We start from the raw sequence: 48,144 nt of genomic DNA, 5'->3' as shown, positions 1-48,144 counted from the left end.
ACCAGCGACTGATAGATGGTCACCTGCATGATGAGGACCGCGGAGAAGGGCGCGAAGGCGGGGCTCTGCGCGGCCAGCACGTTGTGGGCCACGTACCAGGCCGCGGTGGCCGCCAGGGCGCTCTTGCCGATGAGTTCCAGGGTCTGCCGCTCGTAGCCGGCCGACCCCTTCGCCCGGTCCAGCCACTGCCTCGCCCGCGCCCACCTGCCGGACGCCGCCACCTCGCGGCCGCCCTCCGGGGACCCGTCCTGCTCCTCGGCCATCGGTTGGTCCTCCTTCACCGCTTCATCGTGCGTCCCCCGGCGGGCCGCGGCCCGTCCGCTGCCGCGCGTGTCGGGGTGCCCCGTATTCCGGCCGACGGCGTGTGGCGGTGGTCACGAGGGCGGACTCCGACGGTATCCGACGGTATCCAACGGCGAGGAACGCAGCCCGGCAGTCGTCGACCCGCCGTCCCCGGAAATCTTTGCTGGTGGTAGGGGGTGTCCTTGCGGGAACCGTTCCCAGATGTTGCCAACTTGTTCATACAGGTGGCCTTCCCTGGTGCCGCTGTTGTTGACAGACTCTGCCGGTCCGACGATTCCGATTCGCCCTGTGAGGTCAGCAGACCCATGCCAGAACTCAACCGGCGCCGGTTCCTCCAGATAGCCGGCGCGACCGCGGGCTTCTCCGCCCTCTCCGGCAGCATCGCGCGGGCCGCAGCCATCCCCGCGGCCCGCCGTTCCGGCACGATCGACGACGTCGAGCACATCGTCGTGCTGATGCAGGAGAACCGGTCCTTCGACCACTACTTCGGCACCCTGAGCGGAGTGCGCGGCTTCGGCGACCCCCGCCCCGCGGCACCGACCGGCAACCGGACGGTCTGGCAGCAGTCCGACGGACACAAGGACGTACTGCCCTACCACCCCGACGCCGAGAACCTCGGCATGCAGTTCATCGCCGGCCTCAACCACGACTGGGCGGGCGGCCACCAGGCGTGGAACGAGGGCCGGTACGACCAGTGGATCCCCGCCAAGGGCACCGGCACCATGGCGTATCTGACCCGGAAGGACATCCCCTTCCACTACGCGCTCGCCGACGCCTTCACCGTCTGCGACGCCTACCACTGCTCGATGATCGGCGCCACCGACCCCAACCGCTACTACATGTGGAGCGGGCACGCCGGGAACGACGGCAAAGGGGGCGGCCCCGTCCTGGGCAACGAGGAGGCCGGCTACGGCTGGACCACCTACCCCGAACGCCTGGAGGAGGCCGGCATCTCCTGGAAGATCTACCAGGACGTCGGCGACGGCCTCGACGCGGACGGCCACTGGGGCTGGATCGAGGACGCCTACCGCGGCAACTACGGCGACAACTCGCTGCTCTACTTCGACGCGTACCGCAACGCCCGGCCCGGCGACCCGCTCCACGACAAGGCCCGCACCGGCACCGACGCCGAGCAGGGCGACGGCTTCTTCGACCAGCTCAAGGCCGACGTCAAGGCGGGCAGGCTCCCCGAGATCTCCTGGATCGCCGCCCCCGAGGCGTTCACCGAGCACCCCAACTTCCCCGCCAACTACGGAGCCTGGTACATCTCCCAGGTGCTGGACGCGCTGACCGCCGACCCGGAGGTCTGGGCGAAGACGGCGCTGTTCATCACCTACGACGAGAACGACGGCTACTTCGACCACGTCGTACCGCCCTATCCGCCGGCCTCCGCGGCCCAGGGCCGCGCCACCGCGGACACCTCCCTCGACCAGTACACCGGCGGCCTCTCCGGATACGCCCCCGGACCCTACGGCTTCGGCCAGCGGGTGCCGATGCTCGTCGTCTCGCCCTGGAGCACCGGCGGCTACGTGTGCTCCGAACTGTTCGACCACACCTCCATCCTCCGCTTCATGGAGCGCCGCTTCGGGGTGCACGAGCCGCACATCTCGCCATGGCGCCGGTCCCTGTGCGGCGACCTGACCTCGGCGTTCGACTTCACCCTCAAGGACACCGAACCCGCGCGGCTGCCGAGCACCGACGCCTACGAGCCCCCGGACCGGGACCGGCACGACAGCTATGTGCCCAAGCCGCCGGCCAAGCCGGTGCTGCCCCGCCAGGAGGCCGGCTCGCGGCACACGCGCCCGCTGCCCTACGCACCGCTGGTGGACGGCGCGGCCCGCACCTCCGACGGCAGATTCACCCTCACCTTCAGCGGCGGGAAGTCGGCGGGCGCCTTCTTCCTCGTCACCTCCGCGAACCGCGGCGACGGCCCCTGGACCTACACCACCGAGGCGGGCAAGGAGCTGTCCGACACCTGGAACAGCGCCTACTCCGGCGGCAGCTACGACCTGACGGCGCACGGTCCGAACGGCTTCCTGCGCACCTTCAAGGGCCCCAACAAGCAGGCGGGCTGCGAGGTGACCGCACGCCACCTCGCCAAGAGCGGCGACATCGAGCTGACCCTCACCAACGCCGCCGACACCGACCGCACGCTGACGGTGAGCAACGCCTACGGCGGCGCCGAGCGGACGCACACGGTGCGCCCGGGCGCCGAAGTGGTGACCACGGTGCGGCTGCGGAAGAGCGAGCGCTGGTACGACCTCGAGGTCACCTGCGAGGCCGACCCCGGCTGGAAGCGCCGCCTCGCCGGCCATGTCGAGACCGGCGAGCCGGGCGTCAGCGACCCGGCCACGCTGACCGGCTGACAGCGGCCTTCCGCCGTCCGCGCACCCGGCCCGGTGCTCCACCCGGGCCGGAGCGCGGACCGGGGCGAGGCCGGACCGGGGCGCGGACCGGAGCGAGGCCGGACCGGGAGGGGACCGGCGCGGTGCGACCGGCCCGCAGCCGGGAGCCGGTGTGCGGCGCTCAGGTGATTCGGCGGACTTCCGTGCTGCGCATCCGGTCGGCAGGGCACAGCCCCGTGCATGCCAGCGAACACATTCCCGCGGTCCGTACGAAAAACACACACCCCCGCCCTCGCGCTGCTGTTGCTGCTCGGCCTCGCCGAAGCCGCGCCCGCGCAGGCGCTCGTCCCGCCCCTGGCCGGCACCGCCGCCGGCCATCCGCGCTCAGCGACGGCCCGCCCCGCCGGGCAGGAGCCCGAACCACAGGAGACCGCCCCGCAGGAGCCCGAACCGCAGCGCGAGTGCACCACCGGAACCGGTCCGCGGCAGCGCGAGGTCGAGGGATACCTGGGACTCCCGGTGGACGGTACCCAGTCGCCGCAGGACTGCGCCGCCATCCGGGACTTCCAGGAGCGGGAGGGCGTGCTCCCCGCGGACGGCCTCGCCTCACCCACCACCTACCGCGCCCTGTACGCGCGCTGGGCGGCCGGGCACCCCGAGCAGCTGCTGGCGGACGGGCACTGCCCGCCCGAACGCGGGCGGGTCGCCTGCCTCGATCTGACCCACCAGGTGATGTGGCTGCTCAAGGGCCGCAAGGTCGTCGTCCAGGCGGTGCCCCTGCGCAGCGGCGCGCCGGGGTACGAGACGCGCACCGGACGGTTCTCCATCCAGCGGCGTGTGCGCGACGACTATTCGAGCCTGTACCACCAGCCGATGCCCTTCAGCCAGTACTTCAGCGGGGGCCAGGCCCTGCACGGCACCCGCAAGAACATCTACAGCCCGCCCGGTTCGCACGGCTGCGTCAATCTCCGCCACGACGACGCGGAGCGCCTCTGGAACTGGATGCGGGTCGGCGACACCGTCCGCATCTGGGGAAGCAAACCCCCGGCATGAGCCCCTCAGCCGGCCCCCGTGAGCGGGGCGAACCGGGCCCGGGCGTGTTCGTGTGCTTCGGGCGCGGACACCAGCGAGTGGAGGGTGTGCGCCGCGCTGTGGACCACCGCCGGGGCCTCGCTGGCGACGGCCCGCTCCAGCGCCCGCCCGGCCTGGGCGTCGGCGCCGGGCAGCTCGGCCGCTGGTACCGGTGAGCTGAAGCCGAGGGTCCAGCCGAGGGCGGCGGCCTGCGCGGGAGGGCCCGGCCGGGCGTCCGGCGCGCTCGGGACCAGGGCCCGCAGCCGCGTCCGGTCGAGGTGCACATAGGGAGTGCCGAGCGCGGTGCCCAGCGCGGAGATTCGGGCCGGGTCGGTGTGCGACCGGTCGGCGGGACCCGGCCGGGGCCGCAGCAGCCGGCCATGGACGACGATCCAGTGGTCGGCTGCGCCTGGCCCGTCGTCGGGGAGCAGCGCGTGCGTGACCTCGGCCGGTCGGTCATGGTTCGGGGCTGGTGATTCGTGACAGAGACCAGCTGGACATGAAGGTTGTGGACGAGGTGACGGCCGGTGCGTACATCAGGATTTGGAATTCAACATGTCGACATGACCCAAATATGTATGATGACCGCTGTGCAGCTCAGGTACGGGTTCCGTCTGTACCCGAACGGTCCGCAGCGCTCGGCGCTGGCCAGGGCGTTCGGGTGCGCTCGGGTCGTCTTCAACGACGCGTTGCGCGTCCGGGAGGACGCCCGCGCCGCCGGGCTGCCGTTCGTCACCTCCGGTGAGCTGTCCAAGCGGCTCACCGCGTCAAAGGGGACGCCGGGGCGCGCATGGCTCGGTGAGGTGTCGTCGGTGGTCCTCCAGCAGTCTCTTCGGGACCTGGACACGGCGTACCGGAACTTCTTCGACGGCCTCAAGGGCAGACGCCCCCGCATGGGCCTCCCAGATTCAAGAGCCGCAAGGACAATCGGCAGTCCGTACGGTTCACCGCGAACGCCGGATGGAAGATCACCCCTGGCGGGAAGCTGCGGCTTCCCAAGGTCGGCGATGTGGCCGTGAAATGGTCGCGCTCCCTGCCGTCCGTGCCGTTCACGGTGACTGTGATCAAGGATGCGGCCGGTAGATATTTCGCGTCCTTCGTGGTCGAGACCGAGCCCTCCGAAGTCCTCCCGGAGGTAGCGCCCGAGGTCGGCATGGACCTGGGCCTGTCGAACTTCGCGATTCTCTCCGACGGCACGAAGATCGACAATCCGCGCTTCCTGCGCCGGGCCGAGAAGAGGCTCAAGAAGGCACAGCAGTTGCTGAACCGGAAGGCGAAAGGATCCAGCAACCGGAGAAAGGCCCGGCTCAAGGTCGCTCGCGCACACGCGAAGGCGGCCGACGCCCGGCGGGAGTTCCACCATCAGCTCTCCACCAAGCTGATCCGCGAAAACCAAGCCATCGCGGTGGAAGACCTGGCGGTCAAAGGACTCGCCCGCACACGCCTGGCCAAGTCCGTGCACGACGCCGGATGGTCGCAGTTCGTGACCATGCTCGAATACAAGGCCGCTCGATACGGGCGCACCCTCGTGAAAATCGGCCGGTTCGAGCCGACTTCCCAGGTGTGCTCGCAGTGCGGCACCAAGGACGGCCCCAAACCTCTACACGTCCGCACCTGGACGTGCTCGGCGTGCAGGGCCGTCCTCGACCGCGATGTGAACGCGGCGGTCAATGTCGCCAAGGCCGCCGGACTGGCGGCATCAGCCTGCGGAGCGCAGATAAGACCGAGGCCCGTCCCGGCATCGCGCGATGAACCAGGAACCCACCCGAAGCCGCGCCGGTCAACGGCTCGGCAGGCGGGGATCGCCCCCCTTTAGGTGAGCGAGGATGTCAAAGCTTCGGCATGCTCATCGGCCAGGACATCTGGCAGCGGGTCTTCACCGCGCGCAGCGACCGGGTCGCCGCCTGGGGCGGCACCGCCGCGGGCGCCTACTGCCTGGTCTACGCCGTGGCCGGGGCCGTCATCGGCATGGCCACCAAGACGCTCCACCCGCGGCTCGCCGACGCCGACCAGGCGTTCGCCGCGATCGTCCAGCACGCCCTGCCCGCCGGGGTGAGCGTCGCCTCCGACCGGGTCGCCGTCGCCGTCCTCGGCGTGCTGTCCATGGCCCTCGCCTGCCTGCTCGGCGATGTCATCGCGGCCCTCACCGTGGCCTACGACCTGCTCGTCGGCGGTCTGCTGATACCGGTGCTCGGCGGCCTGGTCTGGCGGCGCGGCAACCTCCAGGGCGCCCTTGCCTCGATGGTCGCGGGCGGCAGCACGGTGCTCACCTTTATGGTGGCCGACGGGCTCCTCGCCAACGAGCCGATCTACTACGGCCTGCTCGCCGGCCTGGTCGCCTACGTGGTCGTCAGCCTGGCCACCAGGCCGACCGAGGAAGCTGTCGTCGAGGCGTGGCGCCGGCGCCTGGCGGGCGAGACCCGGACGGTCCGGTGACCGCGGACAGCCCGGCGGCCGGCCGTCCGGCGACCGCCGGGGTCTGAGGCCGCGCCACCGGCCCGAGCCGGCGGCCGGCCCCGACCGCCTCCCCGGCCGACCGCCGACCGGCCACCGACGACCGACCGCCGACCGACCCCGGTCCCCGACCGGGCGCCGGCCGCACACGACCGACACACCGACCAGGAGCACGACATGACCGGCCCGCCGCTCGCCGTCTTCACCGATCCCGACGACCTGGACCCGGCCCCCGGGGTGGCGAAGCTGACCGAGGCGGGGTTCGAGGTGCGGATCGCCGACAGCCCGGCCCCGGACGCCGTCGTCCGGGCGGCGGCGGACGCGGTCGCCCTGCTCGTCGGGTACGCCCGCATCGACGCCGACCTCCTCGACCGGCTCCCGGCGCTGCGCATCGTGGCCACCTGCTCGGTCGGCTACGACATGGTCGACACCGAGGCTGCCCGTGCCCGCGGCGTGTGGGTGTGCAACCTCCCGGGCGCGGCAACCGAGGAGGTCGCGGTCCACGCGCTCGCCGCCGCCCTGTCGCTGATCCGGGAGCTTCCGCAGGCCGACGCGGCGGTGCGGCGCGGCGGCTGGACCGGCGACCTGCCGCGGCTGCCCCGGCGACCGGGCGAGCTGACCCTCGGCCTGGTGGGCACCGGCCGGATCGCCACCCGATTCGCCGAGCTGGCCGCGCCGCTCTTCGGCCGCGTCCTCGCCCACGATCCGCTGGACCGCCCGGCGCGTGGGCCCGCCGCCTTCCGGCGGACCGGCCTGGACACCCTGCTGGCCTCCAGCGATGTGCTGTCCCTGCACGCCCCGCTCACCGATGCCACCCGCGGCCTCATCGGCAGCACCGAGCTCGACCGGCTGCCGGAGGGCAGCGTCCTGGTCAACGTCGCACGCGGCGGCCTGCTCGACCACACCGCGCTGCTGGCAGCCCTCGACGGCGGACGGCTCGCCGGGGCCGCTCTCGACGTCCTCCCCACCGAGCCCCCCGCCCCGCACGACCCGCTGCGCACCCATCCCCGGCTGCTGCTCTCCCCGCACATGGCCTTCCTCTCCGACGCCGCGTGCCGCACCTATGTGGAGCGCCCGGCCGAGAACGTCGTCGCCTGGCACCGCACGGGGCAGCCCCTCACCCCCGTCGTCACCCCCGCAACCTCCGGCACCCCCGGCACCCGCGTCATCGATTCCGCCCCTGAAGGAGGCACCCTGTGACCGCCCCGACCACCCGCGCCGACCGGGCCGCCCGGACCGTCTCCGACGAGGAACTGCGGCTGCGCCGCGAACTCGCCGCGGTTTACCGCCTGGTGGCGCACTTCCGGATGACCGACCTGATCTTCACCCACATATCGGCGCGCCTCCCCGGGCCCGAGCAGCACTTCCTGATCAACCCCTACGGCCTGCTCTTCGAGGAGATCACCGCCTCGAACCTCGTCAAGATCGACCTGTCCGGCCGTGCCGTCGAGGAGAGTCCCCACCCGGTCAACCCGGCCGGTTTCGTCATCCACAGCGCCGTGCACGCCGCCCGCCCGGACGCCCACTGCGTGCTGCACACCCACACCAGGGCCGGATGCGCCGTCGCCGCCCAGGAGCAGGGCCTGCTCCCGGTGAACCAGATCTCCATGGAGTTCCACGGCCGGATCGGCTACCACGACTACGAGGGCGTCGCCCTCAACCTCGCCGAGCAGCAGCGCCTGGTGGCCGACCTCGGCGGGCACCCGGCCATGATCCTGCGCAACCACGGCCTGCTCACCGTCGGCGAAACCCCCGCCCAGGCGTTCCTGCGCATGTATTACCTGGACAAGGCGTGCGAGATCCAGCTCTCGGCCCAGTCCGGCGGAGCCCGGCTCACCCTGCCGCCCTCCGGGGTCTGCGAACGCACCGCACGCCAACTCTCCGGCGAGGACGACGAGTCCGACCTCCAGGACGAGCAGGGCTACGACCTCGCCTGGTCCGCGCTGCTCCGGCTGGTCGAACGCATCGCCCCCGACTACCGGGACTGACACCCGCGCCCCGGCCCCCGGCCCCGGCCCCGGCGCCCGGCACCCCGCACCCACCACCCCCGGACGGCACACCGGGCCGGGGCCGGGCCGGGGGGGGCCGCGCCCGCGGGGTGCGCGGACCGATGCCGGACGAGGCCCCGTGCGGCCGGGAACAGTTGAGCTGATCGAGTGTCCGGCGGCCCGCTTCGTCCGTCATCATCGGGCGGCCTGCGGCGCTTTGGGCGCTGCGACATCACGAGAACGATCCCGACTGGCTCGACACCTTCATGCGTGCGCTGGAGCGGCTGTCGGCCAGCATGTTCATCCGGCGGGTCTACACCACCCCCCGGGTGACGCGCTATGCCGAGCTCCTTCGTCAACTCGACGAAGGCCATGGGCTCGACTCGCCGGCGCTCGAACTCCGTGAGGAGGAGCGGACAGACACGCGGGCCAAGCTCGACGGCGAGCTCTACCTGGTCGGCAAGATCCGCAAGTACGTCCTCCTCCGACTCGACGAGCTGCTGGCTCGTGGACAAGGAGTCACCTACGACCACCCGCTCATCACGGTGGAGCACGTACTGCCGCAGAACCCGAGCCCCGACTCGCAGTGGGCCGAGCTGTTCGACGAGGAACAACGTCATCAGTGGACGCACCGATTGGGCAATCTGGTGCTGCTGAACCGTGCCAAGAACTCGGCTGCACAGAATTACGTGTTCGCTGCCAAGAAGGCCAAGTATTTCACGGGCCGTGGCGGAGTGGTCCCTTTCGCCCTGACCGGCCAGGTGCTCCAGCACAGCGAATGGACTCCCGAACTGCTCAAGGCCAGGCAGGAGAATCTGCTGGGTATCCTCTTCGAGGAGTGGCGCCTGTGAGTGCCCGCTCCGGAGAATCCGGGAGGGGCCGCTGGGCCCGAGTGCTCTGCGGGGCGCACTTGCGGCGCACCGGTGGACGCATCGTTCCGCAGGCGCACGCTCACCGGAAGGTTCCGTCCCGGTCGCGGATCCCGCTGGTGCTGTGACCGCACAGGTTCGCCGGGTTGGATGCCTTACAGGTTGTTGACGTAGAAGTTGGTCAGCCTTTCGACGGCGGCGTCGACGTATGCGGGCTCGTCGTACATCTCGTAGTGGCCGGCGCCGTCGATCACCATGAGGTCGACTGGGTTGGGGGCCAGCTTCCACAGCTGCATGCCCATGTCGTAGGAGCCGGTGTTGCCGGTGCGTCCGGCGAGGACGACCTGGAGGGGCTGGGTCATGAGCTGATCGGCCAGGTGGAAGGCGTCGTAGCCCAGCAGGAGGGGGTCGCTGCGCAGGAGGCGGAGGTTCGTGGAGTGTTCGTTGCCGCCGCGCTCGGTGCGGTAGTAGGTGACGGCCTGAGTGGTGTCGATGTCGGTCAGGCCCGCTGCCGTGGCGTCCTCGAGGGTGTCGGGCAGCCAGTTCACGCGGGTCATCTCGCCGGAGCGGCCCTCTTCGGTCCGCGCGTCCCCGAGGGCGTCGAGTGCTGCGGCCGGACCATCAGGAGAGAAGCTGCGGAAGGCGTTGCCGATGTTGACGGGGACGACCGTGCCGACCGCTTTGATGCGGTGGTCCGTGCGGGCGGTGTGCACGGCGTAGCCGCCGCCGGCGCAGATGCCGAGGACGCCGATGCGCTGCGGGTCGATACCGGGGGCCGTGGTGAGCACGTCGAGGGCGTAGGAGATGTCCTCGCCTCGGCGGTAGGGGTCTTCGAGGTCGCGGGGCTCGCCTTCGCTCTGACCCTGATGGGCGGGGTCGAGGACGAGCGCCGCGATGCCCCGGGCGGCGAGACGGGAGGCGTAGTTGGCGCCGATCTGCTCCTTCACGCTGCTGCCCGGGGTGGAGAGCACCACGGCGCACAGCGGTGCGCTGCTGTCGGCGCTGTCGGGCAGATGGAGGTCCGCGGCGAGGTTGACGGGCCCGCGCGGGATTCTGAGGTGCTGAACCATGCCTGGCTTCTTTCGTGAGATTGTTGTTCTATAAGAGTCCAGTACGCGACTGTTTTTATATGATCTGAGACTAATACGAAACTGTACCACATGGAGGAGGGCTCGCATGCCGGTCGATGGGGCGCAGCTGTGGACGCTGAACCAGCGGCTGCTGGCAGTCGTGATGGATGCCTGCACGGAGGAGCTGGCCGAGCTCGGGTTGGAGACGAAGGAGTTCTTCGTCCTGGCCGAGGTGGAGGCATCGCCGTACCCCGCCGAGATCGCGACGGCGCTGCTGCTGCCCAAGGCGAGCGTGACGGTCTACGTCCGCAACCTCGTCGCCAAGGGCTTCATCCGCCGCGAGATCGACGAGGCGGACCTGCGGCGTCATCGGCTCGTACTGACCGCTGAGGGCACAGAGGCGCGGGATCGTGCACTTGCAGCCCTCGCGGCGGAGTACGACCGCAGGTTGGCGAGGGTCACCCCCCAGGACCGCGCCGAGCTGCAGCGCATCCTTCAGGAGATGCTCTCGCCTGCGTGAGTCCATGGTCACGAGCGGTTCGCCTGCCCGGTGAGCCCCTGCTCGCCCGTGCTGTGGCCGCGTAGATTCGTCGGGCGGTCAGCTTGGCGTTGCGCTCGGGGAGCAGGTGGGGATGGCCTCCCGCCCACCGGGGGGTCAAGGAGGCCGGGCGCACGCGGACAAGCTCAGCCACGGCACCCCAGCAGTCGGAGCGGTCGTCTCCGTGCATCCAACCGCCCGGACGACCGCCCCGGCGAACCTTCCCGGTCGGAGCACCAGCGCCGGAGAGCCGCGTCCGGTGGCCCGGAGGCGGAGCCGTCGGTGGCACGGCGGCGGCTCCGGCGCTTCGTGTGTCCCCCGTCATGTCCCGGTCAGGGGCGTGGAGGTTCCGTCAGGCTGATGGTGCGGCTCTCGCCGGGGGCGACGAGGACGGTGTGCCCGCCGAGGGCGACCCGCAGCGCCGACCGTTCCGCCGACGGGAGGCTCACCTCCAGGAAGTCCCTGCGCAGCCGGATGCGGACGCCCCAGTGCTCGCCGAAGCGGATGGTGAAGCCGTAGCTGCACAGTTCGGGGACGGAGGCGGGCGCCAGGTGGAGGGTGCCGTCCCGTGCCTCCAGCCCGGTCAGGCCGCGCTGGACGAGGTCGAGGGTGCCGGCCATGGCGCCGAGGTGGATGCCCTCCGGAGTGGTGCCGCCCTGCAGGTCGCACACGTCGCCCCGCAGTGCCTCCTGCATGTAGCGCCACGCCTCGGGCCGCTGCTCCCTGGACAGCAGCCAGCCGTGGACCAGTCCGCTGAGGGTGGAGCCGTGGCTGGTGCGGGAGAGGTAGTGGTCGACGCTGCGGTCCCAGGTCTCCTCGTCGACGCGGTACCCCAGGTGCTGGAAGAGGGCGGCCAGTTCCCGCGGCGGGAACAGGTAGCCGAGCATCAGGACGTCGGCCTGCTTGGACGCCTGGTAGCGGTTGACGGAGTCCCCCTCGGCCTCCAGGATGCGGTCGAGCCTGCGGATGTCGCCGTACCGGTCGCGGTAGCGCTGCCAGTCGAGCTCCGCCAGCGCGTGGTAGCCGTCGAACTGGTCGATGACCCCGCCGTGGAACGGGATGCACAGCCGCCGCGAGACCTCCTCCCAGCGGTCCAGCTCCGCCGCGGTGAGCCCCAGTTCGGCCAGCAGATGGTCCCGCCGCGGGTGGGGGAGGCCGCGGACGAGGTCCAGCGCCCGGGCGAGCACCCAGGAGGCGGCCGCGTTGGTGTAGGCGTTGTCGTCGATGCCCGGCCGTCCGCTGCCGGGGTACGCGTCGTGGTACTCGTCCGGCCCCAGCACGCCCCGGATGTGGTAGCGCCCGTCGGCCGCCTCGTACGCGGCGGCGCTGGACCAGAAGCGAGCGATCCGCAGCAGGATCTCGGCGCCCTGCGTGTGCAGGAACTCCCGGTCGCCGGTGGCCTCCGCGTAGCGCCACACGTTGTAGGCGACGGCCGCTCCCACGTGGCGCTGCAGCCGCGAGTGGTCCGGCAGCCACCGCCGGGACTCCGGGTTCAGGTGCAGGATCTGGGCCTCCTCGCGTCCGTCGCTGCCGCTCTGCCACGGATACATCGCCCCCGCGTACCCGGCGGCCTCGGCGTTCCGGCAGGCCGCGGGCAGCCGGCGGTGCCGGTAGGCGAGCAGGGCGCGGGAGACCTCGGGGAAGTGCAGATTGAGGTACGGCAGCACGAACAACTCGTCCCAGAAGACGTGCCCGCGATACGCCTCACCGTGCAGCCCGCGGGCGGGCACCCCCACATCCAGCCCGGCGGTGTGCGGGGAGAGGGTCTGCAGCACATGGAAGTGGTGCAGCCGCAGGATGCGCCCGGTCTCCCCGGGCACCTCCAGATGCGCCCGCTCCCACAGGTGCCGCCAGGCGAGCCGGTGCGACTCCAGCAGTTCGGGGAAGGCGGGGGCGCGTTCGACCGCTTCGAGTGCCGCGGTGAGGGGAGCGCTGATGCCCCGGTCCCCGCTGCGGTAGAGGGCCGCGGTCTTGTCGACGTGCACGCTCTCGCCCGGACGCAGGGTCAGGACGAGCCGCTGCCGGGCGCGGCCGCCCTCCGTCGCGGTCACCCGGATGCGGCCGTCCCCGGCCGGGCACCCCAGGCGCGCGGCGAGTGCGATCGTGTGGTGGGAGGTACGGGTGCGGCAGTGCACCCAGACGGTGTGCTCCCCGGCGGATCCCGCCTCCGCCGCGGTCAGATGCGCACCGGCGAGGTCCCGGTACCGCTCGACGCCGCTGTTGGTCACGGTCGCGTCCAGACCGGCCTCCACCTCCAGCTCCCCGGACCAGTTCTCCGCGGTGAACGTCGTCCGCAGTGCCGCCCGGTGCGGGTCACCCATGTGGACGATGCGCTCCTGCACCACCCGCAGCCGGTGCCCGGACGCCGGATCCCGGTACCGCAGCCGCCGGGTGAGGACTCCGCCCCGCAGGTCGAGGAGCTGCCGGTACTCCAGGAGCCCGGGCCGGTCCGGCGCCCACCAGGGCGGCTCCCCGCCGTCGCCGTCGCCGTCGCCGTCGCCGTCGGGGCGCGGGCGGAAGCGCAGCGGCAGCCAGTTGGGCAGGTTGACCATGTCCTCGTTCTCGACCTGCCGGCCTGAGACGTGCGAGGTGAGCCGGTCGTAGCAGCCGGCGGCGTACGTCCCCGGGTAGTGGTGCGCGTCGGCCTCGGCCTCGGGCGCCGCGCCACGGGTGGCGAAGTAGCCGTTGCCCAGGGTGCACAGGGCCTCCCTGAGCCGTTCCTGCTCCGGCGAGTACCCCTCGTAGCTCCAGGTCCACTCGTCGTGCGGAGGTTCGTTCCCCGGCATGGTCCCACCCTCCGTCCGGCGCCGCGGGATCCCGCCACCGGGCCGGACGGGCGGTCCGGCCCGGTTCCAGGTAAACAGAGCGGCCGCAGGGCGGCCACCGCCGGCGCCCGCGGCGGGGCGCGCACCGGGCCCGGCCCCGGCGTGCCGGGCCCCGCACCGCGCGGCGGCGCGGGTGCGGGCGGGGATCAGCGGTGCGGTACGACCGCGACCGGGCAGGCCGCGTGGTGCAGGGCCGCGTGCGTGACGGGTCCGATCCGGGTGGGGAACGGGTGCCCCCTGGTCCGCCGTCCGGTCACCAGGAGCGCGGCACTGCTGCTCTCGTCCAGCAGGAACGGCGCCGCGGCGCCGAGGGCCAGGACGGCACGCGTCTCGACGTCCTGGTACCGCTGCCGCCACGGCTCCAGCACCTCCTCCACCGCCCGCCCCGCCTCCGCTTCGGCCCGGTCGACGGCGGCCGGGTCCGGCAGCGCCGACGGATAGGCGTACTGGTGCTGGACGCTCCACGCGTGCAGCACCCGGATCCCCACACCGTGCTGCCGGGCCGTCTCGTAGGCGAAGCCGAGCACCGGGTCGCAGTCGTGGGTGACATCCACCCCGACCAGCACCGGGGCCGGGGCGCGGGCCCCGCCGTCGCGGACCGCCACCACCGGCAGCGTCGCGTGGGCCACCACCGACAGTCCGACCGACCCCAGGACGAACCCCGCCACGGGCCCGAGCGCCCGGGAGCCGAGGACCAGCATGTCCGCCTCCCGGGCGGCGGTCAGCAGCGCCTTCACCGGCCGCTCACCGACCACCTCTTCCCGGACGGCCAGCCCGCCGGCTGCGTCCTGCGCCGCCTGCGCCGCCACGCGGGTGTTCTCCCGCGGCCACGACGAACCCGGCGCCGGCCCGCTCTCGGGCGCCGGCGTCGCCCAGGGCCCGGCCGCCGCCACGATGCGCAGCACCGCCCCGCGCGCCCCGGCCTCGCGCCCCGCCCACCGGGCGGCCCGCGTGCTCTCCTCCGAGCCGTCCACCCCGACCACGACCTCGTTCATGCCGAGCCTCCCGCCGCATCGGTCCGCTGCCGTCCGGACTCCCCGGAGGGCTCCGGAGGCGAGGGCTGCCACTCCCAGTCGGCGATCTCCGGCAGGTCCTCGCCGTGCTCCCGGATCCAGTCGTGGTGGCGGCTGCGCGCGTCCGCCATCCGCTGCCGCACCGCGGCGGCCCGGGGGGCCAGCCCCGGGACGCGGTCGATGACGTCCATGACGAGCCGGAAGCGGTCCATGTCGTTGCGGACGACCATGTCGAAGGGCGTGGTCGTGCTGCCCATCTCCTTGTAGCCGCGCACATGCAACTGGTCGTGGACCGCCCGCCGGTAGGCCACCCGGTGTACCAGCCAGGGGTAGCCGTGGTAGGCGAAGACGACGGGCCGGTCCCGGGTGAAGAGCGCGTCGAACTCGTGGTCGGGCATCCCGTGCGGGTGCTCCTCGCGGGGCAGCAGGCGGGTCATGTCGACGACGTTGACGACCCGTACCGCGAGTTCGGGCAGCTGCTCCCGCAGCAGCGCGGCGGCGGCCAGGATCTCCATGGTCGGCACGTCGCCCGCGCAGGCCAGTACCACATCGGGCTCCCGGCCGCTGTCCCCGGTCCCGGCCCAGCTCCAGATGCCCGCGCCGCGGGCGCAGTGGGCGCGGGCCTCCTCCAGGGACAGCCAGTCGAAGCAGGGGTGCTTCCCGGCGACGACGACGTTCACGTAGTCGCGACTGCGCAGCACGTGGTCGCAGACGGACAGCAGCGTGTTCGCGTCCGGCGGCAGGTAGACCCGCACCACGTCGGGGCTCTTGTTGAGGATGTGGTCGACGAACCCGGGGTCCTGGTGCGAAAAGCCGTTGTGGTCCTGCCGCCACACGTGCGACGTGAGCAGGTAGTTGAGCGAGGGCACGGGCCGTCGCCAGGGCAGCGCGGCGGCGGTCTTCAGCCACTTGATGTGCTGCGCCGCCATGGAGTCGACGATGTGCACGAACGCCTCGTAGCAGGAGAACACCCCGTGCCGCCCCGTCAGGACGTAGCCCTCCAGCCAGCCCTGGCACAGGTGCTCGGAGAGGACCTCCATCACCCGCCCGTGCCGGTCCAGATGCTCGTCCACCGGAAGGACCGCCTCCTGCCAGGCCTTGCCCGTCGCCCGGTAGAGCTCCTGGAGCCGGTTGGACGCCGTCTCGTCCGGTCCGACGACGCGGAAGTCGCGGCGCTCGGCGGTCGCTTCCACGAGGTCGGCGAGCAGCCCGGCGAGCACCTCGGTCGGACTGTGCCGGCTGCGGCCGGGGCCCGGCACCGGGACGGCGAACCGCTCCAGGCGCGGCAGCGGCAGCTCGCGGGTGTGCAGACCGCCGTTGGCGTAGGGCGAGGCGCCCAGCCGCAGCTCCCCGTGCGGCACGCACGCCAGCACCTGGTCCCGGGGAGCGCCGCGCTCGTCGAACAGTTCCTCGGGCCGGTAGGAGAGCAGCCACTCCGCGAGCTCCCGCAGCCGTGCCGGATCCTCCCGCACCCCCGCCAGGGGGATCTGGTGGGACCGCCAGGTCCCCTCCACCGGTACCCCGTCCACGGTGGCCGGGCCCGTCCAGCCCTTGGGGGTCTCCAGCACGATGACCGGCCAGCGGGGCCGCCCGCCGAGCCCGGCGTCCCGCGCGGCGTTCTGGATACCGGCGATGCGCTCCATGGCGGTGTCCATGGCCCGGGCCATCGCCTCGTGCACGTGGCGCGGTTCCGTCCCGCGGACGTGCAGCGGGTCGTGCCCGTAGCCGCGCAGCAGCTGGTCCAGCTCCTCCCGGTCCATCCGCGCCGGCACCGTCGGATTGGCGATCTTGTAGCCGTTCAGGTGGAGGATCGGCAGCACGGCGCCGTCATGGAGCGGATCGAGGAACTTGTTGCCGTGCCAGGACGCCGCCAGCGGGCCGGTCTCGGCCTCACCGTCCCCGATCACGCAGGCCACCAGCAGATCCGGATTGTCCAGCGCGGCGCCGTAGGCGTGCGCCAGCGAGTAGCCCAGTTCGCCCCCTTCGTGCAGGGAACCCGGCGTCTGCGGCGCCACATGGCTGGGCACGCCGCCGGGTGCGGAGAACTGCGCGAACAGCCGGTCCATGCCCGCCTCGTCCCGGCCGACATCGGGATAGAGCTCGCTGTAGCTGCCCTCCAGCCAGGAGTTCGCCAGCACCGCGGGTGCGCCGTGGCCCGGCCCCCAGATGCAGACCGTCGGCCGCCGCCACGCCCTGATGATCCGGTTGAGATGGGTGTGGACCAGGTTGAGGCCGGGGCACGTCCCCCAGTGCCCGAGCAGCCGGGGTTTGATGTGCGCCGGTTCGAGCGGCGCGCGCAGCAGCGGATTCGCCCGCAGGTAGAGCTGTCCGGCGGACAGATAGCAGGCGGCGCGCCAGTGTGCCTCCAGCGCGTCCAGCTCGGCGGCGCCGAGCGCGGGTGCGGTGGTCGGGCCTGCCTGGCCGGCTGCGGACTCTGCGGGCACGGAGACCTCCGTGACGACGAACGGCCGGCGCCGTGAAGCGCGCGGGTGGCGGTTCCTGCGATTCCCCTCCGCCCCGCCATCGTCGCCCCGTCCCGCGCAGACGGCACGCGGGACGGCGCCGGCAGCCGCGGGGAGCCGGCCCCCGGCAGGCGCGGGCCGCCGGATCCGCGTGCTGACGAACAGCCCGGCGTTGACCCGTACGAGTGAGCGCCGGGCGGTGGGGCACCGGTCCGGTTGCCGCCGGCCGCCCGGGACGGGAGCGTTCCGTTCAGGAGCCGGGTGTTCCGGACCGGACGGGCCCTCTCGGTGCCTCTCCCGGCAGGAGCCGGGCGCTCCGGGAGCCGGGCTGTACGGCCGGGGCACGGCGGGGCGCCGGGACCCGGCCCCCGCCGGGGCCGGACCCGGCGACGGAGTCCGCTCTCCGTGCCGCGTGCCCGGCGCCCCGGCCGCCCGCCCGGCGCCACGACAGCAGGGAGCCAGCATGACCCGTCGCACCCCGTACGCACGCCGCGGAGCGTCGCGGTGAACGCCGCCCCGGTCGTCGTCGGCACGGACGGTTCCGAGCCGGCCGGAGCGGCGCTGGCGCTGGCCGCCGGGGAGGCCGCGGCACACGGCCGGCGGCTGGTGATCGCCCACGCCGTGGACCGGACACTGCCACCGGGCCTGGCCGCGGTGCGCCACGAGACCGGTGTGCACGCCCCGCGCGAGCGCGGCGAGAGCATCCTGCGCGAGGCACGCACCCGCGCCGAGGACCGCGCACCGGGCATCGCGATCGAGACGGCGCTCTCCACGGACGACGCCCGCTCCCAGCTGGCGGCACTCGCGGCGGAGGCGTTCCTGACGGTGGTCGGCAGCCGCGGACACGGCCGGGTCGCGAGCGGACTGCTCGGCTCGGTCACCCGCCACCTGACCGCCGTCGCCCGGACCCCGGTGCTGGTGGCCCGCTCCGCGCGGCCGCCGGCCGGTCCTGTGGTGCTCGGTGTGGACGGGTCGCCCGCCGCCGAAGCGGCGACCGCCTTCGCCTTCCAGGAGGCGGCCGTGCACGAGACGGACCTGCTCGCGCTGCACGCGTGGACGGAGTGGAGCGTGCCCACGCTCCCGCACACCGACCCCACCAGATCCATCGCGGAGGTCGTGGAGGAGCTGCGGGACGGGGAGGAGCGGCTGCTCGCCGAGGCGGTGGCCGGCTGGGCCGGGCGCTGTCCGGAGGTGCCCGTCGAGCGGCGGAGCGTGAACGGGCGCATCCGGCAGACCCTGCTCGACGCGGCCGCGGGTGCGGGGCTCCTGGTGGTGGGCTCGCGGGGGAGGGGCGGCTTCCCCGGGCTGCGGCTGGGATCGGTCAGCAGTGCGGTGCTGCAGCACGCGCCCTGCCCGGTCGCCGTGGTCCCCGGCACGGACCGGGAGCTCTGATACGCGGGCACCGCACGGCCTGCGCTTCCCGGTGCCGCCTCCGGCGGAGCGCCGGCGGGCGTCGAGGACAGCGGTCTCAGGGATGCGGTACCACGGCCACCGGTGCGGACGCGTGGTGCATGACCCCGTGTGTCACGGGGCCGATGTGCGTGCCCGGCCGGGCGGCGCGGGTACGCCGCCCCACGACCAGCAGTCGCGCCTCGGCGGCGGCCCGCGTCAGCAGCACCGCCGGCTGCTCCAGGACGGCGCGCGCGTCCACCGCCACGTCGGGGTAGCGCTCGGCCCACGGCTCCACCGCCTGCTTCAGCAGCGCCGCACGTTCGCCCAGCACGTCCTCCAGCGCCGTCGCGGCCAGCGGCAGCGGCCGCGCCCCGTAGACGGGCGGCGGCTCCCAGCCGTGCAGGACCGTCAGCGGCGCGCCCCACCTGCGGGCGGCCGCGAAGGCGAACTCCAGCGGCTCCGCGGCCGGTTCCCGCACGTCGAAGCCCGCGACCACGCCGGGTGCCGGATGCGCGGAGACCCGCTCCGCGGGCTCGGCCGTCCCCCGTGCGGTGCGCTCGTCCGCACGGGAGGAGTCCCGGACGAGGACGAGGGGGCACCGGGTGTGGGCGACCACGGGCAGGGCGACCGAGCCGACCAGGAAGCCGTGGACGGCGCCCAGCCCGCGCGAGCCGAGGACCAGCAGCTCGGCCTCGCCCGACAGCTGCGTCAGGATCCCCGCGGCGGCCCCCTCCAGCGCCGAGGTGCTGATCGGTACGGCCGGGTGCTCGGCGCGCAGCTGGTCCGCGACGGTCGGCAGCACATCGGACGCCTCCGCCTGCCTGCCCGGCTCCGGTGCCGCCTCCGCTCGCGCCCCCGGCTCCCGTCCCGGAGCGGCACCCTCCGGGCCCGTCCGGACCGCCACCAGGCGCAGCGCCGACTCCCAGCGCTGCGCGGTACCGGCTGCCCACCGTGCAGCCGCCGTGCTCTCGGGCGAGCCGTCGACGCCCACCGTGAAGCTCGGGCCCATCTCGCACCCTCTTTCACCGAGACCGTTACGCCCGCAATGTCGGGCGTGGGGTATATCGTCAGCGTCGCGCCTGGTCCGGGCGCTGTCCACCGGTGCCGCTCAGCGGCAGAGCCGTACCGGGCGCCGTGCCGGGCGGCGGGCACCGTGTCCGGCGGTCAGTCGTCCGCGGCCGGCCGCCCCGGGGACTCCGCGGGCAGCGTGATGCGGAAGCGGGTGCGTCCCGGGCGGCTCTCGACGCCGGCGGTTCCGCCGTGGGCGGAGACGACGGCGTCGACGATGGCGAGCCCCAGGCCCGTGGACCCCTGCTCCCGCGAGCGTCCCGCCTCGCCCCGGGTGAACCGGTGGAAGACCTGGCCGAGGAGTTCACGCGGGATCCCCGGCCCGTCGTCGGTGACGGTCAGTACGGCCTCCCGCGCCGCGCGGCCGAGGACCACCTCCACCCGGGTACCGGGCGGAGTGTGCCGGCCGGCGTTGGCGAGCAGATTGCTCACCACCTGATGCAGGCGGAATCCGTCACCGGCGACGACGACCGGCGCCGCGGGCAGGTCGAGGGTCCAGCGGTGTTCCGGATACAGCGTCCGGCAGTCCTCCGCCGCATCCAGCAGCAGCCGCGTCAGATCGACCGGCTCCCGCTCCAGCCCGCGCCCCGCGTCCAGCCGCGCCAGCAGCAGCAGTTCGTCCACCAGGACGCTCATCCGGCGGGACTCGGCAGCCACCCGCTCCAGCGAACGGCGGACGTCGCCGGGCAGCGGACCGGGGTGCCGCAGCGCGAGCTCGGCACGCGCCCGCACATTCGCCACCGGGGTGCGCAACTCGTGGCCCGCGTCGGCGGCGAAGGTCCGCAGCCGTTCCTCGACGGCGTGCCGCCGGTCCAGCGCGTCCCCCACATGCCCGAGCATCCGGTTGATCGCCGTCGCCACCCGCCCGACCTCCGTCGCCGGATCCGCCCGGGGCACCGGCGGTGGCATGTCCACCTGCCCCGAGGCCAGCGGCAGTTCGGCGACCCGGTCCGCCGTGTCCGCCACCCGCTCCAGCGGCAGCAGGGACCTGCGCACCCACAGCGCGCCCACGGCCCCGGTGGCCGCCAGGGCGAGCCCGAACACCCCCGCCTCCACGGCTTCCAGACGGTGCAGGGTCTCCTCGACCGGGTGCAGGGGCAGCCCCGTCAGCAGGGTGTCGTGCTCGTCCCCGGACCAGGCCGCCACCCGGTAGTCACCGACCCCGGTCAACGAGACGGTGTGCCCCCGGCCGTCCCGCGGCACGGCGACGAGGGCGCGCCGGTCCGCCGCGGTCAGTTCGAGGCGGTCGTCGTCGGTGTCCTTGACCACGGCTGCCCCGACGACCCGGCCGTCGACGATCCGCGCCCCCAGCGTGTCCTCCGCCTGCCCCCGGGTGTCCCCGTCGTTGTCGGCGTCGGGTGCGTGCTCGTGCTCCAGGCTGGCGGCGAACCGGCCGCGCCCGGCGGTGAGCTGCTCGTCCAGCCGGTCCGTGAGGAAGCCGCGCAGCGCCAGCACGGTGGCGGCCCCCACGGAGGTGCAGACCACCGCCAGCAGGACCACCAGGCCGAGGATGAGGCGGCCGCGCAGCGAGCGGGGCGCGGGGAGCCGGCGCACCTCAGTTCGCCTCGGGCCGGAGCACGTAGCCGACGCCGCGCACCGTACGGATCAGCGGCGGCCGGCCCGCGTCGATCTTCTTGCGCAGATAGCTGATGTACAGCTCCACCACATGGGAGCGCCCGCCGAAGTCGTAGGACCAGACGTGGTCGAGGATCTGCGCCTTCGACAGCACCCGGCGCGGATTGCTCATCAGATAGCGCAGCAGCTCGAACTCGGTCCGGGACAGATCCACCGGCGTGCCGCCGCGCGTCACCTCGCGCGCCTCCTCGTCCAGCACCAGGTCGGCCACGATCAGCCGGGGGCCGGTCGGCTCCGCGACGGCCGGCCCGGCCCTGCGCAGCAGACCCCGCAGCCGCGCCAGCACCTCCTCCAGGCTGAACGGCTTGGTGACGTAGTCGTCCCCGCCCGCCGTGATGCCCGTCACCCGGTCCTCGACGGCGTCCCGCGCCGTGAGGAACAGCACGCACACCTCCGGACGGGCGGCCCGCAGGGTGCGCAGCACGGCCAGCCCGTCCTGGTCGGGCAGCATCCAGTCCAGTACGACGGCGTCGGGCTCGAACTCGGCCGCGCGGCTGAGGGCGGCGGCCCCGGTCCGGGCCGTGCGCACCCGCCAGCCCTCCTCGCGCAGGGCGACGGCCAGGACCTCCGTCAGGTCCTCCTCGTCGTCCACGACGAGGACGCGGGCCGGGCTGCCGTCCGGCCGCAGCGGTCCGGTCGGGGTGCGGGCGGAGTCGTCCATGGTGCTTCCAGGATCGCCGATCCGTCCGCCCGTGCGGGGCCGCCTCGCCTATGAATTCCCTCTGAGTCGCGCGCGGCGGGATGCGTCCTCAGAGGTTTCTCTGAAGAAACGGGGCCACCGTGGGCGTCGCCGCCGGGCACCGTGTCCGGCGCGCCGTCCCGGCCGCAAGGAGGCCCCGCATGGCAGCCCACGCCGCACGCTCCACCCCGCCGCGCCGCGGCCGTGCCGGGCTGCCCCTGCCCGGCCGCGACACCTGGGCCGCTCTCCTGGTGTCCGCCGCGGGCCGGCTGGGGGCCGCCGGTGTGGTGGCCCTGTGGTGGGCCGACACCGGGTCGGTGGTCGGCGCGGCGGGCTGGCTGACCGGCGCCGGGCGGCTGACCGGGCTGCTGGCGGGCTACCTGTGCGCGGTCCTGGTCATCCTGATGGCGCGGATACCCGTACTGGACCGCACCCTGGGCACCGACCGGCTCGCCCGGTGGCACGCCGCCGCGGGCCGCTACACCATCTCCCTGATCCTCGCGCACGCCGTGCTGATCATCGAGGGGTACGCGCTCACCGGGGGAACCGGGCCGGTGCGGCAGACCGCCCGGCTGGTCCTGGACTATCCGGACATGCTCAAGGCCACCGCCGCCTGCGCGCTGTTCCTGGCCACCGCCGTCCTCTCGGCCCGCGCGGCCCGGCGCAGGCTCAGCTACGAGACGTGGTATTTCCTGCACCTGCTGACCTACGCGGCGATCTTCCTCGCGTTCGGCCACCAGCTGAGCAACGGCGCCGAGTTCACCGGCAACCCGGCCGCGCGGGCCGCCTGGTACGCGCTCTACGCGACGGCCGCGGGGCTGCTGGTGGTCTTCCGGCTGCTGGCACCCCTGCGGTTCGGCCTGCGGCACCGCCTCCGGGTCGCCGAGGTGCGCCCCGAGGGCCCCGGCGTCGTCTCCGTCCGGCTCACGGGACGCCGGCTGGGCGAAATGGCGGCACGGGAGGGGCAGTTCTTCCGCTGGCGGTTCCTCGACCGGCGCCTGTGGTGGACCGCGACCCCCTACTCGCTGTCCGCCCCCGTCGGGCCGTACGGGATGCGGATCACGGTCAAGGCGGCGGGCGGGCACAGCGCCGCCCTCGCCCGGCTGCGGCCCGGCACCCGGGTGTGGGCCGAGGGCCCCTACGGGGCGATGACCGCGGCGCGCGCCCGCTCCCGGAAGAGCCTGCTGCTGGCGGGCGGGGTCGGAATCGCCCCGCTGCGTGCCCTGTTCGAGACACTGCCGGGCGATCCCGTACTGCTCTTCCGGGCCCGCACCGTCCACGACCTGGTGCTGCGCGAGGAACTCGACGCCATCGCCGCGGCGCGCGGGGCCCGGGTGCACTACTCGGTCAGTGAACCGCCCGGCCTGCGCCTGCCCATGGAACCGGGCGCGCTGCGCGCACTGGTGCCGGACGTCGCCGAGCGGGACTGCTTCGTCTGCGGGCCGCCCGGTATGGCCGAGGCCGCCCGGTCCGCTCTCGTGGCCGCCGGGGTCCCGTCCCGCCGCATCCATCAAGAAGCCTTCGCCCTGTGACGCGGAGCCCTCGCTCCGCCTGCCGCCGGGCCTTCGTTCCGGGCGGCGCCCGCACTCCGCGAACGCCTGCACTCCGCAAAGGGGAGAGAACCGTGCGACGCGTCGTCATCACCTCCGCCGTCACCCTCGTCGCCCTCGTCACCGTCCTGGCCGCGAAGCCGCACCGGCCGCCGGACGCCCCCGGCACCCGGGCCGCGGGCGGCGGCACCGCTCCGGCCGCCGGCCGCACCGGCGTCTTCACCGGGGACGTCGTCCCGACCGAGTACGGGCCCGTGCAGCTGCGGATCACGCTCACCAAGGGCCGTCTCACCCGGGTCGAGGCCGTACGGCTGCCCGACGGCAACGCCCGCGACCGGGAGATTGCCGCTTCGGCGGTCCCGCAGCTCACCCGCGAGGCGCTCGCCGCGCAGAGCGCCCGGATCGACGCGGTGTCCGGCGCGACCTACACCAGCGACGGATACATCAGCTCCCTGCAGAGCGCGCTGGACCGCTCCCATGGCTGACCCCGCGGCCCGGACCGCTCCCGCGGCGCCGGCGGTCCCCGCCGCTCCCCTCGCTCCCGCCGCACCGTTCCGGCACAGCGAACCGGTCATGGGCACGGTCTTCTCCTTCGTCCTCGACCATCCGCCCGAGCCCCGCCTCCGCCGCGCCCTCGACCGGGCGGTGGCGCTGCTGCACCACCTCGACCGGCTCTACTCGCCCTTCCGCGCGGACAGCGTCGTGAGCAGGATGAACCGGGGCGAACTCGGCCGCGCCCGGGCGCCGCGCGAGGTCGTACGGATGCTGGAACTCGCGGACCGTGCCCACAGCGCCACCCGCGGCGCCTTCGACGCCTGGGCCTCCGGCCGCCTCGACCCCTGCGGGGTGGTGAAGGGCTGGGCCGTCGAGGAGGCCTACCGGACACTGCGCCGCGCCGGAGCGCCCCGCTCCTGCGTGAACGGCGGCGGTGATGTGCGCCTGGGCCCGGCGGCCGGTCCCGGCGCGGTCCGGCGTACCGGGATCGTCGACCCGCGCCGCCCGGACCGGCTGCTGGCGGTCGTCGAGGGCGCCGACTGCGCGGTCGCCACGTCCGGCCCCGGCGAGCGCGGCCGGCACATCACCGACCCGCGCACGGGAGAGCCCGCCACCGGACTGCTGTCCGCCACCGTGACCGGACCCGACGCGGTGTGGGCGGACGTGTTCGCGACGGCCTCGGTGGTCCTCGGCCCGGCGGCGGCCCACACGTGGATCCGCGCGCACCCCGGCTACGCCCTGCTCACCGTCGCCGACGACGGAAGCGTCCGGGCCGGGCCCGGCTTCCGCTGCGCAGCGCCGGACCTGTGAGCCTCCCCGGGAGGCCGGCGCCGCGGGCCGGCCACACGTCACGCCCGGACAGGCGGGCCGCCGCGCAGCAGACGGCGGCAGGCGGGCCGCCCGGTCCCGCCGAGCGCACCGACCGGGCAGCTCAGGCCGCTGTCCCGGCCTGCTCCGGCCCGCCGAGGTCGAGCTGTACGTCGACCACCCCGTCGACGGCCCGGCACAGCCGCTCGAGGAGTTCCGGCGAGTCGTGCGCGCCGATCCGCCCCCGCACCCGCACGACGCCCTCCGAGACGGTGACCGAGATCTGGGTGGCCGAGAGCCCGAGTGCCCCGCGCAGCACGTCGTCGGTGATCTCGTCCGCGATGGCGTCGTCCCTGCGCAGGAAGACCGCCATCAGATCGGCGCGGCTGATGACCCCGAGCACCCTGCCGGTCTCCCCGACGACGGGCAGCCGCTTCACCCCGTTGCCGTGCATGGCCCGGGCGGCCTCCACCAGCGACCACTCCGGTCTGCCGGTCACGACGGGGCTCGACATCAGGGCCCCCGCGGTGCCGGGCCGCTCCCCGCTCGCGCCCGCCGCCCCACCTCCCGGCCGTCCGGTCGCTCCGGTCCGCCGCCGGCCGGCCCGCGCGTGCCCGGCGGGAAGCAGCTCGGCCGGTTCCGGGAGTTCGGCCTGGGCCCGGACCAGATCGCCCTCCGACACCATCCCCACCGGCTTGTCGTCCTCGTCGACGACGGGTACCGCGCTGATGTCGTGCCCGGCCATGAGCCGGGCGGTCTCCTTCAGCCCCGTACCGGGAGCGACGCACACCGCGGGGCGGCTCATCAGATCGCGTACTGCCCTGTGCCTCATCTGCTCCGGCCTCCTTGGCTCTCTCCGCGGCCCGGCACGAGGGCACCGGTCCCCGGCCGTGACTCAGACGCCGCCGACCCGCACGTCCACGACCCCTTCGAGGGCCAGCACCGTGCGGACCACCAGCGGAACCAGTTCGGGATCCGACGCCCGGCCCGACAGGGTGACGACACCGTCGTGCACCTCGGCCCGCAGCTCGCCGACGGCGCCGGAGAGCGGCGCGAGGATCTCCTCGCGCACCGCCCGCGCGATCTCCTCGTCGGACCGCAGGTAGACGCTGAGGACATCGGCGCGGCTCACGATGCCGATCAGCCTGCCGTCCCCGTCGATCACCGGGAGACTCTTCAGCTTCCTGGCCGCCAGGGTCCTGGCGGCCTCGCTCACCCGCGTACCGCTCCGCACCGTCACCGCGGGGCTCGTCATCAGATCCGCCGCCGAGCCGTGCTGTCGTCCGGGCCCGCCGCGCACCGCGGCGTCCGCGCCCGGAGCCCGGCGGGCACCTTCCGCGTCGTCGGGCGCGGGAAGCAGATCACCCTCCGAGACCACACCGATCACCCGGCCGTCGCCCTCCAGTACGGGCACGGCGCCGACCCGCCACTCGCGCAGCGTCCTGACGATCTGCTTGAAGCCCGCGGTGCTTCCCACGGCGACGACCGTGTGCGTCATCACGTCAGCGACGGTGCGCGGCGAGGACGGCTGCGCGGCGCCCCCGGTATGCGGCGCGCGGTCGGCCGGGGCCCTCATGGTGTTCATGGCTGCCTCCCTCGGATTCCTCAGGGAGCTGTGTCCAGGACGTCCTGGACGGAACGCCGGGGGGTGTGCGCCCCCATCGGCCCGTACCCCAGGCGCATGATCATCTGGACCGGTCCCGCACCCGCCACCGGATCCCGCAGCAGCCAGCGCAGTTCCTGCCGCTCCAGCGCCTGGGTGGCGAACGAGCTGGCCACACCTTCCCGCGTGGCCAGCAGCAGCACGCGCTCCATGGCCTGCCCGGCGGCCACCCACTCCAGCGGCCGGTCCTCGCGGGTGGAGACGACCGCGAGCTGCGGCATCCGCTCGAAGGCCGCCGACCCGCGGTCGGTCTCGGCGTGGCCGCGGGCGAAGTCCCGGACCGGCGCCCTGCCCTCCCGCCTGCGTGCGCCGAGGCTGTACTCGGGGATCCCGTCCCGCGTGGTGTCCGAGGCGTCGGCCCCGGTGCGCACCCACTTCTGCTCGTCGGGATCACCCGTGAAGCGTGACTCCGACTCGGCGTCCTCGATCACGTCGAGTACCAGTTCCAGATGCCAGCCGGAGGGGAAGCTGAGCATCGCGCCCTCGCTCCGCGCCTGGTCGGCCAGGCGCTGCCGCAGCGGGCCCGGGAGAGGCGTCTCGGCGTAGGGGTAGCGGCTGGTGTGCCGTGCGGAGACGGCCCCGTGGAGTCCGGCCAGGTCGTAGTCGATCTCGTGCGGAGCGGCACGTTCCAGGCGCACCGTGGCCAGCGGCTCGGCGGTGTCGGCCGCGCTGTGCACGGTCGCCACCGGCCGCAGCCCCGCGTGCCATGCCGACACCCGGAGGTTGAGCAGTGCCGCACCGCATCCGATGTGCAGTGCCCTGCCCTCCGGATCCGCCGTCGGCATGCCGCGCAGTCTGTCCGCGTAGAGGTCCACCACGTGCGCCGTGCGGTGGTAGACGAAGCGCCACGGCTGGGCGTTGTGCATGGAGGGGGCGGCGACCGCGTCGCCGATCAGTTTCCTGACGAGTTCGTCGTCGAGTCGCGGAGTTGCCGGCATGACAGCCTCCCTTCATCTCCAGCGTGAACCCGATGACGCCGGCAGGCCAGCGGTCACCCGCCGCGCTCCTGCGGCCTCTCATCACAGCGTTGCGGACCGTCCCCGTCATCCCCTCTCGGCGCGAACCTGCCTACGCAGAGTGCATCAGGTGTCTACAGCGGTGAGTCGGTTCGAGAGATCTGCGGGGGGGGGGCGCAGGCGCCGGCTGCGTCCGCGGCCCGCAACATCGGGCCCGCTCCCGTCCATCTGAAAGGAGTCCGTACCCGTCTCCACGCACCGCGCAGGTGCCTCGCTCGCCGTGACCGCCGTATGCCTGCTGGCCGCGGGCTGCGGAACCGGCGACGCACCGGACAGCCGCAGCGTTCCCCCACCCGGCGGGACCGCGTGGAGCTCGGCGGACCGGCTGACGCTCTCGGCCCGGGCTCGGACCGCCAAGGCGAGCAGACCGACCGGTGAACCGAGGCAGCTGCGCCGGGCGTCGAACGCCCTGGCGTAGTCTGCGCCCGGGCGAAACGACCGAGAAGCGGGGGCGCTGGGCGATGAGCGGGGAGACCGAGACCTTCGAGGAGGCGATGGACGAGGTCAGGCTGTGGTCCCGGTTCCTGGCCGGGCTGGCCCTCGCCGCGGTGGTGACCGTGACGATGATGCTGTGCGTTCCGCTCAAGGAAGAGGGAGCAGGGGCACACAGCCCCTCCTGCGGGCCGACCATCGCTCCGGAAGACCCTCGCCTGCACACCGTGGAGTGCAACACCCGCCACATACGCCAGATCGGGTACGCCGGTCTCCTCCTGGCCGCAGGACTCGGTTGCGGGGTCGTCAGCTTCCTCCTCCGCATCGAGCGACGCCCACCACGACCGGACGGAGGCGCCGCGCAGGCGGACTGACTCCCTGCCGCGCCCCCGCCCTTGGCCCCCGTCGAGGTACCGAGTGCGTCGCGATCGACGGGTTCCCGGGGCGGGATCTCAGCGGCTCCGCCGAGGAGGGCCGGCGCGGCGGTCAGCCGGCCTGTGTCTCCTGTGACCGAACGGCTTCGTAGGCCTGTTGCAAGCGTTCGGAAGCACTGGGGCTCTTCGGGGTCTCACGGGCGATGCCGAGGTGGGTCTCGCGCAGTTCGTCCATCAGCTCATCCACGAGTTCCGGGGAACCTTCCGCGAGAATGCGGGCGCGCACCGCGAGCTCCGGGGTGGTGGGCCGGTGCTGTACTCCCCACGCCCCGAGCGCGGCCATCACCGGGAGGGTCTGGATGCCGGCTTCGGTGAGGGTGTAGGTCGCCTTCTGGCCACGCGTGGCATCGTCACGGGTGAGCAGCCCCGTCTCGACGAGCTTCCGCAGCCGGCCGGCGAGGATGTTGGACGCGATCCCCTCCTCGTTCCGGTGTTGCAGATCCCGGAAGTGCCGCCGGCCACCGAAGATCACGTCACGCAGCACGATCAGCGTCCAGGGGTCTCCCAGGACCTCCAGTGCGGCGTTGATCGCGCACCCCGAACGCGGCTTCTCGCGCAACACGTACCTCCTGAGCGATTGCGATATGCAACTCCTGCATCATAGGCTTCCCCCGTCCGATTGCATTTCACAAGCACTATTCGGAGGGTCGCATGGCCAGGGTCCGCGTGCACAACTTCAACGTCTCGCTCGACGGCTACAGCGCAGGTGAGACGATCACGCTCGACAAGCCCATCGGGGAGGCCGGAGCGCTGTTCGCGCGCTTCGACGGACGGTTCATCCACGGTGTGGACGCCGTGGACGCCCCGATCACCCTCGACCGCGCTCTCACCAGCACCTGGGGCCAGGGCATCGGGGCGGAGATCATGGGCCGGGGCAAGTTCGGCCCGCAGACCGGCGAGTGGACCGACGAGGAATGGCGAGGCTGGTGGGGCGACGCACCCCCCTTCCACACGCCCGTGGTGGTGCTCACCCACCACCGGCGCGCCCCCATCTCCTTCGAGAACGGGACGAGTTTCCACTTTCTCGACGGCACGCCCGAGGACGCTCTCGCCCACGCCCGGGACCTGGCCGGCGACCGGGACATCCGGATCGGCGGCGGCCCCACCACCGTCCGGCAGTTCCTGGCAGCGGACCTGATCGACTTCATGCACCTGGTCACCGTGCCCGTCGTCCTCGGCGCCGGGGTCTCGATGTGGGACGGGCTCGCCGGAGTCGAGGACCGCTTCACCGTCGAGTCCGTGACCTCGGCGAGCGGCCTCACACACCAGTTCTGGAATCGCATCGACGCCGACTGAGCGGACGGACCCGAGCCGCCCGATGTCGATATGGCTCGACCTCGGGGGACGGTTCGACGACGGGTAGGCCAGCAGGCCACCGGTGGGGTCCGCGGATGAGCACCGTGCGCAGGGCGAAGGTGCTCCGGGCGTCGCGGACCGGACCGATCGTGAGGTCTATCCGCCCATGCTGGAGGAGGTCGACGAGGAGACACTCTGGCTGCGGCCGCAGACAGGCAACCGCGACACCGGTGCGAAATCCTGGGCACAGTGGGACGGCGCCCACTGGTCGGCGGTACGGAACCCACCTCCGGGCAGGATCCGGGACTTCGAGGCCAAGAGCCCGGACGACATCTGGACGCTCGACGGCGAGCGGATCGCCCGGCACCGGGACGGCACCCACTGGACCACGACCCGGTTGCCGCACGAAACGCTCGGCCTTGCCTTGGTCGCCACCCAGGACGTCTGGGCCGTCGGCAGGCGTTCGACGGGGCCGGGCACCCGCATGTCCGGCGAGCGGTATCCCCAGCCCGCCTCCATGCACTGGGACGGCACGGCCTGGAAGTCGGTGGAGACCCCCAGGCCCATCTCGATCCGCTCCGCCCGGAGCCCGTGGCGGGACTCGGCTCGGTCTTCGTCCTCGACGATGGTGAGGTCTTCGCGTACGGCGCCAACGACTACAACCACGGTGAAAGCCTGACGGAGGATCACGAGCCGTGCATCGAGGACATCTCGCTGCGCCGGGACGGATCGAAGTGGGTCGAGCAGAAGCCCCCTTCCGGTGAGTGTGCTGTGCGGGTTCCGATGGGCCAGGATGAGGAGGGGCTGTTCCTCAGCGGCAACAGGTACCTGACCGATGACGACCGGTGTGTGAAGATCAAACATCCCCGCCTGCCCCGTTCGACCGGTGTCCGAAAGGCAGCACGCCAACTGCTGTGGCTGGAGGAGATCCGTCGGTCTCCCGATACGGGCGAGTGGTTCGGGGCCGGACACGTCGCGACCAGGCACTCCGGTGATCAGGTCTTCGTCCCCGTCGTCGTACGTCTGAAGCGCGGTAGCTGAACCACCTTCCAGCGGCGATCCTTCGACGGGGTTGTATGACCTGCTGGATGCTGCCCAGCGGAGAGGGCGCCCGGCGAGGGGTCGTGCCCGCGGGCCAAGGGCGCGGCCAAGCCCCTGTGAGCTGCGGCCGGTCGGGCTGAGGACGCTGGGCGTGGCGCTGCGGCGGGGGACCGGCAGGAAGACGACCCGACGCGCGCTGTGACACCGCAGCCCGCCGACCGCGGAGACGACAGCGACCGTGGCAGCGACGACAGTGACGCCAGCCGAACTGACGAAGGAGACGTGCTGAGATGACGGATGTGTACAGGGCCACCGCGCACCGCGAGGTCCGGCGTGGCGACGACACCACGATCCGCTACACCGCCAGCGGCCCGGCCGACGGGCCGGCGCTGGTGCTCGTCCATGGCTGGGCGTGCGACCGCGGCGACTTCGACGCACTCACCCGGCATCTGCCGGACGACTGCCGGGTGCTGGCGGTGGACCTGGCCGAACACGGCGAGTCGCGGTCCACCCGGACGGTCTGGACGATCGAGGAGTTCGCCCGCGACGTGGTGGCGGTACTGGAGGCCGAATCGGTCGGCTCGGCCGTGGTCGCCGGGCACTCGATGGGCGGAGCCGTCGCCGTCGAGGTCGGGCGGATACTCCCGGAGCGGGTCTCGCGCGTGGTCGCGCTGGATGCGCTGCACTACCTGGCGCTGTTCCCCGCCCAGGGAGAGGCCCGGGCGCGGAAGGTGCTGCGGGCGTTCCGCGAGGACCTCCCCGCGGCGGTCCGGGGCCTGGTCGCGGGAGGGACACCGCAGGGCACCGACCCCGCACTGACCGAGACGTACACGGCGAAGATGTCGAGGGTGCGGCAGCCGGCGGGGCTGTGTTCCATCGAGGGCCTGGTGTCCTGGGACATGGACGCGGCGCTGCGCGAGACCGGCCAGCCGATCACTGTGTTCGCGATACGCGCCCTCACCAGCCAGGAGGCCGTCGACCGCTACCAGGACCGCCTCGAGTTCGTCCTCGTCGACCTGGGAACCCACCACTTCCCCGCCGAGTCACCCGAAGCCACCGCCGAACTCCTCGCCGAGACCGCCACCCGGTAGGGCCTGCTCGCCGAACCGGCCCGGCGCACGAACCCGGCGTCGCACCGACCCCGTTGGCCGACGGCTGCCGAAGGGGGCGGGACCGGCAGCGCCACCCGGCCCGCCCACTCCCGAGGAGTTGAGGGAGCCGGCCGAGGCGGCCGTCGGCCGGGCCCTGGAGGGGTGGCGCGGCCGCCTCACCTTCGGCATCCACCGGCTCGTCGCCGTCGGCGTGTCCCCGGAGGCGTTCTGCTTCGCCGCCGCCCGGGCGCGGGGGTGCGCCCTCGCTACCAGATCCACATCCCGCCGAGGACAGAAGTCCGGCCGCTCTCGTCGACGCCGACCATGTGGGCCGCCTCGGGGCCACCGCTGGAATCGGGGTCCAGCGGAACGACGAAGCGGTGCTCTCCGAAGTCCAGGGCGAGGATCCGATCCGGATCCAGTTCAGGACTCCGCGGTCCACCGGGTCGCCCTCCGGACCCGAAGCGTGGAGGAGCCCGGAAGCTCACTTCTCACCAGCACGTTTACCCAGTGCCCGCAGGGTACACAGGGAGGCCGGACGGCAGCTCATGAAGCTGCCGACGTCAGACGGGGAACACCCGTCCCGCCAGACACACCGACCGACCGACGGAGACTGTTGTGGGGCACGTCATGGAACTCGACGAGCTGAAGTCCGTATACGCGCACGAAGGGCCGTTCGTCACGGTCTACCTGGAGGGCCGTGCTCCTGGCGAGGACGCGGAGAAGCAGGTGCGTCTCCGCTGGCAGAACCTCCGCGAGCGGCTGGAGAGCGAGCACGCCGACGCCTCGGCGCTGGACGCCCTGGAGGCCGCGCTGGAGTCGGCCCAGTTCGGCGAGGCGCAGACGAACGGCCGGGTCCTGGTGGCCGCGGCGGGCGACGGCGTCGTCTTCGACGAGCCGTGGGACGCGGCCCTCGGGGGCGGCGACACGGCGTACGCGGGCGTGCTTCCGGAGCTCGGCGCGCATGTGCGGGAAGCGGCGCAGGCCGTGCGGGTGCTGCTGGTCGTCACCGGCCAGGAGGACGCCGAGCTGCGGCGGCTGGTCGTCGCGGCCGAACACGAGCCGGACGAGGTGGCCCGTGAGGAGGTGCGGGGCGGCGCCGTCGAGAGCCCGCACCACGTGCGGGAGGGCGCGCTCGCACACCGGCGGATCCAGCGACGTGCCGACGATGCCGTGCGGCAGAACGCCAAGGACATCTCGGCGACCGTCGGCGCGGCTGTCGCCGAGTTCCGCCCGGACCTCGTCGTCCTGGCCGGCGAGGTGCAAGGCCGCACGGCCGTCCGCGAACAGCTCAGCGGCGAGTTCGCCGGGCTGCTGGAGGAGACGGACCGCGGCGGACGTGGTGACTCCGGTGCCGAGGCCGCGCTCCTCGACGAGGTGCTGCGGATCGCCGCACAGCACTCCACCGAGGCGGAGGCCGGACACGCCGCCCGCCTGGAGCAGGCCGGTGCGCACCGGCTCGCGGCCAAGGGCGACCCGGAGGTGATGAAGGCCGCCGAGCACGGCGCCGTCGACACCCTGCTCCTCGAACAGGGCACGGACGCCAAGCGCGAGGCACTCCTGCTGAAGACCGGTGCGCAGACCGGTGCCTCGGTGGCCGTCGTACAGCCGGGCACGGGTTTGCCGGACGGCGTCGGCGCGGTGCTCCGCTTCCCGCCGGAAGGCTGATCCCCGCGGCCCTCGGGCGGGGACCGGCCCGGACCGCACGACCGGCCCCGCCGCCCCGCCCTCACTGCCTCGTACCCCGGCGCTCCCCGGCCCGTCCGGCTGCTGCTGCCCGCCGTCCGAAGGACGCCGGATGATCCAGCCCTTCCCGTCGCCCCGCTGCGGGACGCGAGGTGAGGGCCTTTCTGCGCGGCGACGCCCGCCCCACGGCGCACCGTCACGGGCAACCCGCACCCCCTGAGGTGCGGGGCGCCTCGGGGCGTGCGTCGCTCGCCGCCACCACTCTCGATCCCGGTGCGGGCCCTCGTACCGTGCCTGCCGGGCGGGCGCTGCTTGGTGCGGCAGCCCCGATCCGCTCGACGATCACTACCGGGTTCGGCGGCCACCGGCCCGCCTGCACCGCAGCGGCCGGGAACGCGCGCACGCGCCCGGCCGCTGCCGGCTCCCGGCGGGGCTCCCGCCCGTCCGGTCCGGCCGGCTTCCCGGCCCGCTTCCCCATCGCCGGACGCCCGACCTCGCCGAGCGGCCGACCCGCTCCCGCCGCGCCGTGGAGCGCAGAAGAATCTACACTCCGACGGTAGAAATCGACACTGTGTAGACTTTCTGTCCGGAGGGCCTCAGCTCCCTGCCGGGCCCAGTTGGAGGAGCAAGCAATGGAGAAGAAGCGGAACTGGCTCGTCACCGGGGTCAGCGCGGGCCTCGGACGTGCCTTCGCCCGAGCCGCCCTGGCCGCCGGGCACACCGTCGTCGGCACCACCCGCACAGCGAAGGACCTGCGAGTCTTCGAAGATCTCGCACCCGGACACGCGCACGGCCGGATCGTGGACGTGACCGACGGCGACGCCGTCTGCGGTCTGGTCGCGGAGGTGGAGCAGAACGTCGGCCCGCTGGATGTCGTCATCGCCAACGCCGGGTACGGTCTGGAGGGCACCTTCGAGGAGACTCCGCTGGACGAGGTGCGGCGGCAGTTCGAGGTCAACGTATTCGGGGCGATGGCCACCCTTCAGGCGGCACTGCCCGCTATGCGACGGCGCCGCCGCGGACACCTGCTGGCCGTCACCTCCATGGGCGGGCTCATGGCGGTACCCGGAATGTCCGCCTACTGCGGCAGCAAGTTCGCCCTGGAAGGTGTCCTGGAGGCGCTGGGCAAGGAGGTCGCGCAGTTCGGGATCCACGTGACGGCGATCGAACCCGGCTCCTTCCGTACCGACTGGGCTGGAAGATCCATGACACGCGCCGCGCACACCATCGACGACTACGACGAGCTGTTCACTCCGATCCGTGAAGCACGGCAGAAGGCCAGCGGGAACCAGTTGGGCGATCCGGCCAAGGCCGGGGAAGCAGTCGTGCACATCACCTCGGTCGAGCAGCCACCGGCGCACCTGGTCCTGGGCTCGGACGCGCTGCGACTGGTCACCGCCGCGCGCACGGCCGTTGACGAGGACATCCGCGGATGGGAGACGCTCTCCCGTACCACCGACTTCGCCGAAGGCGCTCAGCTCTGATGTCCGGTCACAGCTCAGCGCAGAGCCGTCGCCCCATCGAACGCAAGGGCGACGTCCGGGAGCGGGCCATCCTCGACACGTGTGAGGCTCTGCTGGCGCAGAAGGGCTACGACTCCACGACCGTCGGCGACATCGCCCAAGGCGCCGGCATCACTCGCGGTGCCCTGTACTTCTATTTCGGCTCCAAGCAAGAAGTGGTCGCGGCACTCGTGGCCCGCACGGTCGAGCACCTGTGGGAGCGGTCCCGGGTCGCTGCGCAGGCCGACGAGCCGCGCGCGGCCATCACTGCGGCCATGCAGCGCACCGTCGAGCTGTGGAACGCGCACGGCCTGGTCATGCGTACGGCGATCGACCTGTCGTTGACCGTCCCGGAGATCGGCGCGCTGTGGAACCGCACGGCTGATCTGTTCATCGCGGCCATCACCGCCGTCCTGGAACGAGCCGGCGTCCAGCCCGGCCCAGGACCGGAACAGGCATCGGCGATGGCACGCGCCCTGTGCTGGATGATCGAGCGGACCTTCTACCACGCCTCGCAAGAGTCCCGCGAGAAGCTGCAAGAGGCATCCGCCACCTGTGAACACATCTGGCTGACCAGCGCCGGTCTGACCACCTGAGACACTCGGTGCGGACAGCGCGGCAAGCAACCGGGTTCGGGAGCCGCCCGTGCCGACAGGGGCGCGGGCAGCACGTACTGCCCGCGGACGCCCGTCGTCGTCACCGCCGGGCAACTGTGCCGTGGCAGTTGGACGCCACACCGGACACCGCGGCGGTCTGCTGACCACGCGGGGGAGGGCGTTCCGGATAGCACCGCCTTCCGGCTCGTCGTGTTGTGCATGGCGAGTCCTGCCGAGGTCTCGGCGGATGTCATTTCGCTGTGGCGGTGTGCGTCACTGCCTGACCGGGTCTCGCTGTCAGTCTGCTTCGACGTCGGCGGATCGCCCCACAGTCTGCGTCCGGTACCGCCCCGGTGTGGTGCCGAACTCGCGCTGGAAGGCATGTGAGAGCGCGTACGGACTGCCGTAGCCGACCCGGCCGGCGATGGTGGCCAGGGTGTCGCGGGTGTCGCGGAGCAGGGCGGCGGCGCGGATCACGCGCCACCAGGCGAGGTACGCCATGGGTGGGCGGCCGACCAGGCTGGTGAACCGGCGCGCCAGGGTGGGACGGGAGACGCCCGCCTCCGCCGCCAGAAGGTCGTTGCTCCACGGCGCGGCCGGGTCCGAATGCAGCGCCCGCAGGGCGGCGGCCGTCACCGGGTCGCCCAGCACGCGGGGCCAGGCTCCGCTGGTGGTCTCGGTCATCCAGGCGCGGATCATGTAGACGAGAAGGAGGTCGAGCAGGCTCGGGAGCGCGACGCAGGACCCGGGCCGTATCTCGTCCAGCTCACCGGCGAGCAGCTCGATGGCGGCACGGAGTTCGAGGTGGTCGCCCACGCGGCTGGGAAGGTGGACGACCTCGGGCAGTTCTGCCATGAGCGGGTGCATGCGGCTGCAGTCGAGCCAGTACTTGCCGCAGAGGATGTCCGTCTCGTGGCGAGCGGTCCGGGTTCGGTGCTCTGTCTCCACAAGCGATTGCTCGAACGGCACGGCCTTCTTCTTCGCGACCCCCGCATCGACCGGGAAATCGGCGATCACGTGGCCTGTGCCATGAGGCAGCAGCACCGCGTCCCCCACGCCGAGAGGCGTGGGGGCGCAGCTGTCGGTCAGGAGCCAGCAGTGGCCCTTGAGGACGACATAGAAGCCCGCGCCGTCGTACCGGTCCAGTTGCGCGCACCAGTTCCCGCTTGTCCGCAGCCGGTGGGACCAGGGGTGCCCGAGGTGCACGGCAGAGATCGCATCGCTCACCACATCCATTCGTCCAAGGTATCTGCCGTATGAGGAGTGAGAGGGATTCGTATTTTTCTGAGCTGATTGCTTATTGAGGCGCTCGTCTGGCTTTTCCTAAGGTCGAACGCGTGATGAAGAAGAACGAGAGTGTGCAGAGCATGGTGCTGGGGGATGTCGAGGTCATCCGGATCGTTGAGTGGCACGAGCCGTTCCTGCCTGCCTCCGGCATGTTTCCGGCAGCTGCACCCGATGTGTGGGAGAACAACGCGGCCTGGCTGGCGCCCGACCACTGGGAGCCGGACGGCGACTTGGTGGTGCTCGCTCTGCAAAGCTGGGTACTGCGCAGTGCGGGCAGGACCGTCCTGGTCGACACCGGAGCGGGGAACGGGCGCGAGCGACCTGGCATGGGGCCGTTCCACCGCTCCCGGAGTGATTTCCTCAACCTCCTGGCGAGGGCCGGAATCCGCCCGCAGGATGTCGACGTCGTCGTCAACACCCACCTCCACGTCGACCATGTCGGCTGGAACACCGTCGACAAGGACGGAGAGTGGACACCGGCGTTCCCCAACGCCGAATACCTCATTCCGGCCGCCGACGACTTCCACTACGGCCCGGACAACGCGTACGGGAACGCCGCGCAGGCCGTCGATCGCCTGATCTACGAAGACAGCGTCGCGCCCATCCACCAGGCCGGACAGAGCGTGCTGTGGGACGGCCTCCACCGCATTGACGAACACCTCACCCTGGAGTCCGCGCCCGGTCACACCCCCGGATCGTCCGTGCTGCGCCTCGCGTCCGGCAGCGACCGGGCAGTCTTCGCCGGAGATCTGCTGCACAGCCCGGTGCAGATCCTGCACCCCTGCTGCAACAGCAGCGCCTGCCTGGCCCCGGAACAAGCCGTGGCCAGCCGCCGTCGGATTCTCGGGCGGGCTGCTGACCAACGGGAGCTACTCGTTCCCGCGCACTTCGGTGGCGCAGGAGCCCTCGAAGTACGACGGGACGGTGACAGGTTCGCTCTCGGCCCCTGGGCGACAGCCTCTCGGAAGAGGAGCGCACCCGCCTTCGAGTGAGCCGCGACCCATCCGCTCACCGTTCGGCCGTACTCGGAAACCCTCGACGCCTCCGCGGCCGGTGCGACCGTCGCCACCTGCGTCAGCCCGGATCCCACGGGCCGAGCCGGGCGCCTCGGCTTCCGGCGCGGAACGACTCGCTCCTCTGCCCGGAGGTGCGCATGGTGCCCGAGGTGTCGGGAGAGCTGTTCTCGACGGTCGGCGCCGGGGGGGCATACATTCCCAGGCACTCAGGTATCTGCTGGGGGTCTGAGCGCCATCTCCGGCGTACGCGACAGAGACATCGTCACCCCCGGGCGACGAGCCGCCCCTTGCTGCCGATGACTGCTGGAGGAGCGACTGCGACTGCCTTCCTGCCCCTGTATGCGAGGTGTGTCGAGCGGCCGGTCCACGAAGCACTCGGCCTGTCTCGCACATACGAATCGCGGCGACAGAATATGACTTTTCGGTCACGACCTGCCGCCGCGTGTGCGTATGGTGCGTTTCGGGAGGGCGTATCCGACCATACGCACACACTGGTGGCGTTCGGGGCGCTGGACGTGCGGCCTGAGTGACCAGTGTGGCGGTGCCGCGGGTCTTGCGTCGGCTCTTCGGATCGTCCCCGTCTCGCGGCCTCCGCCGAGTCCGGCGCTCCGGAGCAGCCTCACTGTGGAGAAGCAACTGAATGAAATAGGCTAGGCCGCTGCGCAAACGCTATGGTCAGCAAGTGTCGACCCCGCGCCCGCGGGGATGCTCCGGCGCGGACTTGATGGCGATGGACACCCGGAAGGTCGACCCCGCGCCCGCGGGGATGTTCCGGCGCAACGAGTACCCAGCCCACGCGTGCGTTGGTCGACCCCGCGCGCGGGGACCACGTGTTGATGTTCTTCTGGCCATTAGCAAAGGACGGAACACCCCCGGGTCTGATGCATGGTCTGGTGACATCTTGGCCTAGAAGACTGATGAAGATCTCGGGTTCTGGCCCCTCCGCGTCAGCGGTGGGGCCAGACTTGTGTAGTGGTTCAAGGGGAGTGGGCCGGGGAGATGATCGGGCCGGACGTGTGGGAGCTGTGTCGGGAGTTGATCCCGGCGGGGAGTGTCTTCGCGTTCCTGGCGGAACATCGTGCGGTGTTGTTCCCGGCGGAGATGTTCGCGGACATGTATCCGTCGGCGAACGGGCGGCCCAGTATGCCGCCGCAGGTTCTGGCCGCGGCGGTGGTGCTGCAGTCCCTGCACGGCTTGTCGGACTTCGAGACTGTTCAGGAATTGCGGTGTGACCTGCGCTGGAAGGCCGCGTGCGGGCTGGGCCTGCATGACACGGCGTTCGATCCGTCGCTGCTGTCGTACTTCCGGCGGCGGCTGGCCCGCTCTGCCCGTCCGCACCGGATCTTCGACGCGGTGCGGAAGGTCGTACGGGCCACCGGCGTGCTCAAGGGCAAGCAGCGCAGGGCACTGGATTCCACCGTGCTGGACGATGCGGTGGCCACCCAGGACACCATCACCCAGCTGGTGTCCGCGATCCGGGCGGTGATCCGCGCAGTTCCCGGAGCGTCCGACGTCGCGGCCAGGCAGTGCACCGCGCACGACTACTCGTCGCCGGGCAAACCGCGGATCGCCTGGAACGACGAGGAGGCCCGAGCCGCCCTGGCCGACGCTCTCGTCGGCGACGCCCTGCGGCTCCTGGGGCATCTGCCCAACCAGGATCTCGGGGAGAAGGCGGCGAACGCGGTCGGGCTGCTGGCCCTGGTCGCGGGCCAGGACGTCGAGCCCGCGGACGGCTCGAACGGGCAGGACGGCCGCTGGAGGATCAGCCGGGGCACCGCGTCCGAGCGGGTGGTCTCCACCGTTGACCCCGACAGCCGGCACGTCCACAAGACCCGTTCCCACTACCAGGACGGTTTCAAGGCCCACCTGGCCATGGAGCCGGAGACCGGGCTGGTCACCGCCGTCGAGCTCACCCCCGGGGCAGGGCCGGCCCACCACGAAGCGGTCATCGGGCTCGGCCTGCTGGCCGACGAAGACGGTCCGCTCGACGTCCTGGGTGACACCGCCTACTGCACCACAGAGGCCCGGGCCGCTCTCACGGCGGCCGGGCACCGGCTGTTCCTCAAGCCCGCTCCGCTGCGGCCGGTCGTCCCTGGCGGGTTCACCGTGGACGACTTCGCCATCGACACCACGGGGAACACAGTGGTCTGCCCGCGGGGACGAACCGCTGAACTACGGCCGCCTTCCGGCATGCGCCACCAGCGCAAAGCCGTCTTCACAGCAGAGCAGTGCGTCGGCTGCGAACTGCGGAATCGGTGCACCAAGGCCAGGGCCGACCGCATCGTCACGATCCGGCCCCACCACGATCTGATGGCCGATGCCCGCCGCCAAGCCGCCACCGACTCCGGCTGGCAGGACACCTACCGCCGCTGGCGGCCACCCGTTGAACGAGCTGTCGCCTGGCTTGTCCACCGGGGCAACCGGCGCCTGCGTTACCGCGGCACCATCCAGAACAACACCTGGCTCCACCACCGGGCAGCCGCCCTCAACCTCCGCCGCCTGATCAACCTCGGCCTCACCCGCACCAACCACACCTGGCACCTCGGCATGGCCACCGGATGACCTGAGGGGCCGCCCGGCCTCCGGCCGGACAACCCCTCAGCAAGATCTTCATCAGGCTTCTAGCCCCTGTTTGCCCTCTGACGAATCTCGGACTCAGAAGACCGGCTCAGGTCGGGGGCCGCTGAGGGGCAGCTTGTGCTTCTGTGCGATCAGGCTTGCGTCGGACGAGGTACCTCGTCCGGAGAGGGCGTTAGAAGTCGAGTGTGGCCAGGTGGTCGGCGGTGCCGCCGTGCCATTCGACGAGGAAGAGGGTGGCGTCGTCGCTGGTGGCTCCGCCGCGTTCCCGCTTGAGCGTGTGGGAGAGCGCGCGTGCCGTCTGCTGCGTGCCCCTGGTTGCGGGCAGCACCCGGTCGATGATCTCGATCATGCGTTCCTCGCCGAACTGCTCGCCGCCTTGCTGGTGTTCCTCCACGAGGCCGTCGGTGTAGAACAGGACGCGGTCTCCCAGCTCCAGTTGCAGCTCGCTGATGCGCGGGGAGGCGCCGCCGAAGCCGACCGGCAGGGTGGTGGGGGTCTCCAGGCGGCGGATGACCCGCTGGCCGCGGATGAGCAGCGCTTCGGGATGGCCCGCGTTGACCCACTGCAGGTGTCCGGTGCCGATGTCCAGGCGCATCATCTGAGCGGTGGCGAACTGGTCGGGGCCGAACTGTGTGTCGATGGCGGTGTCCATGAACGTGTACAACTCGGCGAGGCCGACATCGGCGCGGCGGGCGTGTCGGTAGGCGCCGATGACGACGGTCGCCAGGACGGAGGCGTTGAGGCCGTGGCCCATGGCGTCGATGATCGCCAGGTGCAGGATGTCGTCGTTGAGGGCATAGTCCAGGCTGTCGCCGGCGACCTCGTAAGCAGGCTCCAGGATGCCGGCGACGGAGACCTGCGGGGTGTTCATCGACAGCGGCGGCAGCAGCGACCACTGGATCTCCGAGGCCACGCTCATCGGGTGGCGCCGCCGGGCCTGGAAGAACCGGTCGGTGTAGGCACTCTTGGTGACCAGCATGTCCGCGACCAGGCCGGCAAGCCGGCGCAGCAGCCGCCGGTCGTCCTCGCCGACCGTGTCCAGGGTGACGCTCATGATGCCGACCTCGTCGCTGCCGTCCAGCAGCGGCAGGTGCAGCCGTACACCGCCCGCTACCGGCTCCTCCACCGCGGTCATGGACAAGAACGCCTCGCCGGCCGGTGAGGCGTCGATGGGCAGCACCTCGCCGACGGCCAGGCCCCCGCCGGGCAGCGGCACCAGCTCCAGTTGCTCGTAGCACTGGAGCAGGATCGACACCTCCCGGCCGCCGATCCTGCGCACCTCCTCGGCGATCAGCGGTGCGATGAGCTGCGGTGGCATCTCGTGCGCCCGGTCCAGCAACTGCCCCAGCAGCCGCTCACCGAACCCCTCCGACAGATCCACCGGGACCCTGTTGTCCTCCCTGTCTCCGCCCACGCTCACCATCGGGACACCGCCTTTCGCTCGCCGACGTCTGCTGGTGACATAACGATCACGTCGGGAGAGAGGCGCGGGTGGGGGCCCGTAAGGGGAGTGGTGAGCCGAGTGTCGGTTGGTGTTGCTTGCGTGCGCAGTACGCTGGCATTCCGGCCCGCGAGACGCCGGTGACGTTCAGTACGGACAGGCCCCGAGAGCGTGGATGTACGGTTGTGGCCGGGGTTCGGACGAGGAGGCAGAGGGTGCCTCTTGGGGTTCGCGCAGGTGGCTGGGATGGGGCGAGTCGGTTGGAGGACGATCGTAGGCTGCGGTTGTGGCGGCAGATCGTCGGCCAGGCGGGTGGCGAACCCATCACGCTGGCGCATGTGTGCGGCGTGATGCTCTCCGCCGCGGGTGTGGATGCGGTGGCTGTCACGGCGAAGCTGGAGGACACCGAGCGCGAGACCGTCTACACCAGTTCCCGGCTCGCCACCGACATGGAGGACCTGACCGTGACCCTCGGTGAAGGTCCCGGGGTGGATGCGCTGTCCGACGGGCATTGCCTGGTTACCGACCTCGCAGCTGACGGGTGCCGTACGCGCTGGCCCGGTTACGCGCCGGCGGCGGTCGAGGCCGGGGTCGGAGGATTGTTCGCCTTCCCCCTGCGGCTGGGCGGCGTCGGAGTGGGCGTCTTGTGCCTGTACCGCGGCGAGCCGGGCCCGCTGGGTAGCGAGCAGCTCGCGGACGCCTTGGTCCTGACGGACACTGTGCTCACGCTGCTGCTGGACAAGGGATTGAGCGAGCAGCCGGAGCTGGATGGCAGGTGGAGCGAGCAGAACGGTGCGCAGCATCCGGAGGTCCACCAGGCGACCGGGATGATCACGGTGCAGCTCGGCGTCTCGGCCGCTGCCGCTCTCGTACGCTTGCGCGCCTACGCCTTCTCCCGCGACCGCCGGTTGAGCGAGGTGGCCAAGGACGTGGTGGCCCGGCGGCTGCACTTCGGCGGGAGCGAGTCATGAGAAGAGAGCCGCGGTACCGCGCCGGTACGCGGGGGCGAACTGGTGGGGGCGGTCGGAGTGGCGGCACCGCGCATGCGGGAGAGTTCGGCAGCGATGGCGAGGAAGGGACGAGGGTGAGTGAGATGGCACAGGTCCGGTTGAACGAGGTGTTCGTGGAGTTGGCGGACACCCTTGTGGACGATTTCGACCTCTTGGACTTCCTGTACGGGCTGACGGAGAAGTGCGTGGAGATTCTCGACGTTGACGCTGCGGGGATCATGCTCACCGACGAACGGGACCGGCTGCAGGTGATCGCTGCCTCCACCGAGCGCACGAGGCTGTTGGAGCTGTTCCAGCTCCAGACCGAGCAGGGCCCATGCGTGGACTGCTTCCGCACAGGCCGGCCCGTCTCGGTGGCCGACATGTCCGCGACCGACCGGTGGCCGCACTTCAGCGAGGCCGCAGCCGAGGTCGGATTCGCCTCCGTCCACGCCCTGCCCATGCGGCTGCGCGCCGAGGTCATCGGCGCGCTGAACCTCTTCCACGCCCGGCCCGGCACGCTGGACGAGGGAAACCTGCAGGTGGGGCAGGCACTCGCCGATGTAGCCACCATCGGCCTGCTCCAGCAGCGGGCCATCCAGCACCGCGACAGCCTCACCGAACAGCTCCAGACCGCGCTGAACAGCCGCGTGCTGATCGAGCAGGCCAAAGGGGTGCTGGCGGAGCGGCTGGATCTGGATGTGGCCGACGCGTTCTCGCGGCTGCGCGAGGAGTCCCGCAACCGGAACCTACGGCTCTCCGACCTGGCCCGGGGCATCGTCGACGGCACCGACCCGAGCTTCCTGGCGGCGTTTGACGAAGCATCCGACTGACCTTTCTCCGCTCGGCCCCGGCCGGTCCCATTCCCGGGCCGCTGCTGGGGTTTGTCCGCGCGCCGTTTCGTGGAGTGCTCGCAAGAGGGGTCCCGCCCCACGATGCCCTCGAACGCTCTGGTGGCGAACGACGGCGTAGTGGGAGCGAGTTCGAACGCGCATGTATCCGATCTTGTTGGTTGTCGCCCAGAAACTCAGCAGTTACTGTGAAAGGCAGTCGCTCCGGACCCCGGCGGCCTTGTCCGAAGAACGGCACAGGTACTCCGCGTGGTCCCGGCGAACTCCTCTTGACCTGTTGGAGTTTGCTGCAGACAATCAACGTTCCACCCTGCGGGGCGGAGCGGTGCGTTTTGCGCGAAGCCGGTGCGGAATGTCTGATGCCGTCCCACTGGTCCGCAGACGTCAGCCCGTGAAACCCCCGACAGAAGGTCTGGGTTCACGGAGGCGAGGGGCCCGGGTCACAAGGGATGCGACAGCGATGGCTGATACCGGCAACAGGCCGAACCACAGCGAGGTCTTCGGGGAGGACGCCTCCTCGGGGCCCTGTGTGACAGGTGAGTGGCAGGTCTCCCTCGTCCTCTCGGACGAGTGGGCAGCGCCCCTGCCCGCCCAATTCACCTACAGCGCCGAAGACCCCTACGCGGTGCGCCTCGACTTCTACCTCACCATGGCGAACCCGATCAGCTGGGTCTTCGCCCGCGAACTGCTCATCGCGGGCGCGCTGCGCTCCTCCGGCCAGGGGGACGTCCGGGCGTGGCCCACCTACGACGACATGATCTGCCTCTGCCTGAACTCTCGCGACGGCGAAGCGCTGCTGGAGATGCCGGTCGCCCCGCTGATCGACTGGCTGGAGCGCACCTACCAGCTTGTCCCACCGGGGCGGGAGCACGCGCACCAGCCACTCGACGCCGACACCCTGCTGCGGCGCCTGCTGGACGAGCAGTCACCGGACGCCGCCGCTCCCGAAGGGCGCGAGGCGACCGGCCGTCCGTACGAGGGGCCGGCGGGCACCGCCCGCCGGCACACCTACACGATGAACTGGTCCGCGGACGACGGCCACGGGGACCCGCGGTAGGAGCGGTGGGCCGGCCTGCGGGCCGCCGCCCGCACCTCTCAGCAGCGCTCGTCCCGTCCCGGCCTGGGCGGAACAGAGCGCGGTACGAGGCGAGGACGACCACGGTGAGTACCGGTGATCGATTTCCGGAGTCACCCTAAGAGGCGAAATCAGCCCCAGCGCGGTCTCGTCCCCGACAGGCCCGGGAAGTCCTGGAACGGCCGCCAGGCAACTGCTGGAGGTCAGCCACCGCAGACCTGCAGCCAGGGAGCGCCCCACCGTCCGATGTCCCATCCCGCCCCTGGTCGATCGCTACGGATGGTGACGACTCGACCAGCCCGGCCACAGCACCCCGCGCCGAGCCCCGGCACGTTCCCGCGCATGGGGACCATCCGGGCCCCGGGCCTCACCCACCCTGCCGACCGAGCCTGACCGCCGCCCCGGGCCGGTACGCCGACAAAGGAACAGCATGGAACTCAGCTACACATCGCCGCAGTCACCCCCGACGGCACCGGACACACCTGCCACCGGTGTCGGTACGGTGAGCGCCTACGCGGCGCTCACCCGCGAGGTCAGGGAGGCGGGCCTGCTGCGGCGGCGTCCCGTACGCGGCCTCGTGCTGCTGATCGTCACGGCGGCCCTGCTGGCAGGCGGGTGGTGGCTGTTCGCCGCCGTCGGCGACTCCTGGTGGCAGCTCGCCGTCGCCGCGCCCCTGGCCTTCGCCTTCACCCAGTGCGGCTTCCGCGGCCACGAGGCCGGGCACCGCCAGACCTTCCGCAGCAAGCGGCTGAACAACGTGGTCGGCCTCCTCTTCGGCAACCTCTTCATCGGGCTGGGTTTCGGCTGGTGGATGAACAAGCACAACCGGCACCACGCCCACCCCAACCAGGTCGGCCGCGATCCCGACATCGAGACCGGAGCCCTCGTCTTCGACGGCGACGACGCACCCGGCCGGGCGGGCACGTTGGGCTTCCTCACCCGCCACCAAGCGGCCCTCTTCTTCCCCCTGCTGCTGCTCGAGGGCTGGAACCTGCACGTGGCCAGCCTCCGAGCCCTACGCACCGTCCGCACCAGTGCCCCCGCACCGGTGGCCATCGAGGCGCTGCTGCTGCTCCTGCACACCGCGGCGTACCTGACGGCCGTCGCACTGGTGCTCTCACCGCTGAAGGCGCTGGTGTTCGTCCTGGTGCAGCAGGGCTTGTTCGGGCTCTACCTGGGGGCCTCGTTCGCGCCGAACCACAAGGGCATGGAGATGCTCGGCAGGGACCAGCGGCTCGACTTCCTGAGCAGCCAGGTCCTCACCTCCCGCAACGTGCGCGGCGGGCCGGTCACCGACTTCCTGCTCGGCGGCCTGAACTACCAGATCGAGCACCACCTGTTCCCGAACATGCCCACCTCGGCCCTGCCCCTCACCCAGCCCCTGGTACGCACCCGATGCGCCGAGCTCGCCCTGCCCTACACCGAAACGGGCCTGATCGACTCCTACCGACAGGCGCTGCGCCATCTGCACGCGGTCGGCGCTCCCGCACGCACGACCGCCTGACACCGGGCGGTAGGAGGCCGAAGGAGAGTGTGGTGACAGCAGCGATCTCGCGCGCGGTCGGCGCAGAAGCGTGTCGTCCCCATCATGGTGCCAGCGTCGTCGCGCCGTGGGGCGCGAGCGGGCCGCCTGCTCGGAGGGATCCGGGCTTGCCCGATCATGTTCCTCGCGGCACCTCGTCGGCGCGCACGGTGCGTGCGGTCTCCCAGGCGGCCAGCCGCTGGGAGACCACGGCGGTGTCGGGGTTCTGTCTGGACACCACGCGTTTCGGCGACCGGTTGGTGTACGTGGCGCTCGGGTCGCAATGGCTTCGATACCACGACGTCTCCTGCGGATGCGGGCTCGACTGGGTGACCGTGCACGCCGAGGCGGCCGGGCTCACCGCCGTCCAGTGTGGAGATGGTTGGGTCGCTCTGGTCGGGCCCGGCCTGACCGAGGACGTAGACGAATCGGCGCTGACCGCCGATGTCCTGTGGGAGGCAGTCACCGGCATGTCCGGCGACGGCAGGGTCGAAGCCGCGTACGTCAGGGACTGTCACGATGTGGACCGAGGGTGAGGCGCCTGCTGCTTCCCCCAGCCGATGTGGGCGACGGATTCTCTGCACAATCCGGCAGACGGGTTGACCTCGCTCCTCAGACCGGCTTTTGCCGTGACAAGCGGACGTCGCACCGGGGGCGGCATGTAGGTGTACCGACAGGGCCGGCGAGCGGTCGTGATTCAGCGGGGGCATGATGAGAAGATCGCCGGCGCCCGGTCACGAGCAACGGGGTCGGCAACGCTGGCTGGCCCACCTCCGTCGTGGTCCGTGAGCGTCAGGCGCCCTGCGTGTCCGTGTTGATGGCCTGAGCCGGAGCCACTCGGCGGGCTCGTGGTACGAGCTTGACGACGGCTTCGGCGGCGGCGCGGGCGAGGTCGTCCAGGACGGCCTGGTAAATGTCCCGGGTGATGCGGGTATCGCTGTGGCCGAGCGTCTCGGAGACGACCTTGATGTCGACGCCAGCGGCGAGCATGAGGGTGGCCGCCCCCTGCCGCAGGTCGTGGAGGCGGACCGGCGGGAGGCCGATCTCTGCCACGAGGCGGTCGAAGAGGTCGGAGACCTTGCCCGGGTGCAGGATGGAGCCGTCTTCCTCCGTGAAGGACCGGCCGGTCTCCTGCCACGCGGCACCCCATTCGCGGCGCTCTTCCTCCCGCTGGTGGCGCCGGGCGTAGAGTCCCTCGTTGGTCTCCTCGTCGAGAGCGATGATCCGGATGCCGCTGTTGGTCTTCGGCGGGCCTTCGAGGACCTCCCAGCCGTCCTGGGCTAGGCCGTTTCCTCTGGATCATCTCGCCGACCAGATGAAGATGGCGGCGAGGTAGATGGTGGCGGTCTTGTCGTAGCGGGTGGCCAGGCCGCGCCACTGCTTGAGCTTGTTGATGCACCTCTCGACGGTGTGCCGCTGCTTGTAGGTGTCGCGGTCAAAGGCCGGAGGACGGCCGCCAAGCCGGCCGCGCCGCTTGCGGTGCGCGGCCTGGTCGGCCGGCTGTGGGATCACTGCCCGGATCCTCCACTGCCGCAGGTGGAGGCGGATCGCCCGGGACGAATACGCCTTGTCGGCCAGGACCACGTCCGGCGTGACCCTGGGACGGCCGATTCGTCTGGGCACCCGTAGCCGCGCCATGACCTGCTCGAATGCGGGTGCGTCACCGGCTTGGCCCGGCGTGATGACGAACGCCAACGGTCGGCAACGACCGTCCGCGACGAGGTGGACCTTCGTGCTCAGTCCACCGCGGGAGCGGCCGAGGGCATGATCTGGGGGCTCGCCAGCCAGGGCCCCTTTTGACGGGCCCCGGCGGCGTGCTGATGCGCACGCACGATAGTGGAGTCGACAGCGACGACCCAGTCCAGATCGCCTTCGGCGTCGGCCTGGGCGAGCAGGGCCGTGAAGACCTTCTCCCAGGTGCCGTCGACGGCCCACTTCCGCAGCCGGTTGTGGGCGCCCTTCCACGAGCCGAAGTGCTCGGGCAGGTCCGTCCATGGCGTGCCGGTGCGGTACTTGAAGGCGATCGCATCGATCACCTGCCGGTGATCACGCCACCGCCCAC

40 protein-coding genes and 4 pseudogenes (1 of these 44 running past the window's edge) are annotated in these 48,144 nt (G+C 72.1%); 27 read left to right on the top strand and 17 right to left on the bottom strand.

Annotated features, from left to right (window positions below; translation table 11 throughout):
* A pseudogene (locus A949_RS0113420) lies at positions 1-281 on the bottom strand (hypothetical protein); the annotation flags it as partial.
* Positions 282-608: 327 nt separating this feature from the next.
* Here A949_RS0113420 and A949_RS0113415 point away from each other — a divergent pair.
* Both A949_RS0113415 and A949_RS33320 read left to right on the top strand, forming a co-directional pair.
* Positions 609-2,669: a phosphocholine-specific phospholipase C gene (locus A949_RS0113415; protein ID WP_019356528.1), complete on the top strand. Its 2,061-nt coding sequence runs from the start codon at positions 609-611 to the stop codon at positions 2,667-2,669.
* Between the two features lie 219 nt (positions 2,670-2,888).
* Positions 2,889-3,701, top strand: a complete 813-nt coding sequence (locus tag A949_RS33320; RefSeq protein ID WP_078534533.1) for a L,D-transpeptidase family protein — start codon at positions 2,889-2,891, stop codon at positions 3,699-3,701.
* Between the two features lie 5 nt (positions 3,702-3,706).
* Here A949_RS33320 and A949_RS0113405 read toward each other — a convergent pair whose 3' ends face one another.
* Complete coding sequence (locus tag A949_RS0113405) at positions 3,707-4,003, bottom strand: hypothetical protein (protein WP_019356526.1); 297 nt, start codon at positions 4,001-4,003, stop codon at positions 3,707-3,709.
* Between the two features lie 306 nt (positions 4,004-4,309).
* Here A949_RS0113405 and A949_RS33315 point away from each other — a divergent pair.
* From A949_RS33315 to A949_RS0113380, 5 genes and pseudogenes are all read left to right on the top strand, one after another.
* Positions 4,310-5,535 (top strand): annotated as a pseudogene (locus A949_RS33315) (RNA-guided endonuclease InsQ/TnpB family protein).
* Positions 5,536-5,552: 17 nt separating this feature from the next.
* Positions 5,553-6,155, top strand: a pseudogene (locus A949_RS33310) (sodium:solute symporter); the annotation flags it as partial.
* A gap of 195 nt (positions 6,156-6,350) precedes the next feature.
* On the top strand, positions 6,351-7,373 hold the full coding sequence (locus A949_RS0113390; RefSeq protein WP_019356524.1) for a C-terminal binding protein: 1,023 nt from the start codon (positions 6,351-6,353) through the stop codon (positions 7,371-7,373).
* Entirely contained in the window at positions 7,370-8,161 is a 792-nt protein-coding gene (locus A949_RS0113385; RefSeq protein ID WP_019356523.1) for a class II aldolase/adducin family protein, read from the top strand. Before A949_RS0113390 ends, A949_RS0113385 begins: the two co-directional genes overlap by 4 nt.
* 266 nt (positions 8,162-8,427) lie before the next feature.
* Complete coding sequence (locus tag A949_RS0113380) at positions 8,428-9,012, top strand: HNH endonuclease family protein (protein WP_019356522.1); 585 nt, start codon at positions 8,428-8,430, stop codon at positions 9,010-9,012.
* Positions 9,013-9,185: 173 nt separating this feature from the next.
* Here the strand turns inward: A949_RS0113380 and A949_RS0113375 are convergent, their stop codons facing one another.
* Positions 9,186-10,100 carry an alpha/beta hydrolase gene (locus A949_RS0113375; RefSeq protein ID WP_019356521.1) on the bottom strand — a complete coding sequence of 305 codons (915 nt, stop codon included), beginning with the start codon at positions 10,098-10,100 and terminating at the stop codon, positions 9,186-9,188.
* Between the two features lie 106 nt (positions 10,101-10,206).
* Here A949_RS0113375 and A949_RS0113370 point away from each other — a divergent pair, with 106 nt between their 5' ends.
* Positions 10,207-10,620, top strand: coding sequence for a MarR family winged helix-turn-helix transcriptional regulator (locus A949_RS0113370; protein WP_019356520.1), 414 nt, complete (start codon positions 10,207-10,209; stop codon positions 10,618-10,620).
* Positions 10,621-10,970: 350 nt separating this feature from the next.
* Here A949_RS0113370 and A949_RS0113365 read toward each other — a convergent pair whose 3' ends face one another.
* The 3 genes from A949_RS0113365 to A949_RS0113355 form a co-directional block, all read right to left on the bottom strand.
* Positions 10,971-13,424, bottom strand: a complete 2,454-nt coding sequence (locus A949_RS0113365; RefSeq protein WP_019356519.1) for a glycoside hydrolase family 65 protein — start codon at positions 13,422-13,424, stop codon at positions 10,971-10,973.
* A gap of 185 nt (positions 13,425-13,609) precedes the next feature.
* Positions 13,610-14,458, bottom strand: coding sequence for a universal stress protein (locus A949_RS0113360; protein ID WP_019356518.1), 849 nt, complete (start codon positions 14,456-14,458; stop codon positions 13,610-13,612).
* Positions 14,455-16,920, bottom strand: coding sequence for a phosphoketolase family protein (locus tag A949_RS0113355; protein ID WP_019356517.1), 2,466 nt, complete (start codon positions 16,918-16,920; stop codon positions 14,455-14,457). Before A949_RS0113355 ends, A949_RS0113360 begins: the two co-directional genes overlap by 4 nt.
* A gap of 522 nt (positions 16,921-17,442) precedes the next feature.
* Between A949_RS0113355 and A949_RS0113350 the strand changes: the two genes are divergently transcribed.
* A complete protein-coding gene (locus A949_RS0113350) occupies positions 17,443-18,330 on the top strand; it encodes a universal stress protein (RefSeq protein ID WP_019356516.1) in 888 nt (295 codons plus the stop codon).
* Between the two features lie 76 nt (positions 18,331-18,406).
* On the opposite strand, the gene A949_RS0113345 is transcribed toward A949_RS0113350, so the two are convergent.
* The 3 genes from A949_RS0113345 to A949_RS0113335 all read right to left on the bottom strand — a co-directional run bounded on the left by A949_RS0113345 (position 18,407) and on the right by A949_RS0113335 (position 21,694).
* Entirely contained in the window at positions 18,407-19,339 is a 933-nt protein-coding gene (locus A949_RS0113345) for a universal stress protein (protein WP_019356515.1), read from the bottom strand.
* Positions 19,340-19,494: 155 nt separating this feature from the next.
* Positions 19,495-20,952 (bottom strand): sensor histidine kinase, encoded by a 1,458-nt coding sequence (locus A949_RS0113340; protein ID WP_019356514.1) that lies wholly within the window; start codon positions 20,950-20,952, stop codon positions 19,495-19,497.
* 1 nt (position 20,953) lies between these two features.
* Positions 20,954-21,694, bottom strand: a complete 741-nt coding sequence (locus A949_RS0113335) for a response regulator transcription factor (protein ID WP_019356513.1) — start codon at positions 21,692-21,694, stop codon at positions 20,954-20,956.
* Between the two features lie 179 nt (positions 21,695-21,873).
* On the opposite strand from A949_RS0113335, the gene A949_RS0113330 reads away from it, so the two are divergent.
* From A949_RS0113330 to A949_RS0113320, 3 genes are all read left to right on the top strand, one after another.
* Complete coding sequence (locus tag A949_RS0113330) at positions 21,874-23,244, top strand: ferredoxin reductase family protein (RefSeq protein WP_019356512.1); 1,371 nt, start codon at positions 21,874-21,876, stop codon at positions 23,242-23,244.
* A gap of 92 nt (positions 23,245-23,336) precedes the next feature.
* Positions 23,337-23,747: an FMN-binding protein gene (locus A949_RS0113325; protein ID WP_019356511.1), complete on the top strand. Its 411-nt coding sequence runs from the start codon at positions 23,337-23,339 to the stop codon at positions 23,745-23,747.
* A complete protein-coding gene (locus A949_RS0113320; protein WP_019356510.1) occupies positions 23,740-24,567 on the top strand; it encodes an FAD:protein FMN transferase in 828 nt (275 codons plus the stop codon). Before A949_RS0113325 ends, A949_RS0113320 begins: the two co-directional genes overlap by 8 nt.
* A gap of 121 nt (positions 24,568-24,688) precedes the next feature.
* On the opposite strand, the gene A949_RS0113315 is transcribed toward A949_RS0113320, so the two are convergent.
* From A949_RS0113315 to A949_RS0113305, 3 genes are all read right to left on the bottom strand, one after another.
* Positions 24,689-25,396 (bottom strand): CBS domain-containing protein, encoded by a 708-nt coding sequence (locus A949_RS0113315; RefSeq protein ID WP_026004613.1) that lies wholly within the window; start codon positions 25,394-25,396, stop codon positions 24,689-24,691.
* A 63-nt stretch (positions 25,397-25,459) separates the two neighbouring features.
* A complete protein-coding gene (locus A949_RS0113310) occupies positions 25,460-26,149 on the bottom strand; it encodes a CBS domain-containing protein (RefSeq protein ID WP_019356508.1) in 690 nt (229 codons plus the stop codon).
* 20 nt (positions 26,150-26,169) lie between these two features.
* Entirely contained in the window at positions 26,170-27,165 is a 996-nt protein-coding gene (locus A949_RS0113305) for an Acg family FMN-binding oxidoreductase (protein WP_019356507.1), read from the bottom strand.
* A gap of 539 nt (positions 27,166-27,704) precedes the next feature.
* Between A949_RS0113305 and A949_RS0113300 the strand changes: the two genes are divergently transcribed.
* Positions 27,705-28,049 carry a hypothetical protein gene (locus A949_RS0113300; RefSeq protein WP_019356506.1) on the top strand — a complete coding sequence of 115 codons (345 nt, stop codon included), beginning with the start codon at positions 27,705-27,707 and terminating at the stop codon, positions 28,047-28,049.
* A 112-nt stretch (positions 28,050-28,161) separates the two neighbouring features.
* On the opposite strand, the gene A949_RS0113295 is transcribed toward A949_RS0113300, so the two are convergent.
* Positions 28,162-28,668 carry a winged helix-turn-helix transcriptional regulator gene (locus tag A949_RS0113295; RefSeq protein WP_019356505.1) on the bottom strand — a complete coding sequence of 169 codons (507 nt, stop codon included), beginning with the start codon at positions 28,666-28,668 and terminating at the stop codon, positions 28,162-28,164.
* Between the two features lie 92 nt (positions 28,669-28,760).
* On the opposite strand from A949_RS0113295, the gene A949_RS0113290 reads away from it, so the two are divergent.
* The 7 genes from A949_RS0113290 to A949_RS0113260 all read left to right on the top strand — a co-directional run bounded on the left by A949_RS0113290 (position 28,761) and on the right by A949_RS0113260 (position 35,321).
* Positions 28,761-29,405 carry a dihydrofolate reductase family protein gene (locus A949_RS0113290; RefSeq protein ID WP_019356504.1) on the top strand — a complete coding sequence of 215 codons (645 nt, stop codon included), beginning with the start codon at positions 28,761-28,763 and terminating at the stop codon, positions 29,403-29,405.
* 82 nt (positions 29,406-29,487) lie between these two features.
* Positions 29,488-30,084 carry a hypothetical protein gene (locus A949_RS38505; protein WP_192817142.1) on the top strand — a complete coding sequence of 199 codons (597 nt, stop codon included), beginning with the start codon at positions 29,488-29,490 and terminating at the stop codon, positions 30,082-30,084.
* The gene (locus A949_RS0113280; protein ID WP_019356502.1) at positions 29,997-30,446 is read left to right on the top strand and encodes a hypothetical protein; all 450 of its coding nucleotides are present in this window, start codon (positions 29,997-29,999) and stop codon (positions 30,444-30,446) included. Before A949_RS38505 ends, A949_RS0113280 begins: the two co-directional genes overlap by 88 nt.
* Positions 30,447-30,736: 290 nt before the next feature.
* On the top strand, positions 30,737-31,537 hold the full coding sequence (locus A949_RS0113275; protein WP_019356501.1) for an alpha/beta fold hydrolase: 801 nt from the start codon (positions 30,737-30,739) through the stop codon (positions 31,535-31,537).
* A 618-nt stretch (positions 31,538-32,155) separates the two neighbouring features.
* A complete protein-coding gene (locus A949_RS0113270) occupies positions 32,156-33,205 on the top strand; it encodes a baeRF2 domain-containing protein (RefSeq protein WP_019356500.1) in 1,050 nt (349 codons plus the stop codon).
* A 650-nt stretch (positions 33,206-33,855) separates the two neighbouring features.
* Positions 33,856-34,707 (top strand): oxidoreductase, encoded by an 852-nt coding sequence (locus tag A949_RS0113265; protein ID WP_019356499.1) that lies wholly within the window; start codon positions 33,856-33,858, stop codon positions 34,705-34,707.
* Positions 34,707-35,321, top strand: coding sequence for a TetR/AcrR family transcriptional regulator (locus A949_RS0113260; RefSeq protein WP_019356498.1), 615 nt, complete (start codon positions 34,707-34,709; stop codon positions 35,319-35,321). The genes A949_RS0113265 and A949_RS0113260 overlap by 1 nt, the downstream gene beginning before the upstream one ends.
* Positions 35,322-35,618: 297 nt before the next feature.
* Here A949_RS0113260 and A949_RS0113255 read toward each other — a convergent pair whose 3' ends face one another.
* Positions 35,619-36,557, bottom strand: coding sequence for an AraC family transcriptional regulator (locus A949_RS0113255; RefSeq protein WP_026004611.1), 939 nt, complete (start codon positions 36,555-36,557; stop codon positions 35,619-35,621).
* A 104-nt stretch (positions 36,558-36,661) separates the two neighbouring features.
* Here A949_RS0113255 and A949_RS0113250 point away from each other — a divergent pair, with 104 nt between their 5' ends.
* Positions 36,662-37,600, top strand: a complete 939-nt coding sequence (locus tag A949_RS0113250; RefSeq protein WP_019356496.1) for an MBL fold metallo-hydrolase — start codon at positions 36,662-36,664, stop codon at positions 37,598-37,600.
* A gap of 1,023 nt (positions 37,601-38,623) precedes the next feature.
* Positions 38,624-40,186 carry an IS1182 family transposase gene (locus A949_RS0113245; protein WP_019356495.1) on the top strand — a complete coding sequence of 521 codons (1,563 nt, stop codon included), beginning with the start codon at positions 38,624-38,626 and terminating at the stop codon, positions 40,184-40,186.
* Between the two features lie 190 nt (positions 40,187-40,376).
* Here A949_RS0113245 and A949_RS0113240 read toward each other — a convergent pair whose 3' ends face one another.
* A complete protein-coding gene (locus tag A949_RS0113240; protein ID WP_019356494.1) occupies positions 40,377-41,627 on the bottom strand; it encodes a SpoIIE family protein phosphatase in 1,251 nt (416 codons plus the stop codon).
* Between the two features lie 278 nt (positions 41,628-41,905).
* On the opposite strand from A949_RS0113240, the gene A949_RS33305 reads away from it, so the two are divergent.
* From A949_RS33305 to A949_RS0113215, 5 genes are all read left to right on the top strand, one after another.
* Positions 41,906-42,616 (top strand): GAF domain-containing protein, encoded by a 711-nt coding sequence (locus A949_RS33305; RefSeq protein ID WP_019356493.1) that lies wholly within the window; start codon positions 41,906-41,908, stop codon positions 42,614-42,616.
* A 122-nt stretch (positions 42,617-42,738) separates the two neighbouring features.
* Positions 42,739-43,467 (top strand): GAF and ANTAR domain-containing protein, encoded by a 729-nt coding sequence (locus A949_RS0113230; RefSeq protein ID WP_019356492.1) that lies wholly within the window; start codon positions 42,739-42,741, stop codon positions 43,465-43,467.
* A gap of 478 nt (positions 43,468-43,945) precedes the next feature.
* Positions 43,946-44,542, top strand: a complete 597-nt coding sequence (locus A949_RS35560) for an SsgA family sporulation/cell division regulator (protein ID WP_019356491.1) — start codon at positions 43,946-43,948, stop codon at positions 44,540-44,542.
* A 448-nt stretch (positions 44,543-44,990) separates the two neighbouring features.
* Positions 44,991-46,064: a fatty acid desaturase family protein gene (locus tag A949_RS0113220; protein WP_019356490.1), complete on the top strand. Its 1,074-nt coding sequence runs from the start codon at positions 44,991-44,993 to the stop codon at positions 46,062-46,064.
* Between the two features lie 146 nt (positions 46,065-46,210).
* The gene (locus A949_RS0113215) at positions 46,211-46,618 is read left to right on the top strand and encodes a hypothetical protein (RefSeq protein ID WP_158687580.1); all 408 of its coding nucleotides are present in this window, start codon (positions 46,211-46,213) and stop codon (positions 46,616-46,618) included.
* A gap of 256 nt (positions 46,619-46,874) precedes the next feature.
* Here A949_RS0113215 and A949_RS36415 read toward each other — a convergent pair.
* Both A949_RS36415 and A949_RS36410 read right to left on the bottom strand, forming a co-directional pair.
* Positions 46,875-47,366: pseudogene (locus A949_RS36415) on the bottom strand (tyrosine-type recombinase/integrase); the annotation flags it as partial.
* Positions 47,367-47,381: 15 nt separating this feature from the next.
* Positions 47,382-48,144, bottom strand: a protein-coding gene (locus A949_RS36410; protein WP_106428807.1) for an IS5 family transposase whose coding sequence is annotated in 2 segments (ribosomal slippage) — positions 47,382-47,881 and positions 47,881-48,144 — 882 coding nt in all (it continues 118 nt past the right edge of the window). Because the reading frame shifts where the segments join, the coding sequence is not laid out codon by codon here.

The sequence above is a fragment of the Streptomyces sp. AA1529 genome (assembly GCF_000280905.1).
In the GTDB taxonomy this organism is placed as follows: domain Bacteria; phylum Actinomycetota; class Actinomycetes; order Streptomycetales; family Streptomycetaceae; genus Streptomyces.
This window is presented reverse-complemented; position numbering and strand designations above follow the sequence as displayed.

Bases quoted from the DNA above. Each gene is read 5' to 3' on its own strand.
- A949_RS0113290 (WP_019356504.1), top strand. From the start codon at position 28,761: ATGGCCAGGGTCCGCGTGCACAACTTCAACGTCTCGCTCGACGGCTAC.
- A949_RS0113330 (WP_019356512.1), top strand. From the start codon at position 21,874: ATGGCAGCCCACGCCGCACGCTCCACCCCGCCGCGCCGCGGCCGTGCC.
- A949_RS0113320 (WP_019356510.1), top strand. From the start codon at position 23,740: ATGGCTGACCCCGCGGCCCGGACCGCTCCCGCGGCGCCGGCGGTCCCC.
- A949_RS0113305 (WP_019356507.1), bottom strand. From the start codon at position 27,165: ATGCCGGCAACTCCGCGACTCGACGACGAACTCGTCAGGAAACTGATC.
- A949_RS0113375 (WP_019356521.1), bottom strand. From the start codon at position 10,100: ATGGTTCAGCACCTCAGAATCCCGCGCGGGCCCGTCAACCTCGCCGCG.
- A949_RS0113255 (WP_026004611.1), bottom strand. From the start codon at position 36,557: ATGGATGTGGTGAGCGATGCGATCTCTGCCGTGCACCTCGGGCACCCC.
- A949_RS0113275 (WP_019356501.1), top strand. From the start codon at position 30,737: ATGACGGATGTGTACAGGGCCACCGCGCACCGCGAGGTCCGGCGTGGC.
- A949_RS0113230 (WP_019356492.1), top strand. From the start codon at position 42,739: ATGGCACAGGTCCGGTTGAACGAGGTGTTCGTGGAGTTGGCGGACACC.
- A949_RS33320 (WP_078534533.1), top strand. From the start codon at position 2,889: ATGCCAGCGAACACATTCCCGCGGTCCGTACGAAAAACACACACCCCC.
- A949_RS0113380 (WP_019356522.1), top strand. From the start codon at position 8,428: ATGCGTGCGCTGGAGCGGCTGTCGGCCAGCATGTTCATCCGGCGGGTC.
- A949_RS0113220 (WP_019356490.1), top strand. From the start codon at position 44,991: ATGGAACTCAGCTACACATCGCCGCAGTCACCCCCGACGGCACCGGAC.
- A949_RS0113260 (WP_019356498.1), top strand. From the start codon at position 34,707: ATGTCCGGTCACAGCTCAGCGCAGAGCCGTCGCCCCATCGAACGCAAG.
- A949_RS0113370 (WP_019356520.1), top strand. From the start codon at position 10,207: ATGCCGGTCGATGGGGCGCAGCTGTGGACGCTGAACCAGCGGCTGCTG.
- A949_RS0113345 (WP_019356515.1), bottom strand. From the start codon at position 19,339: ATGGGCCCGAGCTTCACGGTGGGCGTCGACGGCTCGCCCGAGAGCACG.
- A949_RS0113415 (WP_019356528.1), top strand. From the start codon at position 609: ATGCCAGAACTCAACCGGCGCCGGTTCCTCCAGATAGCCGGCGCGACC.
- A949_RS0113390 (WP_019356524.1), top strand. From the start codon at position 6,351: ATGACCGGCCCGCCGCTCGCCGTCTTCACCGATCCCGACGACCTGGAC.
- A949_RS0113360 (WP_019356518.1), bottom strand. From the start codon at position 14,458: ATGAACGAGGTCGTGGTCGGGGTGGACGGCTCGGAGGAGAGCACGCGG.
- A949_RS0113245 (WP_019356495.1), top strand. From the start codon at position 38,624: ATGATCGGGCCGGACGTGTGGGAGCTGTGTCGGGAGTTGATCCCGGCG.
- A949_RS0113265 (WP_019356499.1), top strand. From the start codon at position 33,856: ATGGAGAAGAAGCGGAACTGGCTCGTCACCGGGGTCAGCGCGGGCCTC.
- A949_RS0113310 (WP_019356508.1), bottom strand. From the start codon at position 26,149: ATGAACACCATGAGGGCCCCGGCCGACCGCGCGCCGCATACCGGGGGC.
- A949_RS0113250 (WP_019356496.1), top strand. From the start codon at position 36,662: ATGAAGAAGAACGAGAGTGTGCAGAGCATGGTGCTGGGGGATGTCGAG.
- A949_RS0113315 (WP_026004613.1), bottom strand. From the start codon at position 25,396: ATGAGGCACAGGGCAGTACGCGATCTGATGAGCCGCCCCGCGGTGTGC.
- A949_RS0113300 (WP_019356506.1), top strand. From the start codon at position 27,705: ATGAGCGGGGAGACCGAGACCTTCGAGGAGGCGATGGACGAGGTCAGG.
- A949_RS0113335 (WP_019356513.1), bottom strand. From the start codon at position 21,694: ATGGACGACTCCGCCCGCACCCCGACCGGACCGCTGCGGCCGGACGGC.
- A949_RS35560 (WP_019356491.1), top strand. From the start codon at position 43,946: ATGGCTGATACCGGCAACAGGCCGAACCACAGCGAGGTCTTCGGGGAG.
- A949_RS0113240 (WP_019356494.1), bottom strand. From the start codon at position 41,627: ATGGTGAGCGTGGGCGGAGACAGGGAGGACAACAGGGTCCCGGTGGAT.
- A949_RS0113365 (WP_019356519.1), bottom strand. From the start codon at position 13,424: ATGCCGGGGAACGAACCTCCGCACGACGAGTGGACCTGGAGCTACGAG.